Origin of the sequence: Mesorhizobium sp. M0698, from assembly GCF_040320455.1 — a bacterium.
Classification (GTDB): domain Bacteria; phylum Pseudomonadota; class Alphaproteobacteria; order Rhizobiales; family Rhizobiaceae; genus Mesorhizobium.
On sequence record NZ_JAMYPQ010000003.1, the window covers coordinates 509,341 to 566,327 of the forward strand.

52 protein-coding genes, 1 tRNA gene and 1 other RNA gene (2 of these 54 only partly in view) are annotated in these 56,987 nt (G+C 63.5%); 25 read left to right on the forward strand and 29 right to left on the reverse strand.

The window, feature by feature from the left end; genetic code table 11:
• The 4 genes from NKI16_RS10070 to NKI16_RS10085 form a co-directional block, all read right to left on the reverse strand.
• A protein-coding gene (locus NKI16_RS10070; protein ID WP_352755999.1) for a class I SAM-dependent methyltransferase crosses the window boundary here: on the reverse strand, positions 1-585 show its 5' portion. Its footprint begins 72 nt before the window's first position; 585 of the gene's 657 nt are visible here — the first part of the coding sequence; its start codon is at positions 583-585; its stop codon lies beyond the left edge, outside the window.
• 85 nt (positions 586-670) lie between these two features.
• Entirely contained in the window at positions 671-2,416 is a 1,746-nt protein-coding gene (locus tag NKI16_RS10075; RefSeq protein WP_352756000.1) for a long-chain fatty acid--CoA ligase, read from the reverse strand.
• A 61-nt stretch (positions 2,417-2,477) separates the two neighbouring features.
• Positions 2,478-2,696 carry a hypothetical protein gene (locus NKI16_RS10080; RefSeq protein WP_352570254.1) on the reverse strand — a complete coding sequence of 73 codons (219 nt, stop codon included), beginning with the start codon at positions 2,694-2,696 and terminating at the stop codon, positions 2,478-2,480.
• A gap of 126 nt (positions 2,697-2,822) precedes the next feature.
• Complete coding sequence (locus NKI16_RS10085) at positions 2,823-3,092, reverse strand: hypothetical protein (protein ID WP_352570256.1); 270 nt, start codon at positions 3,090-3,092, stop codon at positions 2,823-2,825.
• A gap of 13 nt (positions 3,093-3,105) precedes the next feature.
• On the opposite strand from NKI16_RS10085, the gene NKI16_RS10090 reads away from it, so the two are divergent.
• The 5 genes from NKI16_RS10090 to NKI16_RS10110 are packed head-to-tail and all read left to right on the forward strand — an operon-like array spanning position 3,106 to position 8,390.
• Positions 3,106-4,698 (forward strand): ABC transporter substrate-binding protein, encoded by a 1,593-nt coding sequence (locus tag NKI16_RS10090; protein WP_023676821.1) that lies wholly within the window; start codon positions 3,106-3,108, stop codon positions 4,696-4,698.
• A 58-nt stretch (positions 4,699-4,756) separates the two neighbouring features.
• Complete coding sequence (locus tag NKI16_RS10095; protein WP_023676822.1) at positions 4,757-5,764, forward strand: ABC transporter permease subunit; 1,008 nt, start codon at positions 4,757-4,759, stop codon at positions 5,762-5,764.
• 1 nt (position 5,765) lies between these two features.
• The gene (locus NKI16_RS10100) at positions 5,766-6,683 is read left to right on the forward strand and encodes an ABC transporter permease subunit (protein ID WP_023676823.1); all 918 of its coding nucleotides are present in this window, start codon (positions 5,766-5,768) and stop codon (positions 6,681-6,683) included.
• Between the two features lie 4 nt (positions 6,684-6,687).
• Positions 6,688-7,563 (forward strand): ABC transporter ATP-binding protein, encoded by an 876-nt coding sequence (locus NKI16_RS10105; protein WP_023676824.1) that lies wholly within the window; start codon positions 6,688-6,690, stop codon positions 7,561-7,563.
• Positions 7,560-8,390, forward strand: a complete 831-nt coding sequence (locus NKI16_RS10110) for a dipeptide ABC transporter ATP-binding protein (protein WP_023676825.1) — start codon at positions 7,560-7,562, stop codon at positions 8,388-8,390. The genes NKI16_RS10105 and NKI16_RS10110 overlap by 4 nt, the downstream gene beginning before the upstream one ends.
• 22 nt (positions 8,391-8,412) lie before the next feature.
• On the opposite strand, the gene NKI16_RS10115 is transcribed toward NKI16_RS10110, so the two are convergent.
• Complete coding sequence (locus NKI16_RS10115; RefSeq protein WP_352570260.1) at positions 8,413-9,333, reverse strand: LysR family transcriptional regulator; 921 nt, start codon at positions 9,331-9,333, stop codon at positions 8,413-8,415.
• A 93-nt stretch (positions 9,334-9,426) separates the two neighbouring features.
• On the opposite strand from NKI16_RS10115, the gene NKI16_RS10120 reads away from it, so the two are divergent.
• Positions 9,427-10,299, forward strand: a complete 873-nt coding sequence (locus NKI16_RS10120) for an NAD(P)H-dependent oxidoreductase (RefSeq protein WP_352570262.1) — start codon at positions 9,427-9,429, stop codon at positions 10,297-10,299.
• Here the strand turns inward: NKI16_RS10120 and NKI16_RS10125 are convergent.
• The 16 genes from NKI16_RS10125 to NKI16_RS10200 form a co-directional block, all read right to left on the reverse strand.
• The gene (locus NKI16_RS10125) at positions 10,230-11,522 is read right to left on the reverse strand and encodes a cysteine desulfurase-like protein (protein WP_023676828.1); all 1,293 of its coding nucleotides are present in this window, start codon (positions 11,520-11,522) and stop codon (positions 10,230-10,232) included. The two genes, NKI16_RS10120 and NKI16_RS10125, sit on opposite strands and share 70 nt — an antisense overlap.
• A gap of 30 nt (positions 11,523-11,552) precedes the next feature.
• Positions 11,553-12,227, reverse strand: coding sequence for an amino acid ABC transporter permease (locus NKI16_RS10130; RefSeq protein WP_292656040.1), 675 nt, complete (start codon positions 12,225-12,227; stop codon positions 11,553-11,555).
• Positions 12,228-12,336: 109 nt separating this feature from the next.
• On the reverse strand, positions 12,337-13,128 hold the full coding sequence (locus NKI16_RS10135; protein ID WP_352922627.1) for an ABC transporter substrate-binding protein: 792 nt from the start codon (positions 13,126-13,128) through the stop codon (positions 12,337-12,339).
• A 178-nt stretch (positions 13,129-13,306) separates the two neighbouring features.
• Positions 13,307-13,702 (reverse strand): RidA family protein, encoded by a 396-nt coding sequence (locus tag NKI16_RS10140; protein WP_352922630.1) that lies wholly within the window; start codon positions 13,700-13,702, stop codon positions 13,307-13,309.
• Positions 13,703-13,774: 72 nt separating this feature from the next.
• Positions 13,775-14,923 carry an acyl-CoA dehydrogenase family protein gene (locus tag NKI16_RS10145; protein WP_352922633.1) on the reverse strand — a complete coding sequence of 383 codons (1,149 nt, stop codon included), beginning with the start codon at positions 14,921-14,923 and terminating at the stop codon, positions 13,775-13,777.
• Between the two features lie 224 nt (positions 14,924-15,147).
• Positions 15,148-15,960, reverse strand: a complete 813-nt coding sequence (locus NKI16_RS10150) for an enoyl-CoA hydratase family protein (protein WP_352922636.1) — start codon at positions 15,958-15,960, stop codon at positions 15,148-15,150.
• Positions 15,957-16,427: a MarR family winged helix-turn-helix transcriptional regulator gene (locus NKI16_RS10155; RefSeq protein ID WP_352922639.1), complete on the reverse strand. Its 471-nt coding sequence runs from the start codon at positions 16,425-16,427 to the stop codon at positions 15,957-15,959. Before NKI16_RS10155 ends, NKI16_RS10150 begins: the two co-directional genes overlap by 4 nt.
• On the reverse strand, positions 16,421-17,194 hold the full coding sequence (locus tag NKI16_RS10160) for an SDR family NAD(P)-dependent oxidoreductase (RefSeq protein ID WP_023676835.1): 774 nt from the start codon (positions 17,192-17,194) through the stop codon (positions 16,421-16,423). Before NKI16_RS10160 ends, NKI16_RS10155 begins: the two co-directional genes overlap by 7 nt.
• Positions 17,191-19,485, reverse strand: a complete 2,295-nt coding sequence (locus NKI16_RS10165; RefSeq protein ID WP_352922642.1) for a bifunctional salicylyl-CoA 5-hydroxylase/oxidoreductase — start codon at positions 19,483-19,485, stop codon at positions 17,191-17,193. Before NKI16_RS10165 ends, NKI16_RS10160 begins: the two co-directional genes overlap by 4 nt.
• Positions 19,486-19,628: 143 nt before the next feature.
• On the reverse strand, positions 19,629-20,228 hold the full coding sequence (locus NKI16_RS10170) for a VOC family protein (RefSeq protein ID WP_352623230.1): 600 nt from the start codon (positions 20,226-20,228) through the stop codon (positions 19,629-19,631).
• Between the two features lie 81 nt (positions 20,229-20,309).
• Positions 20,310-21,140: an ATP-binding cassette domain-containing protein gene (locus NKI16_RS10175; RefSeq protein WP_352922646.1), complete on the reverse strand. Its 831-nt coding sequence runs from the start codon at positions 21,138-21,140 to the stop codon at positions 20,310-20,312.
• Entirely contained in the window at positions 21,133-22,023 is an 891-nt protein-coding gene (locus NKI16_RS10180; protein WP_352922649.1) for an ABC transporter ATP-binding protein, read from the reverse strand. Before NKI16_RS10180 ends, NKI16_RS10175 begins: the two co-directional genes overlap by 8 nt.
• Positions 22,020-22,868 (reverse strand): ABC transporter permease, encoded by an 849-nt coding sequence (locus NKI16_RS10185; protein WP_352756007.1) that lies wholly within the window; start codon positions 22,866-22,868, stop codon positions 22,020-22,022. The genes NKI16_RS10180 and NKI16_RS10185 overlap by 4 nt, the downstream gene beginning before the upstream one ends.
• Positions 22,861-23,868, reverse strand: a complete 1,008-nt coding sequence (locus NKI16_RS10190; protein ID WP_352922652.1) for an ABC transporter permease — start codon at positions 23,866-23,868, stop codon at positions 22,861-22,863. The genes NKI16_RS10185 and NKI16_RS10190 overlap by 8 nt, the downstream gene beginning before the upstream one ends.
• 64 nt (positions 23,869-23,932) lie before the next feature.
• Positions 23,933-25,459: an ABC transporter substrate-binding protein gene (locus NKI16_RS10195; protein WP_352922655.1), complete on the reverse strand. Its 1,527-nt coding sequence runs from the start codon at positions 25,457-25,459 to the stop codon at positions 23,933-23,935.
• 107 nt (positions 25,460-25,566) lie between these two features.
• Positions 25,567-27,141, reverse strand: coding sequence for a phytoene desaturase family protein (locus tag NKI16_RS10200; RefSeq protein ID WP_352922658.1), 1,575 nt, complete (start codon positions 27,139-27,141; stop codon positions 25,567-25,569).
• 117 nt (positions 27,142-27,258) lie between these two features.
• Here NKI16_RS10200 and NKI16_RS10205 point away from each other — a divergent pair, with 117 nt between their 5' ends.
• The 5 genes from NKI16_RS10205 to NKI16_RS10225 all read left to right on the forward strand — a co-directional run bounded on the left by NKI16_RS10205 (position 27,259) and on the right by NKI16_RS10225 (position 34,034).
• Entirely contained in the window at positions 27,259-28,050 is a 792-nt protein-coding gene (locus NKI16_RS10205; RefSeq protein WP_352922661.1) for a cyclase family protein, read from the forward strand.
• Between the two features lie 149 nt (positions 28,051-28,199).
• Positions 28,200-29,771, forward strand: coding sequence for a phytoene desaturase family protein (locus tag NKI16_RS10210; protein ID WP_352922664.1), 1,572 nt, complete (start codon positions 28,200-28,202; stop codon positions 29,769-29,771).
• Positions 29,771-30,250, forward strand: a complete 480-nt coding sequence (locus NKI16_RS10215) for a MarR family winged helix-turn-helix transcriptional regulator (protein ID WP_352455076.1) — start codon at positions 29,771-29,773, stop codon at positions 30,248-30,250. Before NKI16_RS10210 ends, NKI16_RS10215 begins: the two co-directional genes overlap by 1 nt.
• A gap of 42 nt (positions 30,251-30,292) precedes the next feature.
• Complete coding sequence (locus tag NKI16_RS10220; RefSeq protein WP_352922667.1) at positions 30,293-32,446, forward strand: thiamine pyrophosphate-dependent enzyme; 2,154 nt, start codon at positions 30,293-30,295, stop codon at positions 32,444-32,446.
• Positions 32,439-34,034 (forward strand): indolepyruvate oxidoreductase subunit beta family protein, encoded by a 1,596-nt coding sequence (locus NKI16_RS10225; RefSeq protein ID WP_352922670.1) that lies wholly within the window; start codon positions 32,439-32,441, stop codon positions 34,032-34,034. Before NKI16_RS10220 ends, NKI16_RS10225 begins: the two co-directional genes overlap by 8 nt.
• 37 nt (positions 34,035-34,071) lie before the next feature.
• On the opposite strand, the gene NKI16_RS10230 is transcribed toward NKI16_RS10225, so the two are convergent.
• Positions 34,072-34,147: transfer RNA gene (locus tag NKI16_RS10230), tRNA-Thr, on the reverse strand.
• Positions 34,148-34,490: 343 nt separating this feature from the next.
• Between NKI16_RS10230 and NKI16_RS10235 the strand changes: the two genes are divergently transcribed.
• Positions 34,491-35,648, forward strand: a complete 1,158-nt coding sequence (locus NKI16_RS10235) for a hypothetical protein (protein WP_352922673.1) — start codon at positions 34,491-34,493, stop codon at positions 35,646-35,648.
• A gap of 102 nt (positions 35,649-35,750) precedes the next feature.
• Here NKI16_RS10235 and NKI16_RS10240 read toward each other — a convergent pair whose 3' ends face one another.
• Both NKI16_RS10240 and NKI16_RS10245 read right to left on the reverse strand, forming a co-directional pair.
• Positions 35,751-37,352, reverse strand: a complete 1,602-nt coding sequence (locus NKI16_RS10240) for a cisplatin damage response ATP-dependent DNA ligase (protein ID WP_352698177.1) — start codon at positions 37,350-37,352, stop codon at positions 35,751-35,753.
• A 241-nt stretch (positions 37,353-37,593) separates the two neighbouring features.
• Complete coding sequence (locus NKI16_RS10245; RefSeq protein WP_352570288.1) at positions 37,594-38,604, reverse strand: ligase-associated DNA damage response exonuclease; 1,011 nt, start codon at positions 38,602-38,604, stop codon at positions 37,594-37,596.
• Positions 38,605-38,711: 107 nt separating this feature from the next.
• Here NKI16_RS10245 and NKI16_RS10250 point away from each other — a divergent pair, with 107 nt between their 5' ends.
• A complete protein-coding gene (locus NKI16_RS10250; protein ID WP_352698175.1) occupies positions 38,712-39,656 on the forward strand; it encodes a class I SAM-dependent methyltransferase in 945 nt (314 codons plus the stop codon).
• Positions 39,657-39,711: 55 nt separating this feature from the next.
• The gene (locus tag NKI16_RS10255) at positions 39,712-40,068 is read left to right on the forward strand and encodes a hypothetical protein (protein WP_352922677.1); all 357 of its coding nucleotides are present in this window, start codon (positions 39,712-39,714) and stop codon (positions 40,066-40,068) included.
• A 7-nt stretch (positions 40,069-40,075) separates the two neighbouring features.
• Here NKI16_RS10255 and NKI16_RS10260 read toward each other — a convergent pair whose 3' ends face one another.
• Together NKI16_RS10260 and NKI16_RS10265 are read right to left on the reverse strand one after the other, a co-directional pair.
• Positions 40,076-40,939, reverse strand: a complete 864-nt coding sequence (locus NKI16_RS10260) for a prephenate dehydratase (RefSeq protein WP_352455083.1) — start codon at positions 40,937-40,939, stop codon at positions 40,076-40,078.
• Positions 40,940-40,972: 33 nt separating this feature from the next.
• A complete protein-coding gene (locus NKI16_RS10265; protein ID WP_023676856.1) occupies positions 40,973-41,701 on the reverse strand; it encodes a 3-deoxy-manno-octulosonate cytidylyltransferase in 729 nt (242 codons plus the stop codon).
• A 192-nt stretch (positions 41,702-41,893) separates the two neighbouring features.
• Here NKI16_RS10265 and NKI16_RS10270 point away from each other — a divergent pair, with 192 nt between their 5' ends.
• The 7 genes from NKI16_RS10270 to NKI16_RS10300 all read left to right on the forward strand — a co-directional run bounded on the left by NKI16_RS10270 (position 41,894) and on the right by NKI16_RS10300 (position 51,408).
• Positions 41,894-42,553 carry a c-type cytochrome gene (locus tag NKI16_RS10270; RefSeq protein ID WP_352698171.1) on the forward strand — a complete coding sequence of 220 codons (660 nt, stop codon included), beginning with the start codon at positions 41,894-41,896 and terminating at the stop codon, positions 42,551-42,553.
• A 173-nt stretch (positions 42,554-42,726) separates the two neighbouring features.
• The gene (locus tag NKI16_RS10275; RefSeq protein ID WP_352570296.1) at positions 42,727-44,610 is read left to right on the forward strand and encodes an extracellular solute-binding protein; all 1,884 of its coding nucleotides are present in this window, start codon (positions 42,727-42,729) and stop codon (positions 44,608-44,610) included.
• A complete protein-coding gene (locus NKI16_RS10280) occupies positions 44,610-46,478 on the forward strand; it encodes an extracellular solute-binding protein (protein WP_352577505.1) in 1,869 nt (622 codons plus the stop codon). Before NKI16_RS10275 ends, NKI16_RS10280 begins: the two co-directional genes overlap by 1 nt.
• 30 nt (positions 46,479-46,508) lie before the next feature.
• Positions 46,509-47,603 (forward strand): microcin C ABC transporter permease YejB, encoded by a 1,095-nt coding sequence (locus NKI16_RS10285; RefSeq protein WP_352570300.1) that lies wholly within the window; start codon positions 46,509-46,511, stop codon positions 47,601-47,603.
• A complete protein-coding gene (locus tag NKI16_RS10290) occupies positions 47,603-48,742 on the forward strand; it encodes an ABC transporter permease (RefSeq protein WP_352570302.1) in 1,140 nt (379 codons plus the stop codon). Before NKI16_RS10285 ends, NKI16_RS10290 begins: the two co-directional genes overlap by 1 nt.
• Positions 48,739-50,370, forward strand: coding sequence for an ABC transporter ATP-binding protein (locus tag NKI16_RS10295; RefSeq protein WP_352756013.1), 1,632 nt, complete (start codon positions 48,739-48,741; stop codon positions 50,368-50,370). Before NKI16_RS10290 ends, NKI16_RS10295 begins: the two co-directional genes overlap by 4 nt.
• A gap of 96 nt (positions 50,371-50,466) precedes the next feature.
• Complete coding sequence (locus NKI16_RS10300) at positions 50,467-51,408, forward strand: 2-hydroxyacid dehydrogenase (protein ID WP_352756014.1); 942 nt, start codon at positions 50,467-50,469, stop codon at positions 51,406-51,408.
• 24 nt (positions 51,409-51,432) lie between these two features.
• On the opposite strand, the gene NKI16_RS10305 is transcribed toward NKI16_RS10300, so the two are convergent.
• The 3 genes from NKI16_RS10305 to NKI16_RS10315 are packed head-to-tail and all read right to left on the reverse strand — an operon-like array spanning position 51,433 to position 53,160.
• Positions 51,433-51,735, reverse strand: a complete 303-nt coding sequence (locus NKI16_RS10305; protein ID WP_023676866.1) for a Dabb family protein — start codon at positions 51,733-51,735, stop codon at positions 51,433-51,435.
• Between the two features lie 25 nt (positions 51,736-51,760).
• Positions 51,761-52,702: an NAD(+) diphosphatase gene (gene nudC / locus NKI16_RS10310; protein ID WP_352570306.1), complete on the reverse strand. Its 942-nt coding sequence runs from the start codon at positions 52,700-52,702 to the stop codon at positions 51,761-51,763.
• 38 nt (positions 52,703-52,740) lie between these two features.
• A complete protein-coding gene (locus tag NKI16_RS10315; protein WP_023676868.1) occupies positions 52,741-53,160 on the reverse strand; it encodes an HIT family protein in 420 nt (139 codons plus the stop codon).
• A 359-nt stretch (positions 53,161-53,519) separates the two neighbouring features.
• Here NKI16_RS10315 and ffs point away from each other — a divergent pair.
• The 4 genes from ffs to NKI16_RS10335 all read left to right on the forward strand — a co-directional run.
• An RNA gene (ffs, locus tag NKI16_RS10320) (signal recognition particle sRNA small type) lies at positions 53,520-53,616 on the forward strand.
• A 104-nt stretch (positions 53,617-53,720) separates the two neighbouring features.
• A complete protein-coding gene (locus NKI16_RS10325; RefSeq protein WP_352570308.1) occupies positions 53,721-55,541 on the forward strand; it encodes a DNA polymerase III subunit gamma/tau in 1,821 nt (606 codons plus the stop codon).
• A gap of 32 nt (positions 55,542-55,573) precedes the next feature.
• Positions 55,574-55,897: a YbaB/EbfC family nucleoid-associated protein gene (locus tag NKI16_RS10330; RefSeq protein ID WP_023676870.1), complete on the forward strand. Its 324-nt coding sequence runs from the start codon at positions 55,574-55,576 to the stop codon at positions 55,895-55,897.
• A gap of 289 nt (positions 55,898-56,186) precedes the next feature.
• A protein-coding gene (locus tag NKI16_RS10335) for a cell wall hydrolase (RefSeq protein WP_352570310.1) crosses the window boundary here: on the forward strand, positions 56,187-56,987 show its 5' portion. The gene runs 138 nt beyond the window's last position; only the first 801 of its 939 coding nucleotides appear in the window; its start codon is at positions 56,187-56,189; the stop codon falls past the right edge of the window.

The window sequence follows — 56,987 nt, forward strand, 5'->3', positions numbered from 1 at the left end:
CCTGCCTTCGCCGACATCCGGCACCTCGTATTCGGCCAGCAGGCGAAGCCGCGAGCGGGGCAGATAGGCGCGGCCCGGATCGCCGATCAGCACGGCGATACCGGCTGCAAGGCAGCGGTCGAGGAAAGAAAGGGCCCGGCCGGCAAGATCATGGGCGTAAAACAGGTCGCCGACCACCACGACATCCACCGGTGGCGGCGGACCGCTGGTGATGTCTTCGCCAATGATCATGATAGCGACGCCGTTCGCAGTCGCGTTGAGGCCGAGCGCAACCACACCATTGCGATCGATCTCGGCCGCGACGACCGCGCTTGCCCCGGCTTTTGCCGCTGCAATGCCGACGAGACCCGAACCGGCGCCGAGGTCGAGCACGCGATGGCCGGCCACGGTCTCCGGCCGGTCGAATATGTAGCGGGCGAGCACCGCGCCGCCGGCCCAGACATAGGCCCAGTACGGTGGCTCCGGTTCAGGTCCGTCTTCTTCGGTCGCATGTTGGTTCCATTCGAGAAGCCGCCTGAGCCCGCTTCCCGGATGGGCGGTGTAAAGCCGAATTTCGGGAAGCGCGGGCACGGGGGCGATCCGCATGTTCGCCCGGATGAACTCTGCCGGGTCTGGGCGCGAACCTATACTCACGGCGTTGGCGCCGGCGATGCAATCGCTCAAGCTGCGCCTAGCCCCGCAACGCCCGTCGCAGGATCTTGCCGACCGGTGTCTTCGGCAGCTCGGTGCGGAACTCAATATACCTGGGACGCTTGTAGCCGGTCAGGTTCTCGCGGCAATAAGCCGTCAGCATGTCGGCGGTCAGTGCCGGGTCCTTCTTAACGACGAACAGCTTCGGCACTTCACCCGAATGCTCGTCCGGCACGCCGATCGCCGCCACTTCGAGTACGCCTGGATGCTGCGCCACCACTTCCTCGAGTTCGTTCGGATAGACGTTGAAGCCGGAAACCAGGATCATGTCCTTCTTGCGGTCGACGATCTTGGTGTAGCCAAGCTCGTCCATGAAGCCCATGTCGCCCGATTTGAAGAAGCCGTCCTCGGTCATCACCTTGGCGGTCTCGTCCGGCCGGTTCCAGTAGCCGGCCATCACCTGCGGTCCGCGGATGCAGATTTCGCCGACTTCGCCGAGCGGCAAATTGTTGCCGTCGTCGTCGCGGATGGCGATCTCGGTCGAGGGCAGCGGCAGGCCGATCGTGCCGGTGTAAACGCCGTCGCTGAATTTGTTGATGGTTGCCCCCGGCGAGGTCTCGGTGAGCCCGTAGGCCTCGCTGATCGGGCAGCCGGTCAGCGCCTTCCAGCGTTCGGCGATGGCCCTCTGCACCGGCATGCCGCCACCCAGCGTCAGGATCAGCGGCTTGAAATCGAGCTTGCGAAAATCCTCATTATTGAGCAGCGCATTGAACAGCGTGTTGAGGCCCGGAAAGATGTGGATCGGGTATTTCTGCAGCTCCTTGACGAAGCCGGGAATGTCGCGCGGATTGGGGATGAGGACATTCTGCGCGCCTTGCTGCATGCCTACCAGCACATTCGCCGTCAGCGCAAAAATGTGATAGAGCGGCAGCGCGCAGAGGAAGTTCAGATGCGCCGGCTTCGGCTTGGCGGCAAAAGCGTCTTCGGCCCACAGCGCGTTCTGCGCGACGTTCGCCAAAATGTTGCTGTGCAAAAGCATCGCGCCCTTGGAGATGCCGGTCGTGCCGCCCGTGTATTGCAGGAAGGCGATGTCGTCGGCCGCGACCTTTGCGGGCCTGAAGGCCATGCCGGTGCCGGCCTTCAGCGCGGCGTTGAACTTGACATGGCCGGGCAGCGACCATGCCGGCACCATCTTCTTGACGCGGCGTACAACGAAGTTGACGATCGTTCCCTTGAGCCCGCCGAGCATGTCGCCCATCGAGGCGACCACGACATGCTTGACCGCGGTCCTGGCGATCACCGCCTGCAGGGTGCAGGCAAAATTTTCGAGGATGACAATGGCTTGAGCGCCGGAATCCTTGAGCTGGTGCTCCAGCTCGCGCGGCGTGTAGAGCGGATTGATGTTGACCACGACATAGCCGGCGCGAAGCACTGCCATAATCGCCACCGGATATTGCAGCACATTCGGCATCATCAGGGCGACGCGCGCGCCCTTCTGCAGCCCCGTTGATTGCAGATAGGCGCCGAAGGCGGCCGACTGTCGCTCGAGGTCGGCATAGGTGATCGATTTGCCCATGCAGACGAAGGCCGGCCGATTCGCAAACTGCTTGCACACGGCGACGAGAAAGTCGCCGATCGAGCTGGAGGGCAGGTCGCCAATCTCGGCCGGCACGATCTTTGGGTAACTCTGGAGCCACGGTTTTTCAGGCAGGCCAGCGGCCAGTGCGGTGATCGCCCTCGGTAATCTCTTGGCCGGACCTGCCGGCGGTCGTGGCGCTGTCGGCACTGCCTTCGCCGCCGGCTTGGCGGCAGAGTTTGCAGCAGGCGCAGTCTTGCCGGTTGCCGGTTTAGCAGCCGTTCCAGCCGTGGTCTTCGCCGCCGGCTTCGCGCTTGCCTTCGCGGTAGCCGTCGGCTTGGCGGCGGCCGCTTTTGACTTGACCGCTTTCGATGTTGCCTCGGCCTTTGCTTTCGCCGCGTTGGTTGTCTTTGCCGGTTTTGCCACCTGTCGCTCCCTCAATCGTTCTTATTGTTTCGGCATGCTTGCGCGCCACCACCACCCTGATCAACAAAGATATCCCACGCTTGCCGCAATGTCCGGAACCTGGGAAAATCCGGCACGCTGCCCATCTATCTATGTATTGCCACAAGCGGCCGTGCAAGCCTCGCTACCTGGAGTGCGGTAAGACTTGCCGTCAAACCTCTTGGCCGGGACCGGTTTTCGGACGCGCATCGCTTGAACCGGACGGCTCGATTCCCCGATTGGCGGCATTGCCGATCAACAAAAAATTGAAGTCGCTAATAATGTCGTGATCTGCGGATTCGGCTGGTTTTTTCCACAATTCGCCGCATGCCGGAATTTTTTTCTGCTTCCCGTGGGTTAGGCAAACAAGCAGTTCCAAAGCTAGAAAAACGGTGCTTATATGCGGCCTTCGCGAGCCTGACAGAGGGGCTTGGAAGAACATCAGGGAGTGCTCAATGAAAAAGAAACTGACTTTTGCAGCCGCGTTGCTGGCTGCAAGCGTCCTCGGCGGCGTGGCCAATGCAAAACAACTGGTCTATTGCTCGGAGGCATCGCCGGCCGGCTTCGACCCGTCGCCATGGAGCGGCGGCAACGACTTCGACGCTTCGTCGCGCACCATCTATTCGCGCCTGGTCGAGTTCGAGCATGGCAAGACCACCATCTCGCCCGGCCTGGCCGAGAGCTGGACGGTTTCCGACGACGGTCTCGAATACACCTTCAAGCTTCGCCCGGGTGTGAAATTCCAGACGACCGATTATTTCACGCCGACGCGCGACCTCAACGCCGACGACGTGATCTTTTCCTTCGAACGCCAGTGGAAGAAAGAAAGCCCGTGGTACAGCTATCTGGAAGGCACCGGCTGGGAATATTTCACCGGCATGGGCTTCCCCGATCTCCTGAAGGAAATCGTCAAGGTCGACGACCTGACGGTGAAATTCGTGCTGAACAAGCCTGAAGTCGCCTTCCTGCCGGACCTCGGCATGGATTTCGCCTCGATCGTTTCCAAGGAATATGCCGACCAGCTCGACAAGGCCGGCACCAGGCAGCAGTTCACCCAGAAGCCGGTCGGCACTGGTCCGTTCCAGTTCGTCGACTATCAGGTCGATGCGGTCGTGCGCTATGCAGCATGGGACGGCTACTATGGCGGCCGCCAGAAGATCGATGATCTGATCTTCGCCATCACGCCCGACCCCGCCGTGCGCGCGCAGAAGCTGAAGGCGGGCGAATGCGATATCATGTCATACCCGGCGCCGGCCGACATTGCCGGACTGCAGGCCGACGCGAACCTCAAGGTCGACGAGCAGGAAGGCCTGAACATCGGCTACATGGCTTACAACACGACGCAGCCGCCCTTCGACAAGGTCGAGGTCCGCAAGGCCCTCAACATGGCGGTAAACAAGAAGGCGATCATCGACGCGGTCTATCAGGGCGCCGGTGCGCCGGCCATCAACCCGATCCCGCCGACCATGTGGTCCTATAACAAGGACATCAAGGACGATCCCTATGATCCGGAGGCGGCCAAGAAGATGCTGGCCGATGCAGGCGTCAAGGATCTGTCGATGAAGATCTGGGCTATGCCGGTCAGCCGCCCCTACAACCCGAACGCCCAGCGCGTCGCCGAGTTGATCCAGGCCGACTATGCCGCCGTCGGGGTCAAGGCGGAGATCGTCAGTTACGAATGGACCGAGTATCGCCAGCGCGGCAAGGCTAAGGATCGCGATGGCGCCTTCCAACTGGGGTGGACCGGTGACAATGGCGATCCGGACAACTTCTTTTTCCTGCTCGGTTGCGATGCCATCGGCCAGTCCAATTATGCGATCTGGTGCAACCAGGAATTCGAAGCCCTGCTGAAAAAAGGCAAGGCGACGACGGACGTCGCTGAGCGCACCAAGATCTACGAGGAAGCTCAGGTGGTGTTCAAGCGTGAGGCTCCGTGGCTGACCATCGCCCACTCCAAGGTCTTCATGCCGATGAACAAGAAGGTGTCGGGCTTCGTTATGGACCCGCTCGGCATTCATCGGTTTGACGGCGTCGACGTCACCGAATAAGTCCTGAGAAATTGAACGGCGGCGCTGGACTTCCCGCGCCGCCGTTCTATGAAGCAAGATGCTCCGTTATCTCCTCCACAAGCTCGCTTTGATCATCCCGACCGTGTTCGGCATATCGCTGGCGGCGTTCGCTTTCGTCCGGCTTCTGCCCGGCGATCCTATCCTGGCCCTGGCGGGCGAGCGCGGCGTCAGCCCCGAGCGCTACGCCCAGCTCATCGAGCAGTTTGGCTACAACCGGCCCTATGTCATCCAATACCTGGAATATATCGGCAGGGTTCTGACCGGCGATTTCGGCATATCCATTGCCACTAAGCGGCCAGTGCTCGGCGAATTCCAGGCGCTGTTTCCGGCCACGCTGGAACTGGCGACGGTGGCGTTGATCATCGCCGTCCTGCTTGGCATCCCCGCCGGCATTTTCGCCGCGGTCAAGCGCGGCTCCTGGTTCGACCAGGCGACGATGGGTGTCGCCCTGACCGGCTATTCGATGCCGATCTTCTGGTGGGGGCTGCTGCTCATTATCTTCTTCTCCGGCTATCTCGGCTGGACGCCGGTTTCCGGCCGTATCGGCCTGCAGTATTTCTTCAGGCCGACGACCGGGTTCATGCTCATCGACAGCCTGATCTCCGGCAGGAGCGGCGCTTTCAAATCTGCCGTCAGCCATTTGATCCTGCCGTCGATCGTGCTGGCGACGATCCCGCTTGCCGTCATAGCGCGCCAGACGCGCTCGGCGATGCTCGAGGTGCTGGGCGAGGACTATGTCCGCACCGCGCGCGCCAAGGGCCTGGCGCCGCGCCGCGTCATCGGTCTGCACGCTTTTCGCAACGCGCTGATCCCGGTAGTCACCACCATTGGACTGCAGGTCGGCACCTTGATGGCGGGCGCCATTCTGACCGAGACCATTTTTTCCTGGCCGGGCATCGGCAAATGGATGATCGATGCCATCGGCAAGCGCGACTATGTCGTCGTCCAGAGCGGATTGCTGATCATCGCGCTGATCGTCATGGCGGTGAACCTGATCGTCGACGTGCTCTACGCCGTCATCAATCCGCGCATCCGGGTGCAGTGAGATGACCGACGAATCCGCCGCCGAAGCTACCGCCGCCTCCATCCCGACAGGCGGCAGGCAACGGGCTTTCGCCGAGTTCTGGCACTACTTCTCGATGAACACCGGCGCGGTCATCGGCCTTGTCGTGTTTTCGGCGCTGGTGCTGGTGGCGATCTTTGCGCCGTTCGTCGCCCCACATTCGCCCGACGAGCAGTTTCGCGATGCGCTGCTGGCACCCCCTGCCTGGCAGGAAGGCGGCAAATCGATGTTCCTGCTCGGCACCGACGCGGTCGGCCGCGACATGCTTTCACGGTTGATCTTCGGGGCGCGTTTCTCGCTGTTCATCGGCCTGGTGGTCGTTGTCTTCTCGCTCACCAGCGGCATCGTGCTTGGCGTGCTCGCCGGCTATTTCCGCGGCTGGGTCGACACGCTGATCATGCGCATCATGGATATCATCCTGGCCTTCCCGTCGCTGCTTCTGGCGCTGGTGCTGGTGGCGATCCTTGGCCCCGGCCTTTTCAATGCCATGCTGGCGATCGCGCTGGTGCTGCAGCCGCATTTTGCGCGCCTCACCCGCGCCGCCGTGATGGCCGAAAAGAACCGCGAATATGTCATCTCCGCCAAGGTGGCTGGTGCCGGTCATCTTCGCTTGATGGTGAGGACGATCCTGCCGAACTGCCTGGCACCGCTGATCGTGCAGGCGACGTTGTCCTTCTCCAACGCTATTCTCGAGGCTGCGGCGCTCGGCTTCCTCGGTGTCGGTGCGCAGCCGCCGACGCCGGAATGGGGCACGATGCTCGCCTCGGCGCGCGAGTTCATCCTGCGCGCGCCTTGGGTGGTGACCTTCCCCGGCCTTGCTATTCTGATCACTGTGCTTGCCATCAATCTGATCGGCGATGGCTTGCGCGATGCTTTCGATCCCAAGCTGAAGAGGTCATAATCCAATGCCTCTTCTCGAGATCAAGAACCTGACCGTTTCCTTCGACACCGCCGCTGGACCATTCATGGCGGTACAAGGCATCGACCTGTCGGTCGAACCGCGCGAGGTGCTGGCGATCGTCGGCGAATCCGGTTCGGGCAAGTCGGTGGCGATGCTGGCGGTGATGGGGCTTTTGCCCAACACCGCGACGGTGAGGGCCGACCGCATGGCCTTCGACGGCATCGACCTGCTCAAGCTCGGCCCATCCGAGCGGCGCAAGATCGTCGGCAAGGACATTTCGATGATCTTCCAGGAGCCGGTCGCCAGCCTCAACCCGTGCTTCACCGTCGGCTTCCAGATCGAGGAGGTGCTGCGCTTCCATATGGGCATGGACCGCGCCCAGCGCCGGGCGCGTGCCATCGAATTGATGAAGTTGGTCGGCATCGCCGACCCCGAGGAACGGCTGGGCTCCTTCCCGCACCAGATGTCGGGTGGTCAGTGTCAGCGCGTCATGATCGCCATCGCCATCGCCTGCAATCCCAAGCTTTTGATCGCCGACGAGCCAACCACGGCGCTCGACGTCACCATCCAGAAGCAGATCCTCGATCTGCTGGTCGGCCTGCAGGCCAAATATGGCATGGGCCTGATCATGATCACCCACAATATGGGGGTGGTTGCCGAGACCGCCGACCGTGTCATCGTCCAGTACAAGGGCCGCAAGATGGAAGAGGCCGACGTGCTGTCGCTGTTCGAGTCCCCCAAGAGCAACTACACGCGCGCGCTCCTGTCGGCACTGCCCGAAAACGCCGTCGGCGACCGGTTGCCTACTGTTTCCGACATGCTGTTTGAGCCGGCCCCATCTGTAGTCGCAGCCCGGTCCGCAGGAGGAACCGCCTCATGAGCGTGACCGTAGTCGAAGGCAAGAACATCGTGCGCGACTATCATGTCGGTGGCGGGCTTTTCCGCCCCTCCCGTACGGTTCATGCGGTCAAGGGTGTTTCGTTCAGCGTCGACAAGGGCAAGACGCTGGCCATCGTCGGCGAGAGCGGCTGCGGCAAGTCAACACTCGCCCGCATCATCACCCTGATCGACCCGGCGACCTCCGGCGAGCTTTTCATCGACGGCAAGAAGGTAGACATCGGCAGGAACGGCCTGTCGAAGGAAATGCGCCGCAAGGTCCAGATCGTCTTCCAGAACCCTTATGGTTCGCTCAATCCACGCCAGAAGATCGGCGACGTGCTTGGCGAGCCGCTGCTCATCAATACCGACAGCACGGCCGACGAGCGGCGCGATCTTGCCATGAAGATGCTAAAGAAGGTCGGTCTCGGCCCCGAGCACTTTAATCGCTACCCGCATATGTTTTCGGGCGGCCAGCGCCAGCGGATCGCCATCGCCCGCGCGCTGATGCTCAACCCCAGCCTTCTGGTGCTGGACGAGCCGGTCTCGGCACTTGATCTTTCGGTGCAGGCGCAGGTGCTGAACCTGCTCGCCGACCTGCAGGACGAGTTTCAGCTAACCTATGTTTTCATCAGCCACGACCTGTCGGTGGTGCGCTACATCGCCGACGACGTGATGGTAATGTACTTCGGCGAAGCGGTCGAATACGGCTCGCGCGACGAGGTCTTCGCCGACCCCAAGCACAGCTACACCAGGACGCTGTTCGCGGCGACGCCGCGTGCCGACGTTGCCAGCATCAAGGCACGGTTGGCCAAGAAGAAGGCCGCCTGATCCGGCGAGGTTTGCCGGCCGGCTACCGCTTCTCGATCCCCGGAATGCCGGAGATCTGCTCGGCGAGAAAGTCGACCAGCAGCCGCACCCGGGCAATGCCCGCACGCTCCGGAACGATTAGCATGCTCAGCGGGACGGGAGGCGGAAAATAGCCCGGCAGGACCACTTCCAGCCGGTCGGCCGCCAGAAGATCATCGACAAGCCAGTGGTGGGCGGGTGCGATGCCGCGTCCGGCGACAAGGGCTTCGCGCGCAGCAAGCCCATGGTCGACCAGAAATCTGCCGCCAAAGGGCACCGCAAAGGTCTCGTCGCCCGGCCCCTGCAAGGTGAGCGTGTCGCTTCCCGCGATGTTCGACATCCGGATGCCTTCATGGCCAGGCAGATCCTGCGGGACAGCCGGTCTGCCCCGCGCCGCCAGATAGGCCGGCGCCGCCACCAGCAGACGCCGGGATTGCCCGAGCGCCCGCAGTTTCATTGAGCTGTCGGTGAGCGGGCCGAGGCGAAGCGCGATGTCGACGCCCTCCCGCACAAGGTTGATGCGCTCGTCGGTAAGGCTGAGATCGATGCCGATGTAGGGATAGCGGTCCTGAAAGGCGAAGATCAGCCGGCTGACATGTAAGACCCCGAGCGCCGCCGTGCAGGATATCCGGATCGTGCCGGCTGACGCGCCGCGCGTGCCCCGCGCCTCATCGCCGGCCTGCTCGACGAGGCGCAGGATCTGGACGCTGTCGGCATAGTAACGGCTGCCTTCATCGGTCATCGTGACGCGCCGGGTGGTCCTGCTGAGCAAGGGCACTCCGACGGCCTCCTCGAGTTCTCGCAAATGCCGTGTGACCGTCGACTGCCCAACTCCGAGCTCGCGCGCCACCGCCGAGAGGCTGCCGCGCTCGGCGACGCGAACGAAGGTGCGCATGCGCTCAAGGGTGACGTCCGATCTATCCATTATTCGGCATTATCTTATACATTTCCTACATATAGTGGATCAGCCCACAGCTGGCTACCTTTGGTGTCTATCGTCCTTCTTCGGAGTAGACCCATGAAAGTCCTGCTTGTTTTTGCTCATCCTGAACCGCGTTCGCTCAACGGCGCACTGCGTGACGTCGCCATCGGGGAACTTGAGGCCCAAGGCCATGAGGTGCGGGTGTCTGACCTCTACGCCGATGGCTGGAAAGCCGAGGTAGACCGTGCCGACTTTCCGTCGTGGCCGCCTGAAGCACGCTTCCTGCCGGCCGGCGCCTCCAAAAAAGCTTTTGCGAGCGGCACTCTGACCGAAGACGTCAAAGTGGAGATCGACAAGCTGCTATGGGCCGATACCCTGATCCTCCAGTTCCCGCTGTGGTGGTACGCCATGCCGGCGATCCTCAAGGGCTGGGTCGATCGCGTGTACGCCTACGGCTTCGCCTATGGCGTTGGCGAGCACAGCGACAAGCGGTGGGGTGATCGCTTTGGTGAGGGAACGCTCGCCGGCAAGCGCGCAATGCTGATCGTGACCACCGGCGGCTGGGAGGAGCATTATTCCGCCCGCGGCGTCAACGGCCCGATCGACGACCTGCTGTTCCCGATCAATCACGGGATTCTATACTATCCGGGCTACGACGTGCTTCCGCCGTTCGTGGTTTACAGGGTGGACCGTTTCGGGGAGGCGGATTTCGAGCCTGTCGCGGAGCGACTGCGCGAAAGGATGCGAACGCTCGAGACAATCCGGCCCATTCGTTATCGGCAGCAGAATGGCGGCGATTACTTGATCCCAAGCATGCAATTGCGCCCCGGCTTGGAGAACCCGGGTGCGACCGCCTTTGCGCTTCACGAGGATCGCGCCGGCGCCGCCGCCCAGTCCGATCAGGACAGCCGGGCGATGATGGTGCGCAGCGCCTCGCCGAAGCGCCGGACTTCCTCGATCGTATTGTAATGCACCAGCGAGGCGCGCACGGCGCCGCTGTCCATGCTGAGGTTGAGCCGCTTCATCAGACGCGGCGCATACATGTGGCCGTCGCGAATGCCGATCTGCATCTCGGCCATTTCCTCGACGATCCTCTGCGGCGACAGCGTGCCGACATTGAAGCAGAAGGTCGGCACGCGCTCGCTGAGGCGTGCCTCTTCGGCCACGCCGTAGATCGTCGCGCCGCAATCTTTGAGCACCGCCAGCATTTCGCGCGCCAGCACCTGTTCGTAGTCGCGGATGGCATTCATGCCGGCGACGATGTTGTCGCGGCGCGACCGGTTATTCTCTGACAAGAAATTGCGGCCGATCGATTCGAGGTAGCGCACCGCGGCATCCATGCCGGAGACGTTCTCGTAAATGAAGGTACCGGCCTCGATCTTGTAGGGCGGCTCGTCGGGGATGAAATCTTCGCGGAAGGTCGGCAGGCGCTTCAGAGTTTCGAAGCGGCCCCACAGGAAGCCCATATGCGGCGAGAAATTCTTGTAGCCGGAGCAGACCAGATAGTCGCAATCCCAGGCCTGCACATCGATCAACCCGTGCGGCCCAAAATGCACGCAGTCGAGGAACACTTCGGCGCCTGCCGCATGCGCAATCCCAGCCACGGAGGCAACGTCGACAATCGAGCCGATCGAATGCGCCGTTACCGTGCAGGCGACGAGCCGGGTGTGCTCTGAGACCAGCGGGCGCAAATCGTCGACATGCAGATTGCCGTCCTCGCGCATCCGCCACCATTTGAACTTGGCGCCGGCGGGCGCCAGCGCCAGCCACGTCGCGATATTGGCATCGTGATCCATGTCGGTGATGACGATCTCGTCACGCTCCCCGTTTGGGCGCTCGGAAAGCATCTGGCCGATGCCGAGGCTGACCAGGCGGATGAACGAAGTGGCGTTCATGCCGAAACAGATCTCCGCCGGGTCGGTGGCGTTGATCAGCAAGGCCACGCTTTCGCGAGCGCCGGCGACGGCTTGGTCGACGGTGACGCTGCGGCCATAGCGGCCGCCGCGCTGCACATTATGCGCGACCAAATGGTTGGTGACCGCATCGAGCACGCTTTGCGGGATCTGCGCGCCGGCGGCATTGTCCATGAAGACGAAGTCCCCGGCTTGCTGCAAGGCGGGAAACATGGCGCGGATCGTCTCGACCGGGAAAGCTGCGGCATCGCCGGTTTTCGAAATCTGATGCTGGTTCAAGGTCGTCTCCTGCGAGGTGCGCTGACAGATTCAGCGGGTCTTTTCGGTTTGAAAGCGGCGTTCAAGGAGGCTGACGAGACGGACCATCGGCCAGAGAAAGATGAGATAGACCAGCGCCGCGCCGATCAGCGGTGAAGGATTGGCATAGAGCGATTGCGCGTTGGTCGCTTCCTTCAGCAGTTCGGGCAGCGCCACGGTGGAAGCGAGCGAAGTATCCTTGAACATCGAAACGCAATTGCTGGTCATTGGCGGAATGACGACGCGGATCGCCTGCGGCAGCACTACCTTGCGCAAGGTCAGCAAGAACGGCAGGCCGAGCGCCTGCGCCGCCTCGAACTGGCCGCGCGGAATGCTCTCTATACCGGAGCGGAACACCTCGGCCGAATAGGCCGCCATGATGATGGCGAAGGCCATCACCGCGGACGTCCACGATGACAGGCGAATACCGAGGAACGGCAGCGCATAGTAGATCAGGATCAGCACGACCAGCACCGGCATCGCCCGGAAAATGTCAATGTAGCCGACAGCCAGCAGCCGAAGCGGCTTTGGCGCATAGAGCCGCACCAGGCTGATGGCGAGGCCGACGGGAATACCGATGCCGATGCTCATGATTCCGAGCAGCAGGGTGTTCAGGAAACCGCGCAGCAGCGCCGGCAGGCTGGAGACCATGACGTCGGCGTTGAAGAAGGTGTCCAGCAGCGACATCGCAGCATTTCCGAAACGTTTGGCGTCCCGCGACGCTCGAGCCCGAGCCCGAAATCCGACATCGTGCCGGCATCGAAAGCCGGCACGACATTTAAGCGCGAACTGCCGCTCAGGCCTTCGGCATAGGCATTTCCTTGACGGTCGAGGAATCGGCAGGTGCGTCGCTGCCGAACCACTTCTTGTGGATCGCGGCCAGCGTGCCGTCCTTCTTCATCGCGGTCAGCGCGTCGTTCAGCTTGCCGAGCAGCGGGTGGTCCTTGGTCATCATCAGACCGTACTGCTCGCCGGTCTTGATGCGATCTTTTACGGCGAGATCCTTCATCCTGGTGAAAGAATATTCCAGGCCCGGAATATCGCTGACCGCCGCATCGACGCGGCCGGAGCTGAGATCGAGCAGCAAATTCTGCTGCGTGTCGTAGCCCTTGACGTCACTGAACCCGTCCGCTTCCTGGTGGGCCTTGACCCAGGCTTCGCCGGTCGAGCCGGACAGCACGCCGACGATCTTGCCCTTGAGGTCGGCCTCGACCTTGATCGGGCTGTCGGCCTTCGCGGCGATGCCCATGTCGGAATCATAGTAGGGCTGCGTGAACGACTGAGACTTCAGCCGCTCCGGCGTGATGGTGATCGACGAGATGGCGACGTCGATGCGCTTCGAGGTGGTGGCGGCGAACAGCGCCTGGAAACCGAGATCGGCGATATCAGTGGTCATGCCGATACGCTTTGCCGCCTCATTGATGATGTCGACTTCGAAACCCTCGAACGTGCCGCTCTCGTTCTTGTATTCAAAAGGCGGATTGGTCGGATAGGCGCCGACATTCAGCGTGCCTTCGGCGTAGGCCGGGCCGCCGGCGATGCCGATGGCAGCAGCAAGAAGCAGCAGGTTGCGTCGGGTGAAGTTCATTTTCGTTCCCTCTGGTTGTGATCGGACGGGTTTGGCCCCGCACGGTTTTGATGCGCCAAGTAACGGGACTGCCGGAAAGCCCTCCCGGCACGGCAGTCGCAAGACATTGGATGCTATCCAAAGTACCGCGCTTTTCAAGGCGAAAGTTTTAAGCTTAAAAAATTGCCACGTGTTGCCGTCACTCCGGAATAACCGCCGTGGCCTGGATCTCAACCTTGGCGCGATCCTCGACCAGCGCCATCACCTGCATGGCGGCCATCGCCGGAAAATGCCGCCCGATCACCTCGCGATAGACCTCTCCGATCCCCTTGCGATTGGCCAAATATTCCGCCTTATCGGTAAAGTACCAGGTCATCGAGGTGATATGTTCCGGCTTGGCGTCGGCCTCGGCGAGCACAGCAACAATATTGGCCAGCGTCTGCCGCACCTGGCCGACAAGATCATCGGTCTCGAAGCGGCCCTGTCCGTTCCAGCCGACCTGCCCGCCGACGAAGACAAGCTGCCCACGCGCGGCGACGCCATTGGCGTAGCCGACGGGTTTCGCCCAGCCTTCCGGCTGCAGGATGGTGTGCATGTCAAAACCTCCCAATGCTCAAATCCGGTCGCTCAAAACTCGAAGACAATAATTTTCACGCAAACTCCTGTCTCAGGCCGCTCCCATCACTTGCCGTGCAATCACCACCTTCTGCACGTCGGACGCTCCCTCGTAGATGCGCAGCGCCCGGATCTCGCGATACAGGCTTTCGACGATATGGCCCTTGCGGACGCCGTCGCCGCCATGCAGCTGCACAGCCTTGTCGATCACCTCCTGCGCTTTGTCGGTAGCGAACAGCTTGGCCATGGCGGCTTCGCGGGTAACCCGAGCCGCGCCCATGTCCTTGGTCCAGGCGGCACGATAGACCAGCAACGCGGCGGCATCGACATCCAGCGCCATGTCGGCGATGTGGCCCTGCACCATCTGCAGCTCGGCCATCGGCGCACCGAACAGCCTGCGCTCGGCCACTCTTGTGATGCTTTCGTCCAGCGCGCGCCGGGCAAAGCCGAGCGCCGCTGCGCCGACGGTCGAACGGAACACGTCGAGCACGGACATGGCGATGCGAAAACCGTCACCGGGTTTGCCGATCAGCGCCGAGGCTGGAATGCGTGCATTGTCGAAGGACAGCCGGGCGAGCGGGTGCGGCGCGATCACCTCCAGCCGCTCGGCAACGATCAGCCCCTCGGTTTCGGAAGGCACGACAAAGGCGGAAAGCCCCTTGGCGCCGGGCGCTTCGCCGGTGCGGGCAAAGACAGCATAAAAGTCAGCGATACCGCCGTTGGAGATCCAGGTCTTTTCGCCGGACAAGAGATAGCTGTCGCGGTCACGCGTGGCCGTCATTTCCATATTGGCGACGTCCGAGCCCGAGCGCGGCTCCGACAGCGCGAAAGCCGAAATCGCCTTGCCGGCCCGTGTCTTCGCCAGCCAGTGCTGCTGGTCGGGCGTGCCGAACAGGCTGAGTGCGCCGGTGCCGAGCCCTTGCATGGCGAAGGCGAAATCGGCCAGCCCGTCATGCCGGGCCAGCGTTTCGCGCGTGAGGCACAGGGTGCGCACGTCGAGCGGTCCCGGATTGTCCACATCGAACGCCGTTGGCTTCAGCCAGCCGTCTTTGCCAAGCCTCGCCACCAACTCGCGGCAGGCCGCGTCGACATCGTCATGCGCGACCGGCAGGTTCTTGGCGCACCATGCCTCCAGCCGCTCCGCCAGATCGCGGTGGCGATCCTCGAAGAACGGCCAGGAGAGGAAGGAACGGTCAGGCATTGCTGCCTCCACAATTCTCCGGCCCCGGCGCTCCACGACGCGCCCCTCTGTCCTGCTGGACATCTCCCCCTCTAGGGGGGAGATTGGCGGCTTCGCTGCCACGGCTCTCCCTGCGATGTTGGAGATTGGCGAAAGCGGGCCTGATATCCAATCTCCCCCCTTGAGGGGGAGATGGCCGGCAGGCCAGAGGGGGGTGCTGTCCCGCCAGCGTGGAAGCGATCATCTCAATTTCCCTCGAACACCGGCTTCTCCTTAGCCACGAAAGCCGTGTACGCCCGCTCGAAATCGCGGGTCTGCATGCAGATCGCCTGCGCCTGCGCTTCCGCTTCGATCGCCTGGTCGAGACCCATCGACCATTCCTGGTTCAGCTGCGTCTTGGTCATGCCATGGGCGAAGGTCGGGCCGGAAACGATGCGCGCGGCCATGTCGAGCGCGTCGGCCTCAAGCGTTGCGGTATCGACCAGCCGGTTGTAGAAGCCCCAGCGCTCGCCTTCCTCGGCACTCATCGTGCGGCCGGTATAGAGCAGCTCGGCGGCGCGGCCCTGGCCAATGATGCGCGGCAGGATCGCGCAGGCCCCCATGTCGCAGCCGGCAAGGCCGACGCGGGTGAACAGGAATGCTGTCTTGGCCAGGGGCGTGGCGATGCGGATATCGGAGGCCATGGCGATAATCGCGCCGGCGCCGACCGCCACGCCATCGACCGCCGCAATAATCGGCTTGCCGCAATTCAGCATCGCCTTGACGAAATCGCCCGTCATGCGGGTGAAGGCGAGCAGCGCCTTCATGTCCATCTTGACCAGTGGGCCGATGATTTCGTGGACATCGCCGCCCGAGCAGAAATTGCCGCCATTGGGCAGGAACACCACAGCATCGACATCATCGGCGTAGACAAGGTCGCGAAATATGTCGCGCAATTCGGCATAGCTGTCGAAGGTCAGCGGGTTCTTGCGCTCCGGTCGATCGAGCCGGATCTTTGCGATCTTGCCTTCGACCTGCCAGAGGAAATGCTTCGGCTTGCGGCCGGCCAGCTTCGTCATTCCCGTCCCTCCCAATTGCTGCGGAAGGAGGTCAGCATGCCGGTCAGCCGGCGCGCCTCATCCTCGCTCACATTGCCCAGCAACTCGCCGACCCATTTCTCATGCGCGGAGGCGATCACGGCGAAAATCTTCGATCCCTCTTCCGTCAGCCGCACCATCGAGGTGCGGCGGTCGCCATTGCGTCGGGCCCGCATCACCAACCCTTCCGAGACCAGCCGGTCGATGATGCCGGTGACATTGCCGTTGGACACCAGCAGGAAGCGCGAAAGATCGCTCATCAGCATGCCCTCCGGCGCGCGGTAGAGCGCGGCCATCACGTCGAAGCGTGGCAGCGTTGTGTTGAACTCTTGCCGCAGTCGTTCGCGCAGCTCGGCCTCGATGGTGCGCGAGGCGCGCAGCAGGCGTATCCACAGCCGCAGGCGGTCCTTGCCGGGTCCGGAAGGGGCGGGCAGGGGACCGGCTACCATGTCTCACCTCCGGAGATCGAAATCGTCTGCCCGGTAATCGACCGGGCGGCGTCGCCACACAGATAAAGTACCGCGGCCGCAATTTCTTCCGGCTGGATGAAGCGGCCTTGCGGGTTGGTCGCGGCTAGGCTTGTCCGTGCCTGCTCGGACGAGCGGCCGGTCGTTTGGACGATGCGCTGGACGGTGCTCTCCAGCATCTCGGTTTCGACAAACCCTGGGCACACGGCATTCACTGTTATGCCGGACTTGGCGGTCTCGACGGCGAGTGCCCGCATCAGGCCGACGACGCCATGCTTGGCGGCAACGTAAGCTGCGACATAGGGATAGCCTTTCAGTCCGGCGGTGGAAGCGACGAAGATGATACGGCCAGTCTTGCGCACTGCCATGCCGGCCAACGCCGGCTTCACCGTCAGGAACGTACCGGTCAAGTTGACGTCGAGCGTGCGCTGCCAGTCTGCCAGCGAGGTCCGCTGCGCCGGGGCACTGCCGGACATGCCGGCATTGGCAACGACGATGTCGAACGCTCCGCGTGCCGCTTCCGCGGCCTCGTAGAGCGACGCCATCGACGTCTCGTCGGTGACGTCGGCGGCAATGGCGAAGATGGACTTGTTCTCCGCGGCGACCTCGGCAAGCGGCTCCACGCGCCGGCCGCAGATGGTCACGTCAACGCCCGCGCCGGCCAGCGCCAGCGCGATCGCGCGGCCGACGCCGGAGCCGCCGCCGGTGACCAGCGCATGACGCCCCGAAATCGTCGCCGCGGCACTCATACTTTCAACCCCGCTGCCGCTTCGCGTTCGGCCAGCCGGTAGAGCTGGTCGCGGCCGGGCAGATAGGGATCCGGCCATTTGACGCCGCGATCGCCAAGCATGACGGCCGCGTGCAGCGTCCAATACGGATCGGCAAGATGCGGCCTAGCCAGTGCGACGAGATCGGCGCGGCCCGCCATCAGGATCGAGTTGACGTGGTCCGGCTCATAGATATTGCCGACCGCCATCGTCGCCATGCCGACCTCGTTGCGGATGCGATCGGAAAACGGCGTCTGGAACATGCGGCCATAGACCGGTCTTGCCACGGCCGAAGTCTGGCCGGCCGATACGTCGCAGATGTCTACGCCGGCCTCATGCAGCAGCCGCGCGATCTCTACGGCATCGGCCGGCGTCACGCCTTCGATGCCCAGCCAGTCATTGGCGGAGATGCGCATCGAGATCGGCTTCTCGGCCGGCCACGCGGCGCGCACCGCATGAAAGATTTCCAAGGGGTAGCGCATGCGGTTTTCCAGCGAGCCGCCATAGGAGTCGGTGCGCCGGTTGGTCAAGGGCGTGATGAAGGAGGACAGGAGATAGCCGTGCGCGGCGTGGATTTCGAGCATGTCGAAGTCGCAGCGCGCCGCCATCTCGGCCGAAGCGACAAACTGGTCGCGCACCATATCCATGTCGGCGCGGTCCATCGCCTTAGGCACCTGGTTTTCCCGCGACCACGGCACGGAAGACGCTGCCATGACGGGCCAATTGCCTAAGGGCAGCGGCACGTCGGTTCCCTGCCAGCCGAGCCTGGTCGACCCCTTGGCACCGGAATGGCCGATCTGGGCGCAGATCTTGGCCTCGGTTTCGGCATGGACGAACTCGACCAGCCGCTTCCAGGCGACCTCATGCTCGGGCGCATAGAAACCGGGGCAGCCAGGCGTGATGCGGCCCTCCGCGCTGACGCAGGTCATCTCGATGTAGAGGAGACCGGCGCCGCCCTTGGCCCGTTCGGCGTAATGGGCGAAATGCCAATCGGTCGGACAGCCGTCGACCGCTTTGTACTGCGCCATCGGCGAGACGACGACGCGGTTCTGCAGCGCCATGCCGCGCAGCCGGAACGGCGCGAACATCGGCGCGCGACGCAGATTGTTGCCCCCGGCGCCGGCCTGGCGCTGGAACCACTCCTCGGCGCCGGCCAGCCATTCGGCATCGCGCAGCCGCAAATTCTCGTGACTGATGCGTTGCGAACGCGTCAGCAGCGAATAGTTGAACTGCACCGGATCGAGGCCAAGATAGCGCTCGACCTCCTCGAACCATTCGAGCGAATTGCGCGCCGCCGACTGCAGCTTCAGCACTTCGGTGCGGCGGGCGTCCTCATATTTGCTAAAGGCGGCCTCGAGGTCTGGCTCGGACTCGAGATAGTCGGCCAGCGCCACCGCGCTTTCCAGCGCCAGCTTGGTGCCGGAACCGATCGAGAAATGCGCGCTCGCCGCCGCGTCGCCCATCAGCGCCAGGTTCTTGTAGGACCAGCGTTCGCACAAGACGCGCGGGAAATTGATCCACGCCGAGCCGCGGATATGATTGGCGTTGGTCATCAGCGCGTGGCCGCCGAGATGACGGGCAAAGATGCGCTCGCAGACGGCAATCGATTCCTGCTGCGACATCGCGCCGAAGCCGAAGCGCTGCCAGGTCTGCTCGCTGCATTCGACGATGAAGGTCGCGGTATCGCTGTCGAACTGGTAGGCATGCGCCCACACCCAGCCATGCTCGGTCTTTTCGAAGATGAAGGTGAAGGCGTCGTCGAATTTCTGGTGGGTGCCGAGCCAGACGAACTTGCATCTACGAATGTCGATATCGGGCTTGAACACGTCGACGAAGGCGCTCCGCGCTTTCGAGTTCAACCCGTCGGCGGCGACAACCAGGTCGTGCGTCTCCATATATGGCTTGGGATCGGCGATGTCGGTTTCGAAGACCAGCTTGACGCCGAGTTCGCGCGCGCGCCGCTGCAGCAACGTGAGCAGCCGCTTGCGGCCAATGCCGCAAAAGCCGTGACCGGTCGAGACCGTGCGCACGCCGTCATGGATGACGGCGATATCGTCCCAATAGGCGAAATGCTTGCGGATCCAGACGGCGCTGACCGGGTCGTTTTTGGTCAGATTCTCCAGCGTTTCGGCCGACAGCACGACGCCCCAGCCAAACGTATCATCGGCACGGTTGCGCTCGAACACCGTGACCTCATGCGCGGCATCCCTGAGCTTCAGCGAGATTGCAAAGTAGAGCCCGGCTGGTCCGCCGCCGAGAACCGCAACTTTCATCGTGCGATCTCCTCTTCGCTTCTGTTTGTCGAGTTTACGCCTGAGACGGATTAATTCAAGCTTGAAGTTTCAGGATTGAAACAATCCGCCCCAGAAACCCAGCTTGCCGGCAGTCGGCTTGCGCAGGCCAGGGACGCCCCGGGCTATTTTTCCGGGTTCTTCGGGCTCCACAGCACCGTCTCCGCATCTTTTTCATAGGCCATGCCATTGGGATAGCTGATCGCTTCCAACTGCAAGCCCCAGGGCGCCTGGAAGTAGAGGATGGTCTGGCCGGCGGCCGGGCCTTCGGTAACCGGCAGCGGTCCCATCCGCGTCTTGACGCCCTTGCCGTCAAGATAGGCTTTTGCGGCGGCGATGTCGTCGACATAGAAGGCGATATGGAAGCCGCCTATGTCGCTGTTGCGAGGCGTCAGGTCCTTCTGGTCCGGCGCGGTGTATTTGAACAGCTCGATGTTCGACCCGTGTCCGCAGCGGACCAGGGTGATCTCCTCAATCACCGCCTTGGGATCGACGCCCAGCAGATCCTGCATGAATGTGCCCTTGTCGTCGGCGAACGGGCCGAACGACATCGCCTTCTTGCAGCCAACCACCTCGGTGAAGAAATCGACCGCCTGCTCCATGTCGGGGACGGTGACGCCGGTGTGGTCGTGGCCTCGCATGCCGGGTATCGAATCAGCCGAGGCTGCTCCCATCGAGCCGACCAGAGCGGCCGCAAGCATCGTGTTTCTGATTGCGTATTTCATTCCAGTTCTCCTCCGTTTCGCGAGCTGACTTGTCGGCGCACGTCCGAGGCCCGCTCTTCGGCGTGCGAATAGGATTGTGTTTCATGCCGGCGCCTTTGCGGCGGGAAGCAGCCAGGCGTCATCGATCTCGGGCAGCGGAATGGCGGCGAGCAGGTCGCGCGTGTAAGCCTGCTGCGGCTGCTCGAACAAAGTATCCGTCGCACTGGCTTCGACGATCGCGCCTTCGCGCATGACGATCACTTGCCGGCAGAGCCGCCGGATCACCGACAGGTCATGGCTGATGAAGGCAACGGTCAGGCCCATTTCGGCGGCGAGTTTTTCCAGCAGCGTCAGGATCTGTGCCTGCGTCGACACGTCGAGGCCTGAGACGATTTCGTCGGCCAGCACGAATTTCGGCGACAGCGCCAGCGCGCGGGCAATGCCGACGCGCTGGCGCTGGCCGCCCGACAATTCATGACGATAGCGGCTGGCGAAGCCTTGCGGCAGGCCGACGCGCTGCAATGCCTCCGCGACACGCCCCTTGAGATTGTCGCCAAGCCCGTTCTGCTTGAGCGGTGCTGCGATGATGCTGAAGATGGTGCGGCGCGGATTGAGCGACGACATCGGATCCTGGAAGATCATCTGCAGATTGCGGCGCAGCGGCCGGAGTTCGGCCTCAGCCAGATGCGTGATGTCGCGGCCGTCGAAGATGACCTTGCCGGCACTGGGCTCCAGAAGCCGCACCAACGCGCGGCCAAGCGTCGATTTGCCGGAGCCGGATTCGCCGACGATGCCGGTCACCGATCCCTTTGGCAGGTCGAAATCCAGCCCTTTCAGGATCTCGGCCAAGGGCGCGCGGCCGATCAGCGGCTTGCGCGTCATGTCGGGCAGCGCGACCTTCAGCCCACGCACGGAAAACAGCGGCTCAGCCATGCGGGCGCCTCCAGGCCTGATCGGCGGCGGCGATCTCCGCGGCTAGCCCGGCCAGTACCGCCTCGTCCACGGGTTTCAGCGAAGTGAAGGGATCGGTGTAGCGCGGCGTCGCGGCCATCAGCGCTCGCGTGTAGGGGTGCTGCGGAGCGGCGAAGAGAGCAGCCGTCTCGGCCTCCTCCACCACCTTGCCGGCATAGAGCACCGAGACCTTCTGGCTGATCTTGGCGACGACGCCGAGATCATGGGTAACGAACAGGATCGCCGTGCCGTGCTCGCGCTGCAGCTGCGCGATCAGCCGCAGGATCTGCTTCTGCACGGTCACGTCGAGCGCCGTGGTCGGCTCGTCGGCGACGATCAGCCTTGGTTCGGCCGCAAACGCCGCGGCGATCAGCACGCGCTGGCGCATGCCGCCGGACAGCTCGTGCGGATAGCATTTGAGGACACGCTCGGGGTCGCGGATCTGCACCTCGTCCAGCAATCGGCGGATGCGTGCATCGGCCTTCTCGCCGCTCCAGCCGAGGGTGCGCACCAGCCGGTCGGTCATCTGCGGGCCGATGCGGCGTGACGGGTTGAGCGCGGTCAGCGGGTCCTGCGGGATCAGCGCGGTGCGCGCGCCGATCAGGGTGCGCCTTGCCTTTGGCTGAAGCTTGCCGAGGTCCTCGCCCTCGAGCAACATATCGCCTTCGACGATGCGCACGCTCGAAGGCAGCACGCCAAGCACCGCCTTGCCGATCATCGTCTTGCCGGCGCCGCTCTCGCCGACCAGCGCGCGCACCTCGCCGGGCTCGACGGCGAGCGACACCGAGCGCAGCACGCGCAAGCCATTAGGCAGCACCGCGCTAAGGCTGCGTATGTCGAGGCAGGGTTTCGCCAGCGCGTTCATCGCAGCACCGGATCGAAACGTGCCCTGAGGCCCTCGCCAAACTGGCTGAATGACAGCACCGTCAGGATCAGCGTGACCAGCGGGAACACCAGCACCCACCAGGCCTGATGGATCGACAGGCGGCCCTCGGCGATGATGCCGCCCCAGGTCGGGTCGTCGGTCGAGATCGACAGATTGACGAAGGACAGGATCGCCTCGACGATGACGGCAATGCCCATCTCCAGCGACAGCAGCGCCACGATCGACGGCACCACATTGGGCAGCACCTCGCGCAGCATGATGCCGATGCGGCCGTAGCCGGCGATGCGGGCGTTCTCGACATAGTCCATGCGCGACTGGCCCATCGTCTCGGCGCGGATCACCCGGCAGAAGCGCGTCCAGTCGATGACGGCAATGGCAATGATAACCGAGCTCAAGCCGGTGCCGAGCACTGCGACCAGAAGGATGGCAAACAGCACCGGCGGAAACGCCATCCAGACATCGACGATACGCGAGATGATGCGGTCGGCCCAGCCGCCGAAATAGCCAGCGATCAGCCCCAGCGTCGAGCCGACCAGGCAGGCGGCAAGGGCTGCCGCGAAGGCGACGATGAAGGCGATGCGGGCACCGAAGATCAGCCGTGACAGAAGATCGCGGCCGAGGCTGTCGGTGCCGAGCCAGTAGCCGGGCTCAGCACCGCTCAGCCAGAACGGCGGCAGCCGCTCCAGCATCAAATCCTGCGCCAGTGGGTCCTGCGGCGCGACCAACGGCGCAAAAATCGCGGCCAGCAGCGCAATCAGCAGCCAGCCGCCGGCCAGCCACAGGCGTGCCCGCGAGCCATGTCTCGAAATGCGGGCCTCATCCATGGCGCAGCCTCGGATTGAGCAGGGCGTACATCATGTCGACGGCAAGGTTGATCAGCACGAACAGCAGCGCGAAGACCAGCACGATGCCCTGGATCAGCGGCAGGTCGCGGTTGATGACGGCATCGATCGCCATGTTGCCAAGACCTTCATAGGAAAACAGTCGTTCGACAATGACCGTGCCGCCGATCAGGAAGGTGAACTGCACGCCGACCAGCGTCAGCGTCGGCAGGGCCGCGTTCTTCAGCGCCTCGCGCAGGATGACCTGCGTTTCCGAAAAGCCCTTTACCCGCGCCAGCACGACGTAGTCGAGGTCGAGCACTTCCTTCAGCGACTGTTTCAGCAGCTGCGAGATGATCGCGGCCAGTGGCAGCGCCAGCGCAATCGCCGGCATCAGCATGTGTGCCAGCAGGTCCCTGGTCAGGTCGAAGCGCAGCCGTACGATGCTTTCGAACAGATAGAATTGCGTGGCGAAGGGCAGGTCGAGCTGCGGCGACACCCGGCCAGAAATGTCGAAGATAGGCACCAGCACGCCGAACAGAAGGATCAGCACCAGGCCCCACAGGAAATCGGGAATCGAGAGTGCCGCACCGCTGGCAATGTCGATGCCGGCTTCGACCGCGGTGCCGCGTTCGCGCGCGCCGAGGATCGCCGTCGTGCCGCCGATCGCCAGGGCCATCACAAGCGCGACGATGGCGAGTTCCAGCGTCGCCGGCAGCCGGTTAAACACCAGCCCAAGCACGTCCTGCCGCAGTGAGATCGACGTGCCGAAATCGCCCCTGACGACACCGGCCAGCCAGATGAAGAACTGCCGGACGATGGTCTTGTCGAGCCCGTAAAGCGCGCGCAGCCGCGCGATGTCGGCATCGGTCGCGCCGGGCGGCAGCATCATCGCGATCGGGTCGCCCGGGGCGACACGGATGACGATAAAGACGACGACGGCCACACCGAACAGCGTGATCGCCATCGTCAGAAGACGGATCAGGAATCTTTGCAGCAGCATGGTCGCCCGTGGCGGAAAATGCGCGCCGTCATTCCGGACGGCGCGCGACAAGCCGAAGACTATGTCAGGCCGGGCTCATCAGCGCCGGCAGAAGTGCGCCGGACACATGCTGCACGACATTGACGCCCTTGGCATGCACGATCGGCTGCGCATACTGGATCAGCGGCAGCACATAGGCCTGCTCGGCGATGTATTTGTCGACGGCCTTCCATCCGGCGATGCGCTTGGCCTCGTCCTTCTCGCCCCATAGCGGGTTGATCATGTCGATCAGGTCCTGGCTGTCCCACACCGAATGCGGGCTCGGGCCATACATGGCAAAGCCGGTCGAGGTGGTGGGATCACCGATGGCATTGCCCCAATTGTAGAAGGCCGCCGGCGCCAGCTTGTCGGCGGCGCGCAGCTCGTAGTGCTTGGCGATCTCGTAGACCTCGATCGTTGCCTCGATGCCGACCTTGCGCCACATGCCGACGATCGCCTGGATCATCTCGTAGTCCTTGGGCTTGAAGCCCTTGGTCGTCTGTATCGTGAACTTGACCGGCTTTTCCGGCGAATAGCCGGAGGCGGCCAGCAGTTCCTTGGCCTTGTCCGGATTGTGCTCCACCTTGATCGACGCATCGTAGGCCTCGTATTCCGGCGTCTCCAGCGTATCGATGGGCTGGCCGTAACCGCGCAGCAGTCGGTCGACCAAAAGCTTTTTGTCGACCGCCATCACTGCCGCCTCGCGCACGTTCTTGTCCAGCATCACGTCGATGTCGTTGAAGAAGATCATGCCGATGTCGGAAACGTTCTTGCACGAGCCGGCAAGTCCATCCTTGGCGATCAGGCGGTCATATTCCTCATAGGGGATTTCCAGCGTCACCTGCGAGGAACCGGACTCGATCTCGGCGACGCGGCTCGCCGCATCGGTGACGAACTTGATGGTTACGTTCTCGAAGGCCGGCTTGCCGCCCCAGTAGTTCGGGTTGGCCTTGAGCCGCAGGAAGGCGTTGCGCTCGAATTTGTCGACCATATAGGGCCCGGTGCCGATCGGGGCTTTCTCAAAACCCTCGGCGCCGACCTTTTCGTAATAGGCCTTCGGCATGATGTAGCCGGTCAGGAACGACATCCACTTGAAATACACCGGGTCGAATTGCACGACGTCGCCGGTGATCTTGTTGCCGTCGATCTTGAAGTTGTTGACGTTCTTCCAGACGAACTGGATCGGGTTGCCGGTCTTTTCATCGCCCGCCCGCTGCAGCGACCAGACCACGTCTTCGGCCGTGAATGGCGAGCCGTCATGCCAGGTGACGCCCTCGCGCACCGTCATCATGATCTTGCTGCGACCCTCGTTCCAGCCCCATTCGGTGAGCAGGCCGGGCGCGAAAGAAAGATCCGGCTTCTGCGGGATGAACTGGTCGAACACCGACTGGTACAGACCCTGGATGGTCGGGTTGACCGCCGAAGGCCCGGTGGTCGGGTCCCAGGACGGCAAATTGACATTGTAGGCGATGGTCAGTTCGCCGGCAGCCTTGGCGATTTGCGGCAGGCCGAGCGCCGTGGCGCCAAGTGCGGCCGCGCCATATCCGAGCAATTCTCGTCTGTTGATTGTCATGGTCGTTCCCCTGTTGCTTTTATGCGCGGTGTCGTTGTCAATCGGTGGGTTCAGGCTCCTTGGGCAACCGCGCCTTGTCCTCCTTCACCCTAGATGAAAAGTGGAGCCTACCTCCCGCCAAGTTGTTGCGCGAGCATGAAGCCCGACGCCGCCCCGGTGCCGGCGCCGGGCCATGTTGCCGCCCCGGTCAGGTGCAGATTGCCGACCGGCGTGTTCCAGCCAGCGTAACCGCGCGCCGGCCGGAACAGGAAATTCTGCGCCAGATGATGGCTGCCGCAGATCTGGTCGCCGCCGACAAGGTTCGGGTTCTCGCGTTCGAGGTCGATGGGCGAGAACACGGCGCGGCCGAGGATCTTCCGACGAAGGCCGGGCGCATGGCGCTCGATAATGTCGAGGACGCGCTCGGCGTAGTGCTCCCTAGCCTCGTCCCAGTGAGCCGCCGCGATCGTGCCCGCCGCATCGCCTGCAATCTCGGCTGGCAGCATGCGCACCTGCACCCAAAGTACGTGCTTGCCGTCCGGCGCGCGCGAGGGATCGACGGCCGTCGGCTGGCCGACGACCAGCACCGGTTCGTCCGGCAGCACCCCTGACATCGCCTGCTGATAGGTCCGCGACATGGCATCGAGCGACGGCGACAGATGCACATAGGCGAACTGCCGAAGCTCGGCGCCGGCGCGCCAGTCCGGCAGGTCGTCGAGCGCCAGATGGATCATCAACGTCCCCGGCGCGTGGCGGAATTTTTTCACGGCCGTGTCGAAGCCGGTGTCGCCCGATCCGTTAGGCAACAGTTTCCCGGTCAGCGCCTTGGGCGCGACACCGGCGATGACGGCCTTGGCGGCTGTGTGGGTCTCGCCGGAAGCGAGCCGCACGCCGGTCGCTTTGCCGGCCGAAACCGTGATCTCGGCGACATCAGCCCCAGTGACGATCTTGCCGCCGGCGGCCGTGAGCATGCCTGACAAAGCGCGGATGATGGTGTCGGCGCCGCCTCTGCCGAGCACCATGCCGAAGCACTGGTTGGCCATGGATTCGAGGTAAGGGAACACCGCGCCGCCGGCGATATCGGGCGCGAAATCGAGATGCATGCCCCAGGTGGCCAGCGTCGCCCTGACATGCGGTGACTGGAAAGTCTCCTCGAGCCACGCGCGGGGTGAGGAAAGCAGTAATCGACCGGTATCGAGCGCGCCGGCCAAACCCTTCTTGCGCCAGAGGTTCCAGGCGGTGCCGGCGAGCGCACGGCCGCTCATCGGCGAGCCCAGCAGCCGGAACAGATGCTCGGCCTCCGCCGGGAATGCCGCAACCAGACGGCGCCATGTCTGTGCGTCGGCGTCGGAAAAAGCGGCCATGCGCGAGGCGGTCTTTTCCAGGTCGCTGCTGACGCCGAACCAGCTTCCGTCCGGGAAGGCGCTGGCAAAGCAATCGGCCACCGGCGCGAATTCCAGCCCGTGGGTTTTCAATTCATTTGCATATTTCTTGTGAAAGGCCGAGCCGGCGAACAGGCTGAGATTCATCGCGCCGAAATCGTGCCGGAAGCCCGGAAGCGTCAATTCGCGCGTCTGGACGGCGCCGCCGATCGTTGCATTACGCTCGAAAACTGCCGTTTTCCAGCCTTTGAGCGCCAGATGCGCGGCGCATGCCAGACTGTTGTGGCCTGCTCCGACAAATATGGCGTCGAACTCGCTCACGCCCCGTCCCATTTCCTTTATGCTTAAAGATAATTGCAGATGCATATGTTTTCGTCTAGTAGGATATTAAGGGCCGCGAGAGCCTTCAGCACCATCGAGAAAGAGGGAACAGAGACCATGGACACACAACAACTTCTAGGCGAAGTCGCCGGCCAGCTGCTTTCAGGCGCCATCCAGGTGGTCGACCTGACGGCGCCGCTCGGGCCCGACACGCCACTGATCAAGCTGCCGCCGGAACTGGCGGTCGACACGCCGAAGATCGAGATCCACGCCATCTCCGCCTATGACAAGAATGGCCCGTGGTGGGCGTGGAACTGGCTCAAGCTCGGCGAGCATTCGGGCACGCATTTCGACGCACCCAACCACTGGATCACCGGCAAGGATTATCCGGACGGCGCCACCGACACCATTCCGGCGCAGAACTTCGTCGGCCCGGTCAACGTCATCGACTGTTCGAAGCAAGCGGCAGCTGATCACGATTTCCTGCTCACCGTCGATCACATCAAGGCATGGGAAGCCGAACATGGCGCTATCAACCCCGGCGAGTGGGTGGTGATGCGCACCGACTGGTATAAGCGCAACGGCTCGGAAGCCGAGTTCCTCAACGCCAATGAGACCGGACCGCACACGCCTGGCCCGACCGCCGAAGCCATCCAGTATCTGATTAGCAAGGACATCAAGGGCTGGGGCAGCGAGACGATCGGCACGGATGCTGGCAAAGCAGGGGGAATGGAGCCGCCGTTCCCGGCGCATAGCCTGATGCACAAGGCCAACCGCTACGGCCTCGCCAGCCTTTGCAACCTCGACCGGCTGCCGCCGAAAGGCGCGATCCTGATCGCGGCGCCGCTCAAGATCGAGCACGGCACCGGCAGCCCGATCCGCGCGTTGGCGTTGGCGCCAAGGCAATAGGGTAGCTGCGGTCTTCGGGAGAAGATCATGTGCGGAAGTGGCACTGTGGTGACGGAGTGGGAGCGGCAGCCTTGCAAAGCTGCGGCTCTACGGCGCCGTAGAGCGCCAATCTCTGCAATTGAACTCCTGCCGGCTAGGAGCACGCATCGATGAGCGCTCCCGATCACATCGTCGTCGGCAGCGGCATCAACGCGCTGGTCTGCTCGGCGATGCTTGGCGGCAAGGGGGCGAAGGTGCTGGTGCTCGAGCGCAACGACCGCATCGGCGGCTGCATGCGCACCGAAGAAATCACCGCGCCCGGCTTCATCCACGACGTGATGGCGACGACCTTTGTCCTGTTCATCACCTCGCCGGCCTATGCGGCGCTGGGCAAGGATCTGGCGCGGCACGGCCTGGAGTTTTGCAACACCTCCACGCCGACCGGTGTGCTGCGCCCGGACGGCAGCCATGCCGTCCTGCGCACCGATCGTATCGCCAATGTAGCGGCGATCAATGCGCTTGCCGCGGGCGACGGCGACCGGCACGCAAACGATGTCGGTGCGATCGAGCGCAACGCCGGTCTGCTGTTCGGACTGCTCGGTGGCAGCCTGTGGTCCTACCCGACGGCCAGGCTGCTGGCGGGTGAAGCCTGGCGGCGCGGCCCGCGTGGCCTTGCCGCCTTTCTCGGCAGCGCGCTGGTGCCGGCGCGCGGTTGGCTGGAAAGCACCTACCAGTCGGAAACCATGCGCGCGCTGTGGGCGCCCTGGGTGCTGCATGCCGGCCTCGGGCCTGAGGACGCGTTCTCCGGCCAGATCGCCAAGGTCATCGCCTTCGCGCTTGAGGCGGCCGGCGCGCCGATCGTCAAGGGCGGTGCCAGGAATCTGCTGGCCGCCTTCGAAGCCCTGATCAGGGAACGTGGCGGCGAAATCCGCACCGGCGCCGACGTCGCGGCTATTGTCCAAAGCGGAGGCCGCGCCGCCGGCGTGCGGCTGGCTTCGGGCGAAACGATCAACGTGAACAAGAGCGTCATCTGCTCGGTCACGCCGACCCAGCTCTACGAGCGGCTGCTCGGCGACGCGGCGCCGAAAGCAGACGTCGAGGCAGCGCAAAAATACCGCTACGGCAAGGGCAATTTCCAGATCCACTATGCCTTGGACAAGCCGCCGGCATGGCGCGGCGAGGGCCTGGACAAGGTCGCGCTGCTGCATCTGACGCCGGGGCTCGACGGCGTCTCGAAGGCCTGCAACGAAGCCGTGCGCGGCATGCTGCCGGAGGTGCCGACCATGTGCGTCGGCCAGCCGCACGCGCTCGACCCATCGCGCTGCCCGGCCGGCAAGGCGGTCCTGTGGCTGCAACTGCCCGAGGCGCCACGGCATATCAAGGGCGATGCCGCCGGCAAACTGCAAACACCGGCAGACGGTCGCTGGACCGAGGCGCTGCGCGAAGCCTATGCCGACCGTGCCGAAGCGATCCTCGCCAGCCATATCGATGGGTTCAAGGACAGCGTCATCGCACGCCGCGCCTGTTCGCCGACCGACCTGGAAGCTATGAACATCAATCTGGTCGGCGGCGACCCCTATGGCGGTTCCTCGGCTATCGACCAGTCGTTTCTGTGGCGGCCGTTCAAGACGAGCCGCAATCACGCCACCGAGGTCAGGGGTCTCTACCACATCGGTGCCTCGACCCATCCGGGTGCTGGCTTGGGCGGCGGCTCCGGCTTTCTCCTGGCGGGGAGGCTGTGATGGAACAGAAGGTTGAAAAGCGCCAGCGCATCTCGACTTTGGGCCAGATCGGCCTGCAGCAATTCGCGCCCTATCTGATGAACCGCATCATGGGCCGCTACAACGCCACCTTGCGCGACAATTTCCGCAAGCAGGGCCTGACCATTCCGCAGGTGCGCACGCTGGCGGTGTTGTCGGTCACCGATGGCGTCACCGTCAACGATCTCTCGGTCTATACCGTCATCGAGCAGTCGACCTTGAGCCGGACGCTCGACACGCTGGAGGGGCAAGGGTTTGTGCGGCGCGAGCAGGGGGTCACCGACAGCCGTATCCGCCATGTATTCCTGACCGACGATGGCCGCGCCGAGTTCGCGCGCGCCTGGCCGGCCATGCACGACGCTTTCGAGGCAATGTTCGACGATGTCGACGATGCCGAATACGCGGCGCTGATCGCGACATTGCAGAAGATGCTGAAGAACATTCGCAAGCACGACATCTGATCTTACGCGCCGCCATCGGGGCGGTAACGGAAGGAGCCCAAAATGGCCGAACGGTCTTTTGCCAAGGAAGTCGAAAAGCTCAGGCTCGGCGCCGGCGAGGAGTTTTCCGGCGAAGGCATTCTCGCCATCACCAAGGCGCTGCTGCAATGCGGCGTCGGCTATGTCGGCGGCTATCAGGGCGCGCCGATCAGCCATTTGATGGACGTGCTGGCCGACGCGCAGGATATCCTGGGCGAGCTCGGCGTGCATTTCGAGGCGAGCGCCTCGGAAGCCACGGCCACCGCCATGCTTGCCGCATCGGTGCATTATCCTATCCGCGGCGCGGCGACCTTCAAGTCGACGGTCGGCACCAATGTCGCCTCCGACGCGCTCGCCAATCTCGCTTCCGGCGGCGTCACCGGCGGTGCATTGATCATCGTCGGCGAGGATTACGGCGAAGGCTCCTCGATCATGCAGGAGCGCAGCCACGCCTTTGCCATGAAGAGCCAGGTCTGGCTGCTCGACCCGCGACCGAACCTGCCGTCGATCGTCAAGGCGGTGGAGGACGGCTTCGAGCTGTCCGAGGTTTCCAACACGCCGGTCATGCTGCAGGTCCGTATTCGCTGCTGCCATGTCCACGGCCATTTCATCGCCAAGGACAACAAGCGCCCGGCAATGACTGTGGCCGATGCGCTCGAGGCGCCGCGCCGCGACACCGGCCGCATCGTGCTGCCGCCCGCGTCCTTTCTGCACGAGAAGGAAAAGGTGCAGAAACGCTGGCCGGCGGCGGTGGATTTCATCCGCACCAACAAGATCAACGAGTTTTTCGGCCCGGAGCACGGCTCGGTCGGCATCGTCATGCAGGGCGGCATGTACAATTCGGTCATCCGGGCGCTGCAGCGGCTCGGCCTCGCCGACACTTATGGCGATACCGACGTGCCGCTCTATGTGCTCAACGCCGTCTATCCCTTGGTCGACGATGAGTTCCTGTCTTTCTGCGAAGGCAAGGACGCCGTCCTCGTCGTCGAGGAAGGCCAGCCCAACTACATCGAACAGGCCTTTGCCGCGATGCTGCACAAGGCCGGCCGCGGCACCAGGCTCGTCGGCAAGGAACATCTGCCTATGGCCGGCGAATATACCGGCCAGGTGATGCTCGACGGCATCGGATCGTTCCTGCGCGCCACCATCCCGCATCTGCTGCCAAGCGAGGTCCGCGCGCCGAACAAGATCGGCGACGGGCTCGACACCGCCGACCTGATCAACGTCGTCCCGGGCCGGCCGCCCGGCTTCTGCGTCGGCTGCCCGGAGCGGCCGATCTTCGCCGCCACCAAGCTGGTCGAGCAGGAGCTGGGCAAGCACCACATCGCCTCCGACATTGGCTGCCATCTGTTCTCGATCATGCCGCCTTTCGAGCTAGGTGCCACTACCATGGGCTACGGGCTGGGGCCGGCCTCGGCTTCGGCGTTCAATTCGCCCGATGCCAAGCGCCGCTCGATCTCCTTCGTCGGCGACGGCGGCTTCTGGCACAACGGTCTGACCTCGTCGATCGGCAACGCGGTGTTCAACAAGAACGACGGCGTCATCGTCATCGTCGACAATTTCTATTCGGCCGCCACCGGCGGCCAGGACATCCTGTCGTCCCGCGCCGGCAACAAGACCAAGTCGACCAAGCACCCGATCACCGAGGCGGTGAAGGGCATGGGCGTCAAATGGCTGCGCCACATCGACCGCACCTACGACGTAACCAAGATGCAAGACACGCTGCGCGAGGCGCTGACGACGGACGAAAAGGGCCCGAAAGTCATTGTCGCCTCGTCCGAATGCATGCTCAACCGGCAGCGCCGCGAAAAGCCGCTGGTCGACAAGGCGATCAAGGGCGGGACGCGCATAGTCAAGCCGAAATTCGGCGTCGACGAAGATATCTGCACCGGCGACCATGCCTGCATGCGGCTGTCCGGCTGTCCGTCGCTTTCGGTGAAGTCGCTCGACGATCCGTTGCGCGACGATCCGGTGGCGCATATCGACCAAAGCTGCGTCGGTTGCGGCAATTGCGGCGAGGTCGCCGATGCGGCGGTGCTCTGCCCATCCTTCTACCGCGCCGATGTCGTGCACAATCCGAGCCGCTGGGACCGTTTCCTTGAAGCCGCTCGCCGCGCCACGATCAGTGTCTTGCAGCGGCGCCGTGAAAGCCGGCGCCTGATATTCGCCGATGCTTGACGCCGTGCCCTCATCGCGCTCGAAAGCCGGCGCCCCCGAAGACGAGCGCGTCATCAAGCTTGCCGTGCTGGCGGTCGGTGGCCAGGGCGGTGGCGTGCTGGCCGACTGGATCACCGACGTCGCCGAGCGCAACGGCTACGTCGCGCAATCGACCTCGGTCGCCGGCGTCGCCCAGCGCACCGGCGCCACCATCTATTATGTCGAAATGTGCCGCGACACCGGCCGCCTGCCGGTCTTCGCGCTGTCGCCGTCGCAGGGCGACGTCGACATCCTGATTGCCGCCGAACTGATGGAGGCCGGCCGCGCCATCATCCGCGGCTTCGTCACGCCCGAGCGCACCACGCTGATCGCCTCGTCGCACCGCATCGCCGCGGTCTCGGAGAAGATCGAGCCCGGCGATGGCCGCGCTTCGTCCTCGAAGGTGCATGCCACGGCGGAAGCCGCGGCCAAGCGCTTCATTGCCTTCGACATGGAGAAGATCGCCGCCGACAATGGCTCGATGATCTCGGCCAGCCTGCTCGGCGCGCTGGCCGGCTCCGACGCCTTGCCGTTTACACGCGAGAGCTACGAGCAGGCGATCGGCGCCGGCGGCCGCGGCGTCAAAGCCAGTCTCGCCGCCTTCGGCGCCGCCTACGATCGGGCGCGCGGCATCGCGAGTGCGCCTTCGGGCGACAAGACTGCCCCGCCGGCGGCCACTGAAACCGGCTCGGGCGCCGCGACAGAAGTCAGCGGCCCGGAAAGGCTGTTGAAGGGCTGGCAACAATTGGCGGCGCGCGTCGCCACGCTGCCTGTACCCGTGCGCGACATGGCGCTTCGCGGCCTGAAAAAAGTGGTCGACTATCAGGACGTTGCTTATGGCGGCGAGTATCTCGATAGGCTCGACCGGGCCGTCGCTCTGGACGATGCCGAACACGCCTACGCGCTGTCGATCGCCGCCGCCAAGCATCTGGCCAACGCGATGTGCTACGACGACATGATCCGCGTCGCCGACCTGAAGACGCGCTCTAGCCGCGACCGACGCGTACGCCGTGAGGTTGGCGTCAAGGACGGCTCGGTCCTGCAGGTGACCGAATATTTCCATCCGCGCATCGAGGAATTCTGCGGCACGCTGCCGGCCGGGCTCGGCAGCTACATCGAGGCGCGGCCGAAGCTCGCCGCCTTCCTCGACCGCCGCATCAACCGCGGCCGCCATATCCGCACCGACAGTTTTGCCGGCTTTGCCGCATTGTGGTTCATCGGCGGCCTGCGCCGCTGGCGCCGCCGGCTGCTGCGCCACAAGATCGAGACCGCGCATCTCGAGCGCTGGTATGCGCTGGCGCTGGGCCAAGTCGGCGAGGACTACGCGCTTGGCACGGAGATCCTCAACTGCCGCCGGCTGATCAAGGGCTACAGCGACACCCACGCCCGCGCACAGTCGAAATTCGACCGGGTGCTGTCGGCGCTCGACCTGGTCAAGGGCCGCCCGGACGCCGCAGACTGGACCCGGCGCCTGCGCGAAGCCGCGCTGAAGGACGAAAAGGGCGACATGCTCGACGGCGCGCTGAAGACGGTGGCGTCGCTGGGCGACGGCGACGTTCCATCAAGTTGATCTGTGAAATGGTCCCGTTTTAATTCATCGAGAATTTTGGTGCCGCTTAGGTGACTCGAACACCTGACCCCATCATTACGAATGATGTGCTCTACCAACTGAGCTAAAGCGGCCCGGGAAGCCGAGCTTCCAGGATGGGCTGCGTGATAGACGCAACCGGCCGCGAATTCAAGATGGCAGTCGCGATTTCAGGACGAGGCAATTCGTGCCGCCTCCGGCCGGGCGCAAGGGCAGCCGCCGCATCGATCCGGCATAGGTCGTGCGATGCCGCGCCGGCAGGCGGCACGCCGCGGTGACCGGAAAATCAGCGAAAAATGTTGATTCCTTTACCGAAAATCACCGAAATGAGCTTTGTGCCCCTCGGCAAGGCAGAATGCGGCCGCTCGCTTGTTGATTGATTGGTCGCCTGCGGCTAACGATCATGACAATGTGAGTGAAATTGCAGAGGGAATTCGCTTGGACGCGATCGAAAAAGCGATCCGCAACGCCTTCGAGAAAGGCAATGCCGACGACCGGGCGTTTCGCGAGCGGGTCTATCGATCGGCTTTCGCGGCACTCGACCGTGCCCTGCAGGCCAATCCAAACGTCACAGTGGAAGTCGCCATCAAGCGCCGCAAGGCGGTCCAGGCGAAGATCACCGAAATCGAATCGGAATTCCTGCCGGCGGTTGCCGACGTCGCCGCGCCGACCGACAGTTTGGAGGCAGCACCGGCGGTGGAGCCTCCGGCCGAAGCCGAAGCCGAGCCCGCGCCGTCGCCCGATGTCGTCGTTGAGGGTCCGGCGAAGCCGCCCGAAGCCGATGCGCCCCGGTCGCGCGTCTTGCCGGTCGTCCCCGACATCATGCCCGACGCGCCTGTTCCCGAGGCGCCGGTGATCGACATGGGGGCCTCGGTTCCGACCGAAGCCGACGTCGAAACCGACGACGCGGAAGTGACGCCCGACCGCGACGACCGGCGGGCGAGACGGCGGCGCCTGCCCTTGACCGCGATCTTCTTCGGTGTGACGCTGCTCGCAGCCGCCGGCATCGGCCTTTATTTCGCCAACCAGACCGGCGTCTTCAAATCGGCGACCGAGCTCGACACAGCGCCACCGGAAGCGCCGCCAACGGTCGATGGCGAAGATTTCACGCCGGACGACACCGCTTCGCCGCCAAAGCAGGGCGAGGAGGACCAGGCGCGCGACTGGATCAACGTTTTTTCGCCGGGTGACCCGACGCAGGTCAATGCACCGTCGGACGCCAAGGCCGACGTCATCCAGGACGAAAGCGGTTCCTTCCTGCGCATCCGCTCGGGGGCATCCGGCTCGGCCATCAGCTTCGACGTCGGACAAGGCGTGCTGGAAAAACTAGCCGGCAAGCATGCCACATTCGACATCATCGCGCGCTCCGAGGAGCGGCAGGAGACGCAGATTTCCGTCGATTGCAATTTCGGCGAACTCGGCGACTGCGGCCGCAAGCGCTATGCCGTCGGTCGCGAGCGCAATGAATATCTGTTCGACGTGCGCTTTCCCGACAAGCGTCCGGGCGCTGCCGGCACCATCGCCATCAATTCCGACTTCGACAAGCAGGGCAAGTCGGTCGACATCTACGAGATCCGCGTTTCAGTCGTTCCCTAAAGCACGTCGCGTTCGGACCGGCCTCATGCGACGCGCTTTAGATTCTTGTTTTGATGCATGTCGTTACCGCAAAACCGCTGCACACTTTTTGCGCGACATGCATTAACTATCGAGCAGCGCCTGCAGCGTCTCGATGCGGTCGGCTTCGGCCGCCGGCTTGTCCCAGCGCAGCCGCGAAATGCGCGGAAAGCGCATGGCAACGCCGGATTTGTGCCGCGTCGAGCGGTTGAGCCCTTCGAAGGCTACCTCAAGCACCAGCCCGTTCCTGCGGTCGGCACGCACCGAGCGGACCGGGCCAAAGCGCTCGATCGTATTGTCGCGGACATATTTGTCGATCTGCCTCAGTTCCTCGTCGGTGAAGCCGAAATAGGCTTTTCCCACCGGCACCAGCTCCTCCGATCCTTCCGGCCCGGACCAGACGCCGAATGTGTAGTCGGAATAGAAGCTCGAACGCTTGCCGTGGCCGCGCTGGGCATACATCAGCACCGCGTCGACCGTGTGCGGATCGCGCTTCCATTTGAACCACGGGCCCTTCGGCCGCCCGGCCACATAGGGCGAATCCCAGCGCTTCAGCATGACGCCTTCGATGACCGGATGCAGCGGCTTGCGGCGCAATTCCTCCAGCGTCTGCCAGTTGGTGAATTCGACCAGCGGCGACAGATCGAAGCGGCCCGGATCGAGTGTCCTGACGAAGGCCTCGAGCCGGCCGCGCCGTTCGCGGAAGGGAAGTCCGCGCACATCCTCGTCACCAATCTGCAGCGCATCGTAGCAGCGCATGAAGGCGGGGTATTGCTGCTGGATCTTGGGTGACACGCTCTTGCGGTTCAGCCGCTGCTGCAGGTCCGAGAAGGTGCCCGTCGCCTGCCTGGGGTCACCGACCAGAAGCTCGCCGTCGAGGGCGCCGGAAAAATCCATCGCCTCGGCAAGATCCGGAAAGGCGCCGGAGACATCGTCACCGGTGCGCGAATAGAGCCGGCGAATGCCGCCTTGGCAAACCGCCTGGACGCGGATGCCGTCCCATTTCCATTCGGCCGCGTAGTCGGCCGGGTCGAGCTTTTCGAGGTCGCCGTCGCCGACGGCATTCGACAGCATCACCGGCCTGAACAGCGCCAGCGCCGTCTTCCTGGGTTTTTCGGCCTTGCCTTCGAGCCAGGCGAACAGCGCGAGATAGGGCGGCGTCAGCCCGTGCCAGAGTTCCTCGATCTCGGCGACATCGACCTTGCCGAAATCGGCCAGCGCCTGCTTGGCGAGCCGCGCCGAGACACCGATGCGCAGGCCACCGGTGACCAGCTTTATGATGGCAAAGCGCGCCGAAGTGCTGGCGCTGTCGAGCAGCCGGGCCAGCACCTGCGGCCCGTCGGAACGGCTCGCCGCCTGCAGCTTCGCCACCACCTCGGCCAGCGTCGGCTCGTGGTTCGCAATGTCGACCGGCGCCTGCGGCCAGACCAGCGACACGGTCTCGGCCAGGTCGCCGACATAGTCGTAGGAATAGCCGAACAGCACCGGATCCATGCGCTCGATCACCAGTGTGCGCAGCATCGCCGGCTTGACCGCGGCGATGGACAGATCGCCGGTGATGGCAGCCAGCGCCAGCCCGCGGTCCGGATCCTCGACGCTGCGGAAATAATCGGTCAAGAGCGTCAGCTTGCCGTTGCGCGACGGCGTCAGCACCAGCCGGTCGAGAAGCTCGGCGAAGCGGTTCATGGGAGGGGCGACGCCAATGGGAAAGGCTTGCGTTCTGTCGCGCCCCCCTCTGTCCTGCCGGACATCTCCCCCTCAAGGGGGGAGATTTGCTGTCGCGACTGCTTTCGCCAATTTCCAACGTTGCAGGATGAGCGGCAAAACCAAAGCTGCCGATCTCCCCCCTTGAGGGGGAGATGGCCGGCAGGCCAGAGGGGGGCGCCGTAGAGCGCCGTACCGGCGATTGCTGGATCCAAAAACACCATCAATCGCCCTCGTCCTCATAGCCAACGAGATGCAGCGGCCGAGCCGCAATGCCTTCGAGTTCGCACCAGCGCACCAGAGCCTCCTCGCGGCCATGCGTTACCCAGATTTCTTCGGCGCCGGTCTCCTTGATCGTGGCGGTCAACTCGTCCCAGTCGGAGTGGTCGGAAATGATCAGCGGCAGCTCGACGCCGCCCTGCTTGGCGCGCTGGCGGATGCGCATCCACCCTGAGGCGAAGCAAGACATCGGATCGGGAAAACGCCGCGCCCAGCGATCGGCGAAGGCGGATGGCGGGCCGACGACGATGGCGCCGGCAAAGTCGCTTTTTTGGCCGGTCTCGACGGTCGCCGGTTCCAATGTGCCGAGATCGATATTCTGGCTCTGGTAATACTCGCTGAGCTTGGCCAGCGCGCCGTGGATGTAGATCGGCTTTTCGTAGCCGGCATCGCGCAGCAGGCGCATGACACGCTGCGCCTTGCCCAGCGCATAAGCGCCGACCAGATGCGTGCGCTCGGGAAACTGTTCGGTCGATTTCAGCAGCCGGGCGATCTCTTCGGAATCGGGCGGATGCCGAAACACCGGCAGGCCGAACGTCGCCTCGGTGATGAAGACGTCACACTTGAGCGGCTCGAACGGCTCGCAGGTCGTGTCCTTCTGGCGCTTATAGTCGCCGGACGCGACGATGCATGTGCCCTGATGCGCGACCTTGATCTGCGCCGAGCCCAGCACATGGCCGGCCGGGTGAAAGCTGACGGCCACACCGCCAAGCGCAATCGTCTCGCCGAGCACGGCGGCTTGCGTCGTTCCGGCAAAACCTTCGCCGTAACGCAGCCCCATGATATCGAGCGTCTGCTGCGTCGCCATTACCGAGCGGTGGCCGGAGCGGGCATGGTCGGAATGGCCATGTGTGATCAGCGCCCGGTTGACCGGCCGCACCGGGTCGATGAAGAAATCGCCGGGCGGGCAATACAGCCCTTCCGGCCGGGGATGAAGCAGGTCGCTGGCGCGCATGGCCCCAAGATAGGCGCTAATTCCGGCGCGGGAAGCCTGTTGTAAGTCACTGCTGACTCCAGCATAGAGCGCAAGCCGGCTGCAAACACCCGGCGGAACCCGATCGCATGAAACCGCTCCAGACCTCGTCCGGCGATTTGACCGCCGACCGCCGCGCCGACTATGCCGAAATGCTCTATGCATCCGGCGATCATGCGGCAGCGGCGGAATTGCTGCTCGGCGCGCTCGAACTGGCGCCGCAATGGCCAGCCGGCTGGTTCCGCCTCGGCGAGATGCAGGAAGCGGCAGGCGCGCCCGATCGTGCCGCGCAGGCCTGGACGACGGCACTGCGGCTCGACCCGGCGGACAGGCTCGGCGCGGTGCTCAAGCTGCAATTGATCGGCAGGGCAGCGGCGGCCCCGGCGCCGCCCAGCGCCTTTGTCGAGACGCTTTACGACCACTATGCCGGGAGCTTCGAGGGTGAGCTGGTCGACAGGCTCGGGTATCGTCTGCCCGAATGCCTCGACCGCGCCATCCAGGCAGCACGGCCGGGCCGGTTTTCGCTGGCGCTCGATCTCGGCTGCGGCACCGGCCTCATGGGCCAGAGGCTGCGGCCGATCGCCGATCGGCTGGAGGGCTACGACATCTCGACCGGCATGCTGAGGCAGGCGCGCGCCAAAGGCGTCTACGATCTGCTCGTCAAGACGGACCTGCAGGATTTTTGCTATTCTGGCCCGAAAGCCGATCTGGTGACGGCGGCCGATGTGTTCATCTATGTCGGCGCACTCGAAAAGGTGGTGAACAAGATTGCCGGAATGCTTGCCGGCGGCGGTCTGTTTGCGTTCTCCGTCGAGACGCTCCTTGGCGGCCACTCGTCTGGCAGCGGCGATTTCGCCTTGCTGCCGTCCCGCCGCTACGCGCATTCCCAAAGCTATGTAGAGCGGGTTCTGGACGCCAACGGCTTTTCGGTCCTGTCGCTGCAGGCAACAATCATCCGGCAGGATCGCCGCCAACCGGTCGAAGGGCTGGCCGTAGTGGCAAGCTTGCTTTCCGGCAGCGTAAAATCTGGCTAAGACTCCTGCCGCTGCGCATGAGAAGCCGCAGCTGCGAACGACAAGGAGCACGTTCATGCGCTGGAACATGATGGTCTTGGCGTCTTGCCTGGCGATGGCCGGCTGCGTCGGCAATTCGATGTCCGAACGGCAGGACGAAAACGTCCAGTCCTCGCTGCTATATGACAATGTGCCTTGCGATCAATTGCTGGCGCAACGAAACGGCCTGGCGCAGCAATATCATTTGCCGGTGGACGCCAAGCCGTCCTTCTCCAACCCGGCGACGGGCTTTGGCCCGTTCACGCCGGATATGCGCTCGAAAGCCAGACGCGACGCCGACCAGGCAAGCGGCAAGATCGACGCCATGAACCGGTCGATCAGCCGGCGCGAATGCGGCAAGCCGGCCAAGCAGAACAAGCTCGGCCTGACCTGACCGGATCCTAATCCGCCACCTTCCACTGCTCGCGCGAGGCGCTGGCGGGATAGACGCCGAGAATGCGCATTTCGCGCGAGAAAAAGCGCAACTCGTCGAGTGCCAGCTTCACCAGCGGATCGTCGGGATGGCCCTCTATGTCGGCGTAGAACAGCGTCGCCGTAAACGCGCCGAGCTGGTAGCTTTCCAGCTTGGTCATGTTGATGCCGTTGGTGGCGAAGCCGCCCATCGCCTTGTAGAGCGCTGCCGGCACATTGCGCACGCGGAAGATGAAGGTCGTCATCATCCTGGCGTCGGCCGAGGGGCGCTCGGCCCATTGCTTGTTCTTGGTCAGCACGACGAAGCGGGTAACGTTGCTGTCGGTGTCCTCGACATTCTCTTCGATGATGTCGAGTCCGTAGAGGGTCGAGGCCAGCGCCGGCGCCAGCGCGGCCATGGTGCGGTCCTTCATTGCGGCGACCATCTTGGCGGCGCCCGCGGTGTCGCCGGCAACCGTCGCCTTCCAGCCGTTCTTGCGGATGTATTTGCGGCATTGGCCGAGCGCGTGGATGTGGCTGTGCACGGTCCTGATCTCGTCGCGCCTGACGCCGGGCAGCACCATCAGCTGGAAGTGGATCGGCAGAAAGTATTCGCCGATGATGTGCAGCTTCGATTCCGGCAAGAGGTGATGGATGTCGGCGACGCGGCCGGCAATGGTGTTCTCGATCGGGATCATCGCCAGATCGGCTTTGCCGGTCTCGACCGCATTGAAGGCGTCCTCGAAGGTCGGGCACGGCAACGGCTCCATCGACGGGAACATGTTGCGGCAGGCGGTGTCGGAATTGGCGCCCGGCTCGCCCTGGAAGGATATTTTGTTGGTCTTTTCAGCCATGCGCAGAGTCTCGGGAATTGGGGGAAGAATTTGTTAGTTGGAAAGGAGCGCCCTGGCGCGCTCGAGATCGTCCGGCGTATCGACGCCAAGCGGCACCGACTGCACGATCTCCGCATCGATGCGCATGCCGGCCTCCAGCGCCCGCAACTGCTCCAGCCGCTCGCGGCGCTCCAGCGGCGACGGCCTCAGCGCAACGAAGCGTTCGAGCGCGGCGCGGCGATAGGCATAGAGGCCGATATGATGGTAGAGCGGGCCTTCGCCCCAAGGGGCGGTGGCGCGGGTGAAATAGAGCGCCCTGAGCCGCGTCGTCGAGAGTGGCGAGCCGACCAGCTTGACGACGTTCGGATTGGTCTTTTCCTCGTCGCGTACGATCTCGACGCAGAGCGTGGCGATATCCACCGCTGCGTTCTCGAAAGGCTTCAGCGCGGCGCCGATAACAAGGGGGTCGATGGTCGGCAGATCGCCCTGCACATTGACGATGGTCTCGACGCTGTTGCCGGGATCGAGAATGGTCAGCGCTTCGAAGATGCGGTCGGAACCGGTTTCGTGGTCCGCCCGCGTCATCACCGCCTCGAAACCATGCGCGCGCACCGCCTCCGCAACGCCTTGCGTATCGGTGGCGACGACGACCCGGCCGAGCCCCGCCTCGGCAGCACGGCGGGCGACGTGGACGATCATCGGAGTGCCGGCAATGTCGGCCAGCGGCTTGCCCGGCAGGCGCGTCGAGGCCATGCGGGCCGGGATCAGGATGAGGGTGGACATGAGGCGGGCAGGGGCTCGAAAAAGAGGAGGACAAAAGTGGCAAAAGGTCTCACTGGCAGCGCCCTTATAGGTGTTGCAACGCCGGAGCAAAAGACCTAGTTTCCGCGCGATTTGACCGCCTCGCAGGGTGGTTCACGATACCGACGGACGGAGTGGACGGATCGGTCCGCCGGAAAAGGGAGCCTGGGGCGTATGGATTCCAACGAAGTCAACAAGCTGCTCGCCGGTCTCCTCGGAACCGTGTTCATCGTCTTTTCCATTGGCATCGTGTCCGACGCGCTGTTTGCCTCGCCGGCGCCGGAAAAGCCGGGCTTCGCCATCGAGGCGACCGAGCCCGCCGAAGGCGGCCCGGCCGCTCCCGCCGCGGCCGTGAAGCCGATTGCCGAGCTGCTGACCACTGCCAACGCCGAAGCGGGCGCCGCCATCTTCAAGAAATGCCAGGCTTGCCACTCCGGCGAAAAGGGTGGCCCCAACAAGGTCGGCCCCGATCTCTGGGACATCATCGACCGTCCGGTCGCCGAGCATGAGGGCTTTGCCTATTCGGCCGGCATGAAGGAGTTCTCCAAGGGCGGCAGCGAGAAGTGGACCTACGACAATCTAAACCACTTCATCACCTCGCCGAAGAAGTTCGTAAAGGGCACCGCGATGGGCTTCGCCGGTCTGCCGAAGGATGAGGACCGCGCCAACGTCATCGCCTATCTGCGCACGCTGTCGGACAATCCGAAGCCGCTGCCGGCGCCCGGCGCCTCGGCCGAAAATGAGGCCGCCAAGCCGCCCGAAGGTGCGGCCCCTGCCAAGCCGGCAGAAGGCGCGGCGCCAGCCGCTCCGGCGCCGGCTGCGCCCGCAAAATAACAAAACTGTAATGGCATAATCCTTGAAAAAGCCGGGTTCAGCCCGGCTTTTTCGTTAGGAAAAATGCATATGCAACGACAAAGCCGCTCGGTTGCGGTTTTCAGCGCCGCCAAATGATCTAGATTGGGCCCAGACGCTATGGTGACGGCGCTATATCGCGAAGAGGAGAACGCATGACGGTTGGCCGAGCGCGGACGCTTCTGAAATCAGTGCTGATGCTGGCCGCTTTTGCCGGCGGATTGCAGGCGGCCTTCGCGGACGAATGGCGTACGACCTCCTCGCTGATCGGCGAATCCAAATACGGCGACAACTTCCAGCACTACGACTACGTCAATCCGGATGCGCCGAAGGGCGGCACAGTGAACTCAGTGGTGCTCGGCACGTTCGACAGCTTCAACCCCTATATCGTGCAGGGTTCGCCGGCCGCCGGCTTCGCGCAGTTCGGCGGCGGCCTGCTCTACGACACGTTGATGGAGCAGGCGACCGACGAGGGCAGCACCAGCCATCCGCTGATCGCCGACGCCTACAAATATCCGGCCGACTATTCCTCGGCGACCTACCGGCTCGATCCGCGGGCGAAATGGCATGACGGCCAGCCGATCACCACCGAGGACGTGATCTGGTCGTTCCAGGTGCTGAAGGCCAACAGCCCGATGTACAGCCGCTATTTCGAAAACGTCACCGACTCCGTCGCGGTGTCCGACCGCGAGGTCGAATTCCACTTCAGCCAGAAGGGCAACCGGGAGCTACCGAAGATCATCGGCGATCTCGTTGTGCTGCCCAAGCACTGGTGGGAAGGCACCGACGCCAACGGCAAGAAGCGCGACGTCACAAAGCCGACGCAGGAGCCGCCGCTCGGCTCCGCCGCCTACAAGATCGCCAGCTTCAAGCCTGGCTCCGAAATCATCTGGCAGCGCGTGCCCGATTACTGGGCGGCCAAGCTGCCCGTAAAAATCGGCCGCGAGAATTTCGACAGGCAGCGTTTTACCTATTTTCTCGACGACAATGCCGCCTGGCAGGCCTTTACCAAGGGCGGGCTGGACGACATCAAGCCGGAGAACAGTTCGAGGCGCTGGAACACGGCCTATAATTTCCCGGCAGTTCAGGCCGGCGACGTCATCAAGAAGGAATTCAAGACCGCGTCGCCCGAACCGATGCAGGCCTTCATGCTCAACACCAGGCGCCCGCTGTTCCAGGATCGCCTGGTACGCGCCGCGTTGATGTATCCGTTCGATTTCGAGACGATGAACCGGACCCTGTTCTTCGGTTCCAACACCCGCACCAGCAGCTATTTCCAGGGCACCGAACTGGCGTCGAGTGGCCTGCCGCAGGGCAAGGAACTCGAAATCCTCGAGCAGTACCGTGACAAGCTGCCGCCTGAAGTCTTTACCCAGGAATTCAAGCTGCCGGTCTACGACAACCCGCAGGCTGAGCGCAAATACCTGAAGACCGCGGTCGATCTGTTCGCCAAGGCAGGCTGGATCATCAAGGGCGGCAAGATGGTCAACGCCAAGACCGGCGAACCGTTCAAATTCGAGATCCTCGGTTGGAACGACACCGACCAGGTCATCGCCAGCCCGTATATCGCCAATCTGCGCAAAATCGGCGTCGACGCAACGCTGCGCCTGATCGACCAAACCCAGTATATCAACCGAGTCACCCACTTCGACTTTGACGTGGTCACTTCGATACTCGGGCAGTCGGACTCTCCCGGCAATGAACAGCGCGATTTCTGGAGTTCCAAGGCCGCCGATTCGCCGGGATCGCGCAATTACGCCGGCATCAAGAATCCGGTCGTCGATGCGCTGGTCGACCGCATCATCTTTGCCACCGACCGCGACGATCTGGTTGCCGCCACCCATGCGCTCGACCGGGTGCTGCTGTGGAACTACTATGTCGTGCCGCAATATTACCGCGCCGTGGTTTGGCTGGCCTACTGGAACAAGTTCGGTATGCCGGAGAAACAGCCCGCCTATAGCGGCGTCGACCAGAATTCCTGGTGGATCGACCCGGACAAGGAAAAAGCGCTGGCCGCCAAATATAAGAGTGGCAATTGATGGCTGCGCTGCCCCGTCGCGATTTCCTCGCCCTTGGCGGTGCGGCCGCCGCTGCAGCGCTGCTGCCCGGCCGGGCTTTCGCCGCCATCCCGACCGGCGTGAAACTGCACGGGCTGTCTGCCTTCGGCGATCTCAAATATCCTCCGGATTTCACGCATTTCGACTATGTCAATCCAGACGCTCCCAAGGGCGGCCGGATGAATTTCGGCCCGCCGAACTCCACCCTCAATCAGAGCTTTCTGACTTTCAACACGTTGAACTCGCTGGTGTTGAAGGGGGATTCGCCGCCGCGCACCGAGCTCTGTTTCGATTCGCTGATGGCAAGGGCGCTCGATGAGCCGGATGCGGTCTACGGCGTGCTTGCCGAATTCGTTACCTTGTCGCAGGACCGCAACGGCTTCCGCTTCAGCCTGCGGCCACAAGCGCGCTTCCATGACGGCTCGCCGCTGACGGCTGAGGACGTTGCCTTCGCCTTGAACCTCTACAAAGACCGGGGACACCCGAACCTTTCCCAAGCGCTGCGGCATATGACGGATGCGGTCGCAATCGATCCGCTTACTGTCAGCCTTACCTTCAACGGCAAACAGTCGGCGCAGAATATCCTCGCGATCGCCGTAATGCCGATCGTGTCCAAAGCCTTCTATACGGCCAATGATTTCGACGCCTCGACGATGACCCCGCCGCTCAGCTCCGGGCCGTACAAGATGGGACGGGTCGTGGCCGGGCAGACTATCGAATATGAACGCGTCGCCGATTATTGGGGGCGCGATCTCGCCGTGAACCGCGGGCTTAATAATTTCGACCGTATCCGTATCGATTTCTACCTTGATCGCCAGGCAGCGTTTGAAGCGTTCAAGAAAGGCGATACGCATTTTCGCGAGGAGTTCACCGCGCGCGTATGGGCGACCGGCTACGACTTTCCAGCGCTGAAGGATGGCAGGGTCGTCAAACGCGAATTTCCCGGCGAGAAATCGCCCGACATGCAGGCTGTCGCGCTGAACCAGCGCCGGCCGCAATTCCGCGATGTGCGCGTGAGACAGGCGATCGCCTATTGCTTCGATTTCGAATGGACCAAGCGGGTACTGTTTTTCGGCTCCTACGAGCGCTCGCAATCGAACTTCGAACGATCGGACTACAAGGCCGAGGGCCCGCCCTCGCCCCAGGAATTGAAACTGCTGGAGCCGTTTCGAGCCGAGTTGCCGCCGGAAACCTTCGGCGAACCGGTGGTGCAACCCGTCTCGGACGGTTCCGGTCACGACCGTAAGGTGCTGCGCGAAGCTTCGAGACTGCTTGCCGAAGCCGGCTGGAAGCGAGCGGGCAATTTCGTCGTCAATGAGAAGGGCGAGCGACTGCGGGTGGAAATGCTGGCCGAGGACGAGGGTCTCGTTCGCATTTTCGCGCCGTGGTCCGAGAATATGAAGGCGATTGGCATCGACGCTTCGATCCGGCAGGTCGATTCGACGCAATTTGAAGCGCGGCAAAGCAACTACGATTTCGATTTCAACATGCTACATTGGTTGATCGGGGCGACGCCTACTGCCGACGGCCTGGAAATCCTCTACAATTCCCGGATGGCGAAAACGCCGGGGATGCGCAACTATCCGGGTACGGAAAGCAAAGCCATCGACGCGCTGATCGAGGCAGCCGGCAAGGCGCAGAGCCGGATCGAACTCGTCACCGCGCTCAACGCGCTCGATCGGGTCTTGCGCGCGCGGCTAGACTGGATTCCAACATATCATCTGGCGAATCACCGGGCTGCCTTCTGGGATATGTTCGGCTTTCCCGCTCAAAAGCCGGATTACGACTTTCCGGTCGAGACGCTGTGGTGGTTCGACAAAGACAAGGCGGCAAAAATTGGCAAAGCCTGAGATTTTCGCACAAGCGAGGCAGAGAGCCTGATGGGCGCCTATATACTGCGCCGTATCCTGCTGATGATCCCGACCCTGTTCGGCATCATGGCGGTGTCGTTCGCCGTCATCCAGTTCGCGCCGGGCGGGCCGGTCGAGCAGGTCATCGCCAGGCTGACCAACCAGGGCGGCAGCGATCGCCTCGGCGGCGGCGGCGGTGATGCCGGCGGCGCCAATTTCGACGTCGCCGGCGACGTCGGCTCGAAATACCGCGGCGCGCAAGGGCTCGACCCGGAATTCATCAAGAAGCTGGAGAAGCAGTTCGGTTTCGACAAGCCGCCGCTCGAGCGCTTCGGCATGATGCTGTGGAACTATCTCCGCTTCGATTTCGGCGACAGCTATTTCCGCGACATATCGGTGCTCGACCTGATCCTGGAAAAGATGCCGGTGTCGATCTCGATCGGGCTGTGGATCACGCTTTTGTCCTATCTGATCTCGATCCCGCTCGGCATCCGCAAGGCGGTCAAGGACGGCTCCACCTTCGACGTCTGGACCAGCGGCGTCGTCATCGTCGGCTACGCCATTCCCGGGTTTCTGTTCGGCATATTGCTGATGGTGCTGTTTGCCGGCGGCTCGTTCTGGGACTGGTTTCCGCTGCGCGGCATCACCTCCGACAATTGGGACCAGCTGTCGTGGCCGGCGCGGATCGTCGACTATTTCTGGCATATGACCTTGCCGCTGACCGCGCTGGTATTGTCGGCCTTCGCCACGACGACGCTTTTGACCAAGAATTCCTTCCTCGAGGAAATCCGCAAGCAATATGTGGTCACAGCCCGCGCCAAGGGCCTGTCGGAGCGGCAGGTGCTTTATGGCCACGTCTTCCGCAACGCCATGCTGATCGTCATCGCCGGTTTTCCCGGTGCTTTCATCTCGGCCTTCTTCACCGGCTCGCTGCTGATCGAGAACATATTTTCGCTCGACGGCCTCGGCCTGCTCGGCTTCAACTCGGTGGTGCAGCGCGACTATCCGGTGGTGTTCGCCAATCTCTTCATCTTCTCGCTGCTTGGCCTGTTCGTCGGGCTTTTGTCCGATCTGATCTATACCTGGGTCGATCCACGCATCGATTTCGAGCGGAGAGACGTCTGATGGCGCAGGCCACAGCCGAAACGGCGCCGGCACGGATCGCGCGGCCCTTTCTGTCGCCGCTCAACCAGCGGCGCCTGCAGAACTTCAAGTCCAACCGGCGCGGCTACTGGTCGTTGTGGATATTCCTGTTCCTGTTCGTGCTGTCGCTGGTTTCGGAATTGGTCGCCAACGACAAGCCGATCATCGCCTCCTACAAGGGCGAGATCCTGTTTCCGGTCCTGGTCGCTTATCCCGAGGAGAAGTTCGGCGGCTTCTATGCGGTCACCGACTACCGCGACCCGGTGATCCAGGACGAGATCAACGCCAATGGCTGGATGGTCTGGCCGCCGGTGCGCTACTCCTACCAGACCGTCAACAACGCTATTCCCGAAGCAGCACCGACCAAGCCGTCCTGGCTCTACGACAAGAAGACGCGCTGCAACCAGTATCCGAAAGGCGAGGCAGACCCCAATTGCAACGTCGGCAACTGGAACTGGCTGGGCACCGACGACCAGGCCCGCGACGTGCTGGCGCGCGTCATCTACGGCTTCAGGATATCGGTGCTGTTCGGCCTGATCCTGACCGCCGGCTCGGCGCTGATCGGCGTGGCGGCCGGCGCTCTGCAGGGCTATTTCGGCGGCTGGACCGACCTCCTGTTCCAGCGTTTCATCGAGATCTGGTCGGCGATCCCGGTGCTGTATCTGCTCTTGATCGTCGCCGCCATCCTGCCGCCCGGCTTCTTCATCCTGCTCGGATTGATGCTGCTGTTCTCCTGGGTGGCACTGGTCGGCGTGGTGCGGGCCGAGTTCCTGCGCGCCCGCAATTTCGAATATGTCAACGCGGCGCGCGCGCTCGGCGTATCCAATGTCACCATTATGTTCCGGCATCTGCTGCCCAACGCCATGGTGGCGACGCTGACCTTCCTGCCCTTCCTGCTCAGCGGCTCGATTTCGACGCTGACCTCGCTCGACTATCTCGGCTTCGGCCTGCCGCCCGGCGCCGCCTCGCTGGGTGAGTTGCTGAAGCAGGCACAGCGCAATCTCAACGCGCCCTGGCTCGGCATTTCCGGCTTCGTCGTCATCTCGCTGATGCTGTCGCTGCTGGTCTTCGTCGGCGAGGCCACCCGCGACGCCTTCGATCCGCGCAAGACGTTCAGATGAGCGACACCCCGCTGCTCTCGGTCCAGGATCTCAGCGTCGCCTTCACGCAAGGCGGCGACCAGTCGATCGCCGTCGACCATATTTCCTTCGACCTCGCCAAGGGCGAGACGGTGGCGCTCGTCGGCGAATCCGGCTCCGGCAAGTCGGTCACCGCGCTATCGGTGCTGAAGCTGCTGCCCTATCCGACCGCCAGCCACCCTTCGGGAAAGATCCTGTTCCTCGGCGCCGACCTGCTTGCCACGGACGAGAGAGACTTGCGCCGCGTGCGCGGCAACAAGATTACCATGATCTTCCAGGAGCCGATGACCTCGCTCAACCCGCTGCATACGATAGAGCAGCAGATCGTCGAGGTATTGAAGCTGCACCAGGGCCTGGGGGATCGCAAAGCCAAGGCGCGCACGCTGGAACTTCTGCACGAGGTCGGCATCCGCGAGCCGGAGAAGCGGCTCGACGCCTATCCGCACCAGCTTTCCGGCGGCCAGCGCCAGCGCGTCATGATCGCCATGTCGCTGGCCAACGAGCCTGAACTTTTGATCGCCGACGAGCCGACGACGGCGCTCGACGTCACCGTCCAGGCGCAGATCCTCGAATTGCTGGCCGGCCTGAAAAGCCGCAAGAACATGTCGATGCTGTTCATCACCCACGATCTCGGCATCGTCAGGAAGATCGCCGACCGGGTCTGCGTGATGACCAAGGGCAAGATCGTCGAGACCGGCCCGACCAAGGAGATATTCGCCAATCCGCAGCACGCCTACACGCGGCATCTGCTTGCCGCCGAGCCGAAAGGCAAGCCGCCGGCGGCCAACCAGGCCGCCAAGCCGGTGATGGTCGGCAAGGACGTCAAGGTCTGGTTTCCGATCAAGAAGGGCTTCTTCCGGCGCACCGTCGACAATGTGAAGGCGGTCGACGGCATCGACGTCACCGTGCGGGCCGGTCAGACGCTTGGCGTCGTCGGCGAATCCGGCTCAGGCAAGACGACGCTCGGCCTGGCGCTGGCCAGGATGATCTCGTCGACCGGGAACATCCAGTTCAACGGACGCGGCATCGATCAGTTGTCCTTCAACGAAATGCGGCCGCTGCGGCGCGAGTTGCAGATCGTCTTCCAGGATCCGTTCGGTTCGCTGAGTCCGCGCATGTCGGTCGCCGAGATCATCGAGGAAGGGTTGAAGATCCATGAGCCGAAGCTGTCTCCTGATGCGCGCGACAGCAGAGTCGTCGACGTGCTCGGGGAAGTCGGCCTCGATCCGGCGACGCGAAACCGCTATCCGCACGAATTCTCCGGCGGCCAGCGCCAGCGCGTCGCCATCGCGCGCGCCATGGTGCTCAACCCGCGTTTCGTCATGCTGGACGAGCCGACCTCGGCGCTCGACATGAGCGTGCAGGCGCAGGTCGTCGACCTCTTACGCAGCCTGCAGGCCAAGCACGACCTCGCCTACCTCTTCATCAGCCACGATCTGAGGGTCATCCGCGCGCTCGCCAATGAAGTCATCGTCATGCGCAATGGCAGGATCGTCGAGGCCGGCCCTTCCGAACAGATTTTTGGCCACCCGCGGACCGACTATACAAAGGCGTTGATCTCGGCCGCTTTCAAGATCGAAACGGCGCCGGTCGGCATCGTCAGCGAGTAGATTTTCGCCAGAGATCATGCACAAAATCAAAACGCTGCCGCGCCCTTGCACATCGGGACGCGAACGCTGTTGGTAAAAAGGGAAAAACAATCCGCAATGGAAAAAGGCCGCATCCTGCTTGCCCTCACCGGTATTCATCCGCTGCGCTGGCGCGAACTGCTGTCGGCGGAGCGCGAGGTGGTGCTCGAGCCGAATGGCGCCGGCGATCCCTCGATTACCTATGCTGTGGTGTGGAAACAGCGGCCGAACCTGTTGTCGTCGCTGCCCAATCTGCGCGCCATCTTCTCGATCGGCGCCGGCGTCGACCACATCTTCGCCGATCCCACCTTGCCCGACGTACCGGTCGTCAAGGTGGTGGCCGACAACCTGACCCAGTACATGACCGAATACGTCGTCTGGCGGGTGCTCGACCACCATCGCCAAGGCATGCTCTACCGCGCCCAGCAGCAGAAGAAGATCTGGCATGAACCGCAGCAGCGGCCGGCCAGCGACATCTCGGTCGGCATTATGGGGCTCGGCACGCTTGGCCGCGCGGCGGCATCGGTGCTGTTGTCGCTCGGCTTTCCCGTCAATGGCTGGTCGCGCAGCGATCGGCCGATGCAAGGTGTCTCGACTTACGCGGGCGAGGCCGGCCTGATCCCGTTCCTAAACGCCACCGACATCCTGGTGGTGCTGCTGCCGCTGACGCCGCAGACGCACGGTATCATCAACCACGGCGTGCTGAAGGAGCTGCGGAAGCGCAACGGCCTCGGCGGCTCAGTGCTGATCAATGCCGGGCGCGGCAGGCTGCAGAAGGACGCCGACATTTTGCGCGCGCTGGACGACGGCACGCTGAAGGAAGCCAGCCTCGACGTTTTCGAGGTCGAGCCGCTGCCGAAGACCAGCCCGCTATGGAGCCACCCCAAAGTGTTCGTGACGCCGCATGCGGCGGCAACTTCCGATCCGGTCCACCTGGCGCCGATCATGCTGCGCCAGATGGATGCTTTCGAGCGCGGCGAACCGCTGGAAAATGTGGTGGATCGCGACGCCGGGTATTAATTTTTAGAGCGCCGCTTTCCAGTCTCAGCCCCAGCCGAGCGGCACGTAGTCGATCTCCATAAACGCCTCGACTTCCGGGATCCAGCGGTCGCGGACGAAGGCGACGTGGTCGGGATGGTCGTTGTAGCCGGAATAGGCCCGCTGATCGGCGAACTCCATCGAGAAGCCGAAGCGGTAGTCGTTCTTGGGACTGACCTGCCGCAACTGCTCGAAATGCGTGACGCCCTTTATCGCCGTGAGAATCCTCTTGGCGTCGGCGAGGAACCGTTTTTCCTCGAGCGAATGCGGCGGGTGTTTCAGCGTGAACACGACGGTGTGACGGATCATTTTTTGCTCCTGCGATATCTTCGTGTCACGCGCTGTCAGCCCAGGCGCGGATGAGGTTATAGGCGATCGCCCCCTTCGGCGGTGTCATCAGGCCGCCCGGATGCTCGCGGGCCAGCATCAAGAGCACCTCGTCGCGAAAGAACCAGCGGCAATCTTCCAGCTCGTTGAGGTCGGGCTGGATATCGTCGTTGAGCGGTTCGCCGAAGCAGCCGATCATCAGCGAATAGGGAAACGGCCAGGGCTGGCTGGCGTGGTAGACGACACGGCCTAGCCGGATGCCGGCTTCCTCCAGCGTTTCGCGGCGCACCGCCGCCTCGATCGTCTCGCCCGGCTCGATGAAACCGGCGAGCGCCGAATACATGCCGGGCCCGAAATGCCGGCCGCGGCCGAGCAGGCATTTTTCGCGTGTTGCCGTCAGCATGATCGCCACCGGGTCGGTGCGCGGAAAGTGCTCCGTACCGCAGGCCGGGCAATGCCGCTTGTAACCGCCCGCCCGCATCTCGGCTTCGGTGCCGCATTTGCTGCAGAAGCGATGGCTGGCATGCCAGGCGAGCAGCGCCGCCCCTTGCGCCAGCGCGCCGGCCGCCGCTTCGTCGATCAGCCCCTGCATATAGACCGAGCGATAGTCGATCGCCTTGATCGTCTCGGGAAGCTGCTCGGGCTCGACCCCGGCCGGCACCGCCAGCACCGGGCCGCTTTCGGAAAAACCGAGCAGGACGCCGTTTTCGAGCGACGCTTCGAGCGGTCGGCATTCGGCCACGCCGAACCAGGGGTCGAATGCGCCTTGCGCAAGCTTCAAATAGAGCCGGCCGCCACGCATCAGCAAAAGCCGCGCCGAGGGATCGGCGAGTGCCTTTTCGACGGAATCGTCGGCGCGGTTTTCGGACTGCCGGTCGATAATGTTGCCGGCGAAGCCGACGAACTGGCTCGGCTCGCGCAAGGGCGCGTCAAACAGGCGAAAGCTCATGCAGACTCGGGAAGGTTCAAGGTGGACACGGGAGAGGCTTATAGCGCTGCCTTGATCTTTTCCGCAAACTTGCGAAGGTCGGAGCGCTGATAGGGCTCGCGCAGGCCGTGCCCCCACACCGGGCCGGGCCAGCCGGGATCGCCTTCCGAGCGCGCAATGACGTGTACATGCAACTGGCGCACGATGTTGCCGAGTGCGCCGGTGTTGATCTTGGTGCAGCCGGTCACCCGCTTCAGCGCCAGCGCCACCATGTTGGTCTCGAAGGTCAGCATCGCCTGGTCCAGCGGCGTCATGTCGTGGATTTCCTCGATGCCCGGCCGCTGCGGCACCAGCAGCAGCCATGGCCAGCGGCGGTCGTTCATGACGCGCAATTCGCACAGGCCGAGCCACATCAACTGTTCGCTGTCGGCTTCCAGCTGGGCGTCAAGCGTGAATCCGGCCTTGAGGCCCGGCAGCATCGGCGTTTCCCTCACTTTTTGACGTTTTTTGAACTCCATCGACGCTAGAGCGGCTTCCGAAGGGCCGCAAGGGGCAGCAACCAACATTGGCCGTCGCGGCGCTGATTGTGCGCGAAGAAGTGAGGGCCCGGGCAAATTGCATCAGGTTGGCGCTGCCCCGCCGAGGTCGACGATTTTGATCGCGGCCACATTTTGTTCTTGCTTTGTGCCGGCAGCTATGCTACTAATTTCGCTATGGTGATTATTCGCACCAACGACCCGCCCGCCGAGGCGGGTTTTTGGTTTCAGCTTTCGCCGTCGCTCAAGGCCCCTATCATCCGCACTTGCATTTCATCGCCGGATTGCCGATATGGAGGCTGGGAGGTTGGTGGTGGACGGTCCACTCGCCAACCGGGTCAGGTCCGGAAGGAAGCAGCCCTAACGAGCCCGGAACGGGTCATTGTTCCAGCCTCCCGCCTCTTCGCCTTTTGCCCTGACATTGACGGCGCCAAGCCGAGCGGGCGAAACTATGCGCAGGAATCGGCCGCCTCCAGTGGCAGCCCTTGGAGCTTAACGGGCGAATGAGCGAAGCCGGAAACGAGGCCGGGAAATTGGACAAGCCTGCCGCCTACCGCGTGCTGGCGCGCAAATACCGACCGTCGAATTTCTCCGAACTGATCGGCCAGGAGCCGATGGTCCGCACGTTGACCAATGCCTTTGCCACCGGCCGCATCGCCCAGGCCTGGATGCTGACCGGCGTGCGTGGCGTCGGCAAGACGACGACCGCGCGCATACTCGCGCGGGCCCTGAACTACAAAACATCGACCGTCGACCAGCCGTCCGTCGACCTTGCCGTGCTCGGCGAGCATTGCCAGGCGATCATGGAAGGCCGGCATGTCGACGTCATCGAGATGGACGCCGCCTCGCATACCGGCATCGACGACATCAGGGACATCATCGAGCGTGTGCGCTACGCCCCGGTGTCGGCGCGCTACAAGGTCTACATCATCGACGAAGTGCACATGCTTTCCAACCAGGCCTTCAACGGCCTGCTGAAGACGCTGGAAGAGCCGCCGCCGCACGTCAAGTTCATCTTCGCCACCACCGAAATCCGCAAGGTGCCGATCACCGTCCTGTCGCGCTGCCAGCGTTTCGACCTCAGGCGCATCGATGCGGCAATGATCAAGGCCGACCTTGCCAGGATAGCCGGTCTGGAGGGCATCGAAGTCGAAGACGATGCGCTGGCGATGATCGCGCGCGCGGCCGAAGGCTCGATGCGCGATGCGCAGTCGATCCTCGACCAGGCGATCGCCCATGGCGGCGGCGCGGTCAGCGCCGAAGCGGTGCGTGCTATGCTCGGCCTTGCCGACCGTGCCCGCATCGTCGACCTGTTCGAACATGTCATGAAGGGCGACGTCGCCGCCGCACTTGCCGAATTCCGTGCCCAGTACGATACCGGCGCCGATCCTGCCGCGGTGCTGACCGACCTTGCCGAGTTCAACCATCTGGTCACCCGTCTGCGTTTCGTGCCGGCTGCCATCGACGACGCCTCGCTGTCCGAGGACGAGCGCCGGCGCGGCGCCGATTTCGCCAGCATGCTGTCGGTCAAGGTGCTGTCGCGGACGTGGCAGATGCTCTTGAAAGGTATTCCCGAGGTGCAGACCTCCAACCGCCCGGTCAGCGCCGCCGAGATGGTGCTGATCCGGCTGGCCCATGCCGCCGACCTGCCGACGCTGGACGAGGCGCTGAAATCGCTGGAGAACGGCGGTACCCTGCCGGGCACTGCGCCGCGCGTGAATGGCACGCCGGCAAGCCCCGGCCCCGCAAACCATGCGCCTGCAAGCGGTGGTGCCGGCGCCGTGGCGCAGGCGCGGATGCCGATGGCCAATGGCGGCGCCCAGACAATGCGTCTGGTCGAGGCCGAGCCGGTGCCGACCAACTTCGTTACTCCGCCGGAGCCGGCGGTCGAGGCGCCGCCGGTGCCGGTGAAATCGCTGGCCGACATTGTCGCCCTTGCCGACGCCCAGCGCGACATGGCCTTCAAGGTGTTGGTGAAGCGTTGCGTGCGCCTGGTGCGCGTCGAGCCCGGTCGTATCGACGTCAGCCTGACCGACGATGCGCCGAAGATGTTGCTCAACGATTTGACCGCCAAGCTGCGCGCCTGGACCGGCCGCAACTGGCTGGTGTCGCTGTCGAAGGAAGAGGGCGGCCAGACCTTGGCCGAGCTGGAATCGACAAAGCGCGAAAACGCCTTCCTCGATGCCAAGAGCGACCCGACGGTCGCCGCCATCCTGGCGCGCTTTCCCGGCGCCAAGATCATCGACGTGCGCATTCCCGACGCGCCGGAAGCCGACGAGGCCGACGTGCCGGTCGAGCCGCCGGCCGACGACGACGAAACCTGAAACAACCAGCACCAGCTGCAAAGGACCGTGCGATGAAAGACCTTCTCGGCATGATGGGCAAGGCAAAGGAAATGCAGGCCAAGTTCCAGGCCATGCAGGATGAGATCGCCACGCTGGAAGCCACCGGGCAGGCCGGCGGCGGCCTGGTCAGCGTCACGCTGACCGGCAAATTCGAGATGAAGTCGCTGAAGATCGACCCGTCGCTGTTCAAGGAAGACGAGGTCGAGATTCTCGAGGACCTGCTTCTCGCTGCCCACAACGACGCCAGGACCAAGGTCGAGCAGATCATGCAGGAGAAGACCAGGGCGCTGACCGCGGGCCTACCGATCCCGCCGGGAATGAAACTGCCGTTCTAAGGCTACTGCATGTCGCGCAAAAGTGTGCAGCGGTTTTGCGATAACGACATGCATCAAAACAAGAACCTAAAGCGCGTCGCATGAGGCCGGTCGAACGCGACGCGCTAGTCAATCGGTATGCCGTTACAGTGGCCGAAGAGTGCAGCGGCCCAGTGCTCGCTCTACCGCCAGCTGTGTCTATTAGGCAACTCCCCACACTTAATAACGCTTTAGCCATCTTTTTGCCTGAAAGTGTCTCATTCTTGCCGCAACCAGAGGCGGGCTGGCAGCAGAATTGAGGGGACACCTGTTGATCTCTACCCGATGGAAGACGCCGTTGCGGCTCGGCGTCGTTATCTCGCCGCTGTTTTTGGCCGCTTGCAGTCAGACCGCCTCGCACGGCATGTCCAGCCTGACCGATGCTATTACGCCGAGTTTCCTGAGCTCGCGCTCCTACAATTCCACGCCGAAGGAAAAGGAGTGCCTGGAGCGGGCAATGTTCTTCGAGTCCAACCGGTCGAGCCGTGACGGCATGATTGCGGTCGGCACGGTGGTGATGAACCGGCTGCGGTCCGGCAATCACGGCAACACCATCTGCCAGGTCGTCGGCGAGCGCGGGCAGTTCGCGCCGGGCGTCATGACACGGCCGATGAATTCGAAGGCGATGCCCGACGTCGAGGAAGCCGCCGAGGCGGTGCTCAAGGGCGAGCGCAAAGCCAAGCTGAAGAACACCATGTTCTTCCACACCGCCGGCCTGCGCTTCCCCTACAAGAACATGCACTACACCATGGTCGCCGGCGGCAATGCCTTCTATGAAAAGCGCGGCCGCAACTGGCAGCCGCTGCCGGACGAACCGGTGGTCGCCATGGCCCAGGCCAAGCCGCAAGCGCCTGCCGCTCAGGCCATACTTGTCGCCTCGGCGGAGCCGGCACGCAGCGCCAAGCCGACATTCGCCAAAGCGACCTATGTGACCGCCGCGGCATCGCTGCCGGCAAAGCAGACAAGGGTGACTGCCGGGATGGCAACCGCGGCGAGGGCGACACCGGAGAAGCCGATGCTTGTGGCGCTGCAGGAACCAATGCAGGAGCCGGATGCGGCCCGTTTTGGCGGA

Coding starts and splice junctions, on each gene's coding strand:
- NKI16_RS10085 (WP_352570256.1), bottom strand. CDS start 3,092: ATGTTCTTCCAAGCCCCTCTGTCAGGCTCGCGAAGGCCGCATATAAGC.
- NKI16_RS10090 (WP_023676821.1), top strand. CDS start 3,106: ATGAAAAAGAAACTGACTTTTGCAGCCGCGTTGCTGGCTGCAAGCGTC.
- NKI16_RS10095 (WP_023676822.1), top strand. CDS start 4,757: ATGCTCCGTTATCTCCTCCACAAGCTCGCTTTGATCATCCCGACCGTG.
- NKI16_RS10100 (WP_023676823.1), top strand. CDS start 5,766: ATGACCGACGAATCCGCCGCCGAAGCTACCGCCGCCTCCATCCCGACA.
- NKI16_RS10105 (WP_023676824.1), top strand. CDS start 6,688: ATGCCTCTTCTCGAGATCAAGAACCTGACCGTTTCCTTCGACACCGCC.
- NKI16_RS10110 (WP_023676825.1), top strand. CDS start 7,560: ATGAGCGTGACCGTAGTCGAAGGCAAGAACATCGTGCGCGACTATCAT.
- NKI16_RS10115 (WP_352570260.1), bottom strand. CDS start 9,333: ATGGATAGATCGGACGTCACCCTTGAGCGCATGCGCACCTTCGTTCGC.
- NKI16_RS10120 (WP_352570262.1), top strand. CDS start 9,427: ATGAAAGTCCTGCTTGTTTTTGCTCATCCTGAACCGCGTTCGCTCAAC.
- NKI16_RS10130 (WP_292656040.1), bottom strand. CDS start 12,227: ATGTCGCTGCTGGACACCTTCTTCAACGCCGACGTCATGGTCTCCAGC.
- NKI16_RS10135 (WP_352922627.1), bottom strand. CDS start 13,128: ATGAACTTCACCCGACGCAACCTGCTGCTTCTTGCTGCTGCCATCGGC.
- NKI16_RS10140 (WP_352922630.1), bottom strand. CDS start 13,702: ATGCACACCATCCTGCAGCCGGAAGGCTGGGCGAAACCCGTCGGCTAC.
- NKI16_RS10145 (WP_352922633.1), bottom strand. CDS start 14,923: ATGCCTGACCGTTCCTTCCTCTCCTGGCCGTTCTTCGAGGATCGCCAC.
- NKI16_RS10150 (WP_352922636.1), bottom strand. CDS start 15,960: ATGACGAAGCTGGCCGGCCGCAAGCCGAAGCATTTCCTCTGGCAGGTC.
- NKI16_RS10155 (WP_352922639.1), bottom strand. CDS start 16,427: ATGGTAGCCGGTCCCCTGCCCGCCCCTTCCGGACCCGGCAAGGACCGC.
- NKI16_RS10160 (WP_023676835.1), bottom strand. CDS start 17,194: ATGAGTGCCGCGGCGACGATTTCGGGGCGTCATGCGCTGGTCACCGGC.
- NKI16_RS10165 (WP_352922642.1), bottom strand. CDS start 19,485: ATGAAAGTTGCGGTTCTCGGCGGCGGACCAGCCGGGCTCTACTTTGCA.
- NKI16_RS10170 (WP_352623230.1), bottom strand. CDS start 20,228: ATGAAATACGCAATCAGAAACACGATGCTTGCGGCCGCTCTGGTCGGC.
- NKI16_RS10175 (WP_352922646.1), bottom strand. CDS start 21,140: ATGGCTGAGCCGCTGTTTTCCGTGCGTGGGCTGAAGGTCGCGCTGCCC.
- NKI16_RS10180 (WP_352922649.1), bottom strand. CDS start 22,023: ATGAACGCGCTGGCGAAACCCTGCCTCGACATACGCAGCCTTAGCGCG.
- NKI16_RS10185 (WP_352756007.1), bottom strand. CDS start 22,868: ATGGATGAGGCCCGCATTTCGAGACATGGCTCGCGGGCACGCCTGTGG.
- NKI16_RS10190 (WP_352922652.1), bottom strand. CDS start 23,868: ATGCTGCTGCAAAGATTCCTGATCCGTCTTCTGACGATGGCGATCACG.
- NKI16_RS10195 (WP_352922655.1), bottom strand. CDS start 25,459: ATGACAATCAACAGACGAGAATTGCTCGGATATGGCGCGGCCGCACTT.
- NKI16_RS10205 (WP_352922661.1), top strand. CDS start 27,259: ATGGACACACAACAACTTCTAGGCGAAGTCGCCGGCCAGCTGCTTTCA.
- NKI16_RS10210 (WP_352922664.1), top strand. CDS start 28,200: ATGAGCGCTCCCGATCACATCGTCGTCGGCAGCGGCATCAACGCGCTG.
- NKI16_RS10215 (WP_352455076.1), top strand. CDS start 29,771: ATGGAACAGAAGGTTGAAAAGCGCCAGCGCATCTCGACTTTGGGCCAG.
- NKI16_RS10220 (WP_352922667.1), top strand. CDS start 30,293: ATGGCCGAACGGTCTTTTGCCAAGGAAGTCGAAAAGCTCAGGCTCGGC.
- NKI16_RS10225 (WP_352922670.1), top strand. CDS start 32,439: ATGCTTGACGCCGTGCCCTCATCGCGCTCGAAAGCCGGCGCCCCCGAA.
- NKI16_RS10240 (WP_352698177.1), bottom strand. CDS start 37,352: ATGAACCGCTTCGCCGAGCTTCTCGACCGGCTGGTGCTGACGCCGTCG.
- NKI16_RS10245 (WP_352570288.1), bottom strand. CDS start 38,604: ATGCGCGCCAGCGACCTGCTTCATCCCCGGCCGGAAGGGCTGTATTGC.
- NKI16_RS10250 (WP_352698175.1), top strand. CDS start 38,712: ATGAAACCGCTCCAGACCTCGTCCGGCGATTTGACCGCCGACCGCCGC.
- NKI16_RS10255 (WP_352922677.1), top strand. CDS start 39,712: ATGCGCTGGAACATGATGGTCTTGGCGTCTTGCCTGGCGATGGCCGGC.
- NKI16_RS10260 (WP_352455083.1), bottom strand. CDS start 40,939: ATGGCTGAAAAGACCAACAAAATATCCTTCCAGGGCGAGCCGGGCGCC.
- NKI16_RS10265 (WP_023676856.1), bottom strand. CDS start 41,701: ATGTCCACCCTCATCCTGATCCCGGCCCGCATGGCCTCGACGCGCCTG.
- NKI16_RS10270 (WP_352698171.1), top strand. CDS start 41,894: ATGGATTCCAACGAAGTCAACAAGCTGCTCGCCGGTCTCCTCGGAACC.
- NKI16_RS10275 (WP_352570296.1), top strand. CDS start 42,727: ATGACGGTTGGCCGAGCGCGGACGCTTCTGAAATCAGTGCTGATGCTG.
- NKI16_RS10280 (WP_352577505.1), top strand. CDS start 44,610: ATGGCTGCGCTGCCCCGTCGCGATTTCCTCGCCCTTGGCGGTGCGGCC.
- NKI16_RS10285 (WP_352570300.1), top strand. CDS start 46,509: ATGGGCGCCTATATACTGCGCCGTATCCTGCTGATGATCCCGACCCTG.
- NKI16_RS10290 (WP_352570302.1), top strand. CDS start 47,603: ATGGCGCAGGCCACAGCCGAAACGGCGCCGGCACGGATCGCGCGGCCC.
- NKI16_RS10295 (WP_352756013.1), top strand. CDS start 48,739: ATGAGCGACACCCCGCTGCTCTCGGTCCAGGATCTCAGCGTCGCCTTC.
- NKI16_RS10300 (WP_352756014.1), top strand. CDS start 50,467: ATGGAAAAAGGCCGCATCCTGCTTGCCCTCACCGGTATTCATCCGCTG.
- NKI16_RS10305 (WP_023676866.1), bottom strand. CDS start 51,735: ATGATCCGTCACACCGTCGTGTTCACGCTGAAACACCCGCCGCATTCG.
- nudC (WP_352570306.1), bottom strand. CDS start 52,702: ATGAGCTTTCGCCTGTTTGACGCGCCCTTGCGCGAGCCGAGCCAGTTC.
- NKI16_RS10315 (WP_023676868.1), bottom strand. CDS start 53,160: ATGCTGCCGGGCCTCAAGGCCGGATTCACGCTTGACGCCCAGCTGGAA.
- NKI16_RS10325 (WP_352570308.1), top strand. CDS start 53,721: ATGAGCGAAGCCGGAAACGAGGCCGGGAAATTGGACAAGCCTGCCGCC.
- NKI16_RS10330 (WP_023676870.1), top strand. CDS start 55,574: ATGAAAGACCTTCTCGGCATGATGGGCAAGGCAAAGGAAATGCAGGCC.